Below are 55055 nucleotides of genomic sequence, written 5' to 3' on the forward strand. Positions count from 1 at the left end.
CGGCGACCTCCTCTTCCAGCATCTCCTGGCCCGGAACGGCGCCTGTGCCGCGCAGGGCGCCCGCCGTGGCGGCGCAGGCGGTCGCGACCTCGCGCAGCAGGGCCCCGCAGTGCGGGTCGTCGCCCGGTTCCGGAGCGGGCTTCTCGAACGTACGGGCCAATTGGTTCAGTACCCGCCGCGTGGCGGATCCGGCGTGCGCCAGCCCTCGGGAGGTCCGTCCCGCTCCGGTGGGACGGGAGGCGGGGGGCAGCTGGGAGAAGCGCAGTGCTCGTCCCTCGTCGGTCAGGCGCCGCGCCCGTTCGGGATCGTGGCCGTTTCCCTGCGCGGCGGCGACCGCCCCGGCGGCCGCGGCATCGAGCGCCGCGGCGATCCGCGCACGGTAGGGCGGCGAGGGCGACGCGGGCAGGAGCAGCAGCTCGCACACGACCAGCAGCGCGCCACCGGCGAGCAGGCCGTAGAGCCGCTCCGACAGGGTGTCCGGGGCGTAGGGCGGGAAGCACGCGAGCACGTAGAAGAGCAGCAGCCCCGGCACCACGCTCGCGGGCGCCGGACCGTAGGCCGCGGCGAAGGAGACGGTGAAGCCGATCACCAGCATCCCCGCCACGGCCGAGGCGGTGGTCACGGCGAGCGTGGTGCCGAGGACGGTCAGAGCCACGGCGAGCGGCAGGACGAGCAGGACCGCACGGGCTCGCTGCCGGCCGCCGCCGGGGACGGGGGAGAGGACGCCCAACGCGATCGGTGTGAAAAGGGCGTAGACCGCGACGACCGGCTGGTCCAGTGCGTAGAGCGCGGTGTAGAAGCCGGCGAGGGCGGCGACCGTGACCCGCGCGGCCTGCCGTGCGGCGCGTACGCGAGCGGGGGAGAAGGGCCCCTGCGGCATCGACGCTCCTTCCCGGCGCCTCCCCGGGGCAGTCCCCGCCGTAGGTCCATTGTCGGCCGGGAGGCGGGCGGCGGCAGCGCGGCACCGGCCGGTCGCCCACCACCCGGCGCGACCGCATGCCCGAGGTGTCCCTCAGCCGATCAGAGCCTCGGAGATCTGGCGGGTGGTCTGCGCGGCGACCCGCGGGTCGGTGTCGGCATAGGACGTGTACGCGTTCAGGGCGGTCGTCAGGGCCCAGCCGCGGCCCCGGGTCCACGTCGCGTCGTCCACCCCGAGCGCCGAGCGGAAGACGTCCCGGCTCGCGGCGGACATCGAGGTGAAGGCGACGGTCATGTCGCAGGCGGGGTCGCCGATGCCGAGTCCGCCGAAGTCGATGACCGCGCTGAGGCGGCCCTCGAGGGTCAGCAGGTTGCCGGTGTGGAAGTCGCCGTGGAACCAGACCGGTGGGCGTTGCCATCCCGGGGCGTTCAGTGCCGCGTCCCAGACTGCGGTCAGCGCCGTGCTGTCGAACGTGTCCGCGACCTCGGCGATGGCGGCGCGGGTCGCGTGGTCGCGGTCGGCCAGCCCTCCAGCGGTGAGGTCGGGGTGGGTACCCTCGGTCGGCATGTCGTCCGGTGTGCAGCGCTGCAGGGCGGTGAGGAATCCGGCCAGTTCGGCGGCGGCCGCGGACGAGTCGGCCAGCACCCCCACCGTCGCCACGTCACCGTCCAGCCAGCGGGACACCGCCCAGGCCCACGGGTAGCCGAACTCCGGCTCCCCGACCGCGACCGGTACGGGAATCGCGAGCGGGAGATGCGGGGCGAGCCGTGGCAGCCATGCGAACTCCTTCCTGGCCTGACCGAGGGCACCGGCATGGCGGGGCAGCCGGACGGCCATTTCTTCGCCGAGCCGGTGGATGACGTGGTCCGAGCCGGCCGGATCGACACGTTCCAGGGGCAGTTCGGCCCACTGCGGGAACTGCGTGTCGACCAGCCGCCGGACGAGGGCGGCATCGATCTCGGGACGGCTGTCCGGGGTCTCCGTCGCGGGCAAGGGCGCTCCAGTGGTCGGCCCGCGGCCTACGGCGGGCGGTCGGAGCCATCACAGTGGGTGGCGGTCCCGCCTGTCCATCGCATTTGACGGCGAACGGAGTTGAGGCGACCCGAGTCCGTGAGGCCCGCGGTCGTGCAACCCTGAGGTTGCGTCTGGGTCCCTTGTCGTGCAACCCTGGAGTTGCATCTGATCGTGGAGACGAAGGAGACCCTCATGAGCGAGGACCGGATCGAACGCGAGACCCTGATCGAGGCGTCCCTGGACCGGGTCTGGTCGCTGGTGGCCCAGCCCGGGTTCTGGGTGGCCGACAAGGCGAGCCTGCCGGGGACCGTGGCCAAGGAGGGCGATTCGCTGGTGCTGAAGAACTCCGAGCACGGCGACTTCCCGGTACGGGTGGAGAAGGTCGATCCCCCGACCTACCTCGCGTACCGCTGGACGAGTGCGTTCCCCGGAGAGGATCTGCGCGAGGACAACAGCACGCTCGTCGAGTTCACGCTGACCGAGGAGGGTGGCCGGACCCGGCTGCGGGTGGTCGAGAGCGGCTTCGCGGTGCTGGCCGGGTCCGAGGAACTCCGCGGCCAGAACCTGAAGGACCACACCCAGGGCTGGCCGCTGGAGCTCGACGCGCTCAAGAAGCGCGCCGAACAGCCCTCGACGTGAGCGAAGGACGTCCCGGTGGCGGCGCCGAGGGGGTGGACGGCGTCCTCGGTGCGCTGGCCGACCCGACGCGGCGCCAGCTCCTCGACCTGCTGGCCGAGAAGGGCACGGCCACTGCCACGACGCTCGCGGAACGACTCCCCGTGTCGCGGCAGGCGGTGGTCAAGCACCTCGTCGTGCTGGACGCCGCAGGACTGGTGTCCGGCAGCCGCGTGGGACGCGAGGTTCGCTACGCGCTGCGGCCCGCGGCGCTGGACGCGGCGGCCCGGTGGATGGCCGCTCTCGCGGCGGACTGGGACCGGCGGCTGGCGAACATCAAGCGCGTCGCGGAGGCGCCGGACGAGGCCCCGCCGTCCGCCCGGCACGACTGACCGGGACCGGGACGGGCTCCTGACCGCCCGCCCCGGCCTGATCGGCGGGTGGATCGGGGCCCGTTCACCGTCTGATGTCAGCTGGGTCACGATGACCGCCGCGGACGTGGCCGACCGCGGCGTGTCTCGTTGGACCCGTCATGACGATGTGGCACCAGGACAGACCCGTCACGGTCTCGGTCCGGCCTGCGGGCGCGGACTGGCTGAACGGTGCGGAGAGCGACTGCCGGTGGTGCTGTGAGCTGGGCGCCCCCCTTCCCGTCGGCGGGGTGGCCCAGGCCGCGCTTCCCTGCGCCGAGCCGGCCACCGGGTCGTGCGTCGTGCCGGTGACCGGCGAGCGGGACGGGCGGGCGGCGCCCGTACCGACGCGTGGGTCGTCACCCGCGCTGACGCACGTGTACGGATGGATCGAGCGCACGCGGGTCGTCATAGTGCCGGTGGCCATGATCACCGTGCTGGCCGCCCTGACCCTCGTGGCCATGGGCTGAAGCCCGTACCCCTGGCAGGTGCGGGCGTTCCTGCCTGCCCTTGAACGCGACGACGCAACGGCGCGGCCAGGCGCCCCCTCGAACCGCTCGACTACTTGGACTCGACACGTCCCACCGGGTCGGACGCGGCCGCCAGTGTGTCCAGTGCCGTCCGCCATGCGGAGTCCCCCGGGCTGAGTTCGCTGCGGAGATAGGCCGCGGTGAGACGCGCGACGGCGGTGACGCGCTCGGGGTTCTCGTCCGTCGTCTCGGCGACGTCGTAGCCGGAGACCCCGCCCAGACCGTGCTCCGCGTCGAACACCGTGAGCAGGGACTTGCGGCCGGGGGAGAGGAAGTACGGGTCCGTGTGCCACTCCGGGCCCCGGACCGTCAGGTGGGCCGAGGCGTCCTTGTCGCCGGCGACCACGAGCGCCGGGGTCCGCATGGTGGAGAAGTCCGTCGTCAGGAAGAACGAGTAGTTCTCGGCGGTGGACGCGGTGAGGGAGTCACCGCCGCGGCCGGGAGCGGCGAGCAGCACGCCGGCCTTGATGCGGGGCTCGGCGAGGTTCACCACGGTCCCGTCGTGCGGGTCGGTGAGGTGGGCGCCGAGCAGCAGGCTCGCCGTGTGTCCCCCCATGGAGTGTCCGGCGACGGCGACCTCGGTCCGGTCCGTCCGGCCGCGGAGCAGCGGTACGGCGTCCTCGATCGCGTCGAACTGGTCGAGGACGCGCGTCATGTCCTCCGCCCGCGACCGCCAGTGGAGCGGCGCCCCGGGCAGGTTCGGGTCGAGCCTCAAGGACCGGGAACTCAGGTGAGTGGGCTGGACGACCACGAAGCCGTGCGCCGCCCACTGGTCGGCAAGCGGTGCGTAGCCGTTCAGCGAGGAGAGATGGTTCGACGGGCCCTGGCCGTGCGACAGGAGGATGACGGGCAACCCGGTGCCGGTCAGGGGTGCGGAGACGCGTACGCGAAGGTCCACGGCGCGGCCGGGAGCGGGCAGCATCACCGGGCTGACCGAGAGGACGGGCGCGGGCGAGACACCGGTGCCGGCTGAGGTGCTGGGTTCAGTCATGATCCGTGTTTCCTTTCGTGGCCACTCCCGCCGGCCACGCGCCGATCGTGGCGGGCGGGGGCGACGGAGGGCGGCGTCCGGCCGCGGACCGACCGCAGCTCAAGCGGGACGCTGTTCCGTTTAATATACGGAACGATGTCCCGCTTGGTCAAAGGGGTCGGATCCGACGCCTCGGTGGGGGGTCGGGAAATCGGCCGTCCTCACACTTCCCACCCGTTGTCTGCTCTCTCCGTTGACACCCCCTGTTCGCCCTCTTAGGGTCGCGCCACCGTTTCGAACGCATGACGAGATCTCGAACGACGCAATAACTGGCCGTCCAGGTAGGGAAGTTGGACGCAGGTGTGGATCGAGAGCACCGGACGGCGAGGTCGCCCCGAAGGGTCCGGCCCCGCCGCCCGACTGGAAAGTCCCTTCCGCGCCCGGCATGTGACGGCCCATCACCTCTTTCTCAATGACGAGAAGAACAAGGAACGATGACCATGCGCAACCGAAGAACCGCCTCCGTCGCCATCGCCGGGGCCGCCTCGATCTCCCTCGCTCTGTCCGCCTGCGGCGAGTCCCGCGAGGTCAGCTCCGACAAGGGGGGCGTGGTCGGCGTCGCCATGCCGACCAAGGCGTCCGAGCGCTGGATCACCGACGGCAACAACGTCGTCAAGGACCTGCGGGACAAGGGGTACAAGACCACGTTGGTCTACGGAGACGACAGCCCGGACCAGCAGGTGTCCCAGATCAAGAACCTGATCACGCAACGCGTGGACGCGTTGATCATCGCGGCCATCGACAACAGGTCCCTGGGCACGGTCCTCAAGCAGGCCGCCGCCGCGGGCATACCGGTGATCTCCTACGACCGCCTCATCCTCGGGACCGCCGACGTCGACTACTACGCGTCCTTCGACAACGACCAGGTCGGCCGGCTCCAGGCCCGTTACATCATCGACAAGCTCGGCCTCGAGGACGGCAAGGGCCCCTTCACCGTCGAGTTGTTCGCCGGTTCGAAGGACGACAACAACACCAAGTACTTCTTCAACGGCTCGATGGAGCTCCTCGAGCCGTACCTGGACAGCAAGCAACTCGTCGTCCGCTCCGGCCAGACCGACCTGAACGAGGTCACCACCCTGCGCTGGGACGGCGCGACCGCACGGAAGCGCATGACCGGCATCCTCGCCAAGTCGTACGCGACCGGAACGGTCGACGCGGTCCTGTCGCCGTACGACGGCATCTCCATGGGCGTCCTGGCCGCGCTGAAGGCGGACGGCTACGGGTCCGACGCCAAGCCGCTGCCGATCATCACCGGCCAGGACGCGGAACTGGCCTCGGTGAAGTCGATCATCGCGGGCGAGCAGTCGCAGACCGTCTACAAGGACCTGAGCCAGCTCGCCCTGGTCGCCACCACCATGACCGACGAGGTGCTCAACGGCAGGCAGCCGAACGTCAACGACAAGGCGACCTACGACAACGGCGCCAAGGTCGTACCGGCCTACCTCCTCCAGCCGACGAACGTCGACAAGACCAACTACAGGAGGGTCCTCGTCACGAGCGGCTACTACACGAACGCCGAGCTCAAGTAGTCCCCGACAAGGGGTAGGCGCGCGCCGGCCGGTCTCGGCGGTTGTCCCGGGGCAGGTGCGCCGCTCGTCCCCTCCCGATGGACGGACAGCACGATGCTCCCGGGCGGTGGCGAGCGTCCGGGAGCATCCAGTCGTCGAAAGCGGCTAACGCCGAGCCCGCACCAGGAGATACAGGAAGTACGGCGTGCCGATGACCGCCGTGACCACGCCCGCGCCCAGTTGGGCCGGGGCGATGAGGGTGCGGCCCAGGAGGTCGGCCGTGCAGACCAGGATCGCGCCGAGGAGCAGGGCGACCGGGACCACGCGGGCGTGGCGGCGGCCGACCAGGGCGCGTGCCGCGTGCGGGGCGACCAGGCCGACGAAGCCGATCGTGCCCGCCGCGGCGACGGCGGTGGCGCTCAGCAGGACGCTGACGACCAGCAGGCCGAGCCGGGCCGGTGCCGTGCGCAGGCCGAGCAGCTTCGGCGTGTCGTCGTCGAGGGCGATCAGGTCGAGCTCTGTGTGTCGCAGTACGGCGACGACGGTTCCGAGGGCGAGCGCGGCGGCGACCGGCAGTGCGTCGGGCAGGGTGCGCCCGTAGGTCGACCCGGACAGCCAGGTCAGTGCCTTGGTGGCGTTGAACGGGTCGGTGAGGACGATGAACAGGCTGATGAGCGCCGTGGTCGCGGCGGACACGCCGACGCCCACCAGGACCAGTCTGTTCTGTCCGAAGCCGTCGCCGGCCGCGAGGCCGAACACGACCACCGCGGTGACCGCGGCTCCCGCGAAGGCGGCTCCGGCGATGCTCCACGAGCCCGCGAGGGGCACGGTCGTCAGGAGCAGGACGGCACCGAGCGCACCGCCGCCCGAGACGCCGAGCACACCCGGCTCCGCGAGCGGATTGCGTGTGACGGCCTGGACGAGGGTGCCCGACAGGGCCAGGGCGGCACCCGCGAGGAGGGCCGCGAGGACGCGCGGTATCCGGGTGTCGAGGACGAACGACACGGACTGACCGGCCCGGCCCTGCGCCCAGTTGACCACGTCGCCGAGCAGCAGTTTGGTGTCGCCGAGGAGCACCGCCGCGACGACGGTCCCGGCCAGGACGACGGTGAGCACGGCCGCCGTGGTCAGGAAGGCCGATCTGCTCGGGATGCGCAGCCGTTCCGGGCTGGTGGCGGTGGTGGTGTCCCGTACGCGCAACGCCATTCCGATGAGGAACACCGCACCGAGGATGCTGGTGACGACACCGGTGGGGACGGCGACCGCGGCCTCGGGGCTCACGCTCGCGCGGAGCAGGACGTCCGCACCCAGCACGAGCGCCGCTCCGGCCAGCCCCGCGACGGGAAGGCCCGCCCGGATCCGGGCCAGCGCCCTGACGTGCCGGGTCAACGGGCGTACCAGCGCGGGGGCGCAGAGGCCGACGAAGCCGATCGGACCGGCGAGCGTGACCGCCGCGGCGGCGAGCAGCGAGGCGCAGACCACGACGATGATCCGCGTGCCGCGGACCGGTACGCCGAGACCGCGGGCCGCCTCGTCGCCGAGCGCCAGCGCGTCCACCCGACGGGCCACCAGCAGGAGTCCGGTGAGGCCGGCGATCGCGACGGGCGTCATCTGCAGAACGCCGTCGAACCCGTTCTGGCTGATGCTGCCCTGGTTCCACTGGTAGAGGCCGCTCGTCCGCTCCGGGTACAGCAGGAGCAGTGCCTCGGTGAGGGAGGACAGGCCGAGCGACAGGGCGCTGCCGGCCAGGACGAGCCGTACGGTGCCCGCGCCCGGCCCGGTCAGCGACAGGACGATCGCCGCAGCCGCGAGCGCGCCGGCGAACGCCACGCCCGAGGAGGCGACGAGCGGCAGACCGGCGCCGGTGACGGTGAGCAGACCGAGAGCCAGATAGGAACCCGAGTTCACGGCAAGGGTGTCGGGCGCGGCGAGCACATTGCGGCTGACGGCCTGAAGTGCGGCACCGGCGACGCCGAGGGCGCCGCCGACGAGGAGGCCCGCGGCCGCCCGGGGCAGCCGCGAGGCGATGACCACCGAGGCGTCGCCGGGGTCGGCCGCGCCCGTGAGGGCCTTCCAGACCTCGGCCGCCCCGACGGCGGCGGTGCCCTGCGTGATGTCGACTACCGCGAGAGCGGCGACCAGGAACGCGAGCACGGCCGTCACCGCGAGCGCGCCCGTCCTGGAGGTGATGGCCCGTGAGCCGATGGCGGGGGCTGTTGCGGTGACGGCCATGGCGCTACTTCGTCAGGGCGCCGACGAGGGCGTCGACGTAGGCCTGCATGGACTTCGGGCCGCCGAACATCCAGATGCCGTCGGGCAGCCGGTGCACGTTGTCCTTCTTCACGAAGGGGAGCGACGTCCAGGCGGAGTTCTTGGCGAGGTCCTTGGCGAACGGGTCGGAGGGCTCACTGGCGTTGCCGATGTAGGCGAAGTCGAGGTCGCCGAGTCCGGACAGGCCCTCGACGTCGGTGCTGCCCAGGCCGTAGCTCTTGTCGCCCTTGACCTTCCAGGCGTTCTTCAGGCCTATCGCCTCGTTGACGGTGCCGATCAGCGATCCGCTGGTGTAGGGGCGGACGGAGACCTGGTTGGAGGCGACCCAGCCGTCGGCGAAGGCGACGGACCGTCCGGCGAGCCCGGCGGCGGCGAGCGTCTTCCTGCCCGCGGCGATCTTGGCGTCGAACTCCTTGTTCGCCTGCGTGGCCTCGGCGCCGGTGCCCGTGGCGCGGGCGATGAGGTCGAGGTTCTCCTTCATCCGCCCGATCTGGTCGGCGGAGTCGGCAGGGCTCAGCTCCAGTACCGGGGCGATCTTCCGGAGCTGCTTCACGGCGGCGGCCGGCAGGTCACTGGTGGCGACGATCAGGTCGGGGGAGAGGGAGGCCACGGTGTCCATGCTGGGCTCGCCGCGCGTACCGATGTCCTTCGGCGCGTTCTTCAGCGGGGCGGAGGTGTCCCAGGCCTTGTAGCCCTTGACGTCGGCGACCCCGACCGGGTCGACGCCGAGGGTCACCAGGCTCTCGACGACGTTCCATTCGGTCGCGACGACCTTCTTGGCGGGCCCGTCGAGCTTGATCTCGGCGCCGGTCGCGTCGGTCAGGGTGATGTGCTGTGTGCCCTTGGCGGCGGCGTTCGTCGAGGCGGGCTCGGTCGTACCGCAGCCGGCCAGGACGAGCGCCGCGGCGGAGGCGGCCGTGAGGGCGAGGAGGTGGCGTCTCATGAGGTGGTGCTGAGCCTTCCGGTTCGTGCGTGGTGGCGGCCGACGGCGCGGGTGCGCAGGCGGCCGGTCAGAGGGTCGGTGTCGACATCGATGCGGATGCCGTAGGTGTCGGTGAGGCGTTCGGCCGTGAGGACGTCCTCCGGCCTGCCGTCGGCGATGATCCGTCCGGCCCGCAGCAGCGCGATCCGATCGGCCACGGCGGCCGCCTGGTCCAGGTCGTGCAGGACGACGCCGACCGCGATGCCGTGGCCGCCCGCCAAGTCCCGTATCAGATCCAGCAGTTCGACCTGATAGCGGAGGTCGAGATAGGTGGTGGGCTCGTCCAGGAGAAGCACGCCGGTCTCCTGGGCGAGGCAGCCGGCCAGCCAGACCCTTTGGAGCTGTCCGCCCGAGAGGTGTTCGGCGCCCCGGTCGGCGAGGCCGTCCAGGTCGGTCATGGCGAGCGCGCGGCGGATCGCGTCCGGGCCGCCGGGGTCGGCTCGCGACCAGCGCGCCCGGTGCGGATAGCGCCCGAACTCCACGATGTCCCGCACGGTCAGACCGCTGGGCGTGGGCCGCCCCTGTGTCAGGAGCGCCACCCGGCGGGAGAACTCACGGGTGGTCAGCGCGAGGCCGTCGGCCGACGCGTCCCCGTCGTCGAGGGTCAGGGTGGCGGTGCGGGGGCGCTGCAGGCGCGCCAGGGTGCGCAGCAGCGTCGACTTGCCGCTGCCGTTGGGGCCCACCAGAGCGGTGACGTCGCCGGGCCGGAGCGTGATCGCCGCTTGGTGGACCACGTCCGTTCCGTCGTACGCCACGGTCACGTCCTGGGCGGACAGTTCATGACCGCGTGCACGGGGGATCTCGATTGCTTCATCACCGGAACTCACGAGAATAAGGTTAGCCTAACCTAAGCGACATCGATCATTCCGGATCCACCTCAGATGAGGAGCCCTTCGCGCCATGGCGAAGATCCACCGGCTCACGCCGCAGCAGCCCAGGATGTTCCGTGCCCACGTCCTGCGCGCCGAACGAGTCTCCCCGTCCATGCACCGCGTGACGGTCGCCGGACCGGAGCTCGGCGACTTCCCCTGGCAGGGCTACGACCACTGGTTCCGCCTCTTCCTCCAGCTTCCGCACCAAGCCGGGCTGCGGCTACCGGAGTTCACCGGGACGCGCTGGTACCAGCCGTACCTCGCCATTCCCGAGGAGGAGCGGCCGCACTGCGCCAACTACACGGTGGCCGACCTCCGTCCCGAAGCGGCGGAGATGGACATCGACTTCGTCGTGCACCGCGGACCCGACGGTGAGATCGAGGGCGGCGCGGCCATCTGGGCCTGCCGCGCCCGGCCCGGCGACGCGCTCGCCGTCCTCGACCAGGGGGTCCTCTTCGACTGCCCGCCGGACGCGTCCGAGGTCGTGATCGTCGCCGACGAGACCGGCCTGCCCGCCACCACCGGCATCGTGCGCTCGCTGCCTCGCGACACCGTCGGCCGCCTCATCCAGGAGGTGCCGACCGCCGCCGACCGCCGCACCCTGGACGCGCCGCCCGGCGTGACCGTCACCTGGGTCGTGCGCGACGGCGACGGATCCGTCGGCGGGACGGCCGCACTCCGCGAACTCCGCCGGGTCACCTCCGCCGACGCCGCCGGGTACGCCTTCGTCGTCGGCGAGTCGACCCTCGCGCAGGAGGGGCGCAGGCACCTCAACCGCCTGGGCCTGCCCAAGGACCGCATCACCTTCTCCGGCTTCTGGCGCCACGCGGCATCGGTCGCGGCCTGACGTACACGGCCGGCCGGGTCGCCGACCGGCGTGTCCCTGGCCGGAGTCGGAAGTGGATCTGCCGCGCCGCGGGGCTGGTGTCCGTGTGAGGCCGCAGGGACCATGGCTGCGGCGGGGGCGGCGGACGCCGCCCGCCCCCGCCTGTGTCGCGGGGCCCGGCGGACTGGAGTGAGGTCGGATGGTGCGGAGCTACGCGCGTGTGGTGATCGGCAAGCTGGCCTTCGTGACGGCCTGCTGCTTTCCGGTGCCCCTGGCCCTGTTCGTGGGGTTCTCGGCCTGGAGCGACGGACAGGCCTGGGCCTGGATCCCGCTCCTGGCCGGAGTCCTCGGCCTCGTCCTGATCGGCGTCATCGTCCGCGCGCTCGTGCGCGGGCAGTATCCGCGGATCACCCGCGCGGACCGGACCCAGGGTGCGGACGTTCCGGCCGCGGACGACGCCTTCGTGATGTGGGCCCCACGTTCCCCGCGAGGCCACCCACGGGCGCGGCTGGTACGGGCCGACGTCCTGGAGGCGTCCCTCGCGCTGTACAGCCCCGAAGGCGGCACCTTCACGACCTACGGCGACGACCGCGTCCCCGACGAGTTCACACCGCTCGTGAGGATGAGGCTGCGTGTCCACGACTCCGACGAAGAGGGCTCGGGAACAGCCGCGTTCGAGGTGACCGACGAGTGGCGGGTTCCGTCCCTCTGCCTGTCCGCGGTCACCGTCGGCCGCCTGGCCGTTCTCGTCGCTCCGGCCGATCCGGCCGCTCCGCGGACACGGGCGACGGTCACCCCGCTCTGGCCGGGCAGCACCCTGTTGGCCGGCACCAGGACCTGCCGAGTGGTCGACCTCGACGGCAGGTGTACGGACATGACGGCGCGCCCCGGCCTTCTGCTGCGGCAGATGCGGATCTCGCGGTCGGCCGGAGGCGTCGCGATGACCGGCGACACGATCGACCTTCGCGGCCTCGACGCGCACACCGCGGAGCGTTACGCCGAGGTGGCCGAGCAGGACCGTGCCCTCCCCGAGGGCCGCGCGCCGTCGACCGAGCCGGGTGAGGAATCCCGCCGGCTCATGGACAGCCTGCCGGGCGAACCCGCCGGGTTCGGATCGGTCGGCCGGCGGTGGGCCCGTCGCGGCGGTGTCCTGCTGCGCGCCCGGTTCCGGCTGATGCGCGGCACGCTCACCTTCCAGGTCGACGGGCCGGTCCTGGACACCGTGCTGCGTATCCAGCCCACTGACGGCTCCCCGCCGTTCGACGCGGCCCGGCGGCTGACCGTGCCGCTGAACTACCTCGCTGTCATCCACCGCACCAGGGAGGTCGTCCTCCAGGCCGACCCGAGCGGGCGGGCGTATGTCGTCGACTGGGCGCGCACGAACCTCCTGGCCGGCACCACCACCGCCAAGGTCGTCACTCCCGAAGGCCGCGAACTCCCGCTGGCCGAGAGGCCCGACGTCCTCTGGGCCGTGATGAACCTGCTCGCCGCGCGCGGCCTCTCGAACCCGCACCCGGTCCTGGACCTCCGTGACCGCCGGATGCGTGGGGTGGTGGCGGAGGTGCTGGACCTGACGAGGGAGCAGGCCGCCGCCGCGGTGGGGCCGCCGCCCGCCTGAGTCCTAGGCGGAGGGCGCCTCGCCGGCCCGCGGCGAGGCCCCCTCACCCAGGGTCTCCCTCGCGATCGCCACGAAGTCGCGGACGTGACGTTCGCGCCGGTCCTTGGCGACGACCACGCACACGTCGACCGGCTCGGCGTCCGTCACGGGGATGTGGGCGAGGTCGGGCCGTGAGTAGGAGCGCGCGACGCTGCGGGGAACCAGCGCGATGCCGTGCCCCGCGGCGACGAGCTCGAACTTCTCCTCCACCGACGACGTACGGCGCTCCCGCGCGTCGAGGACCGACTCACCCTCCAGGTCCGCCATCAGCAGCGCCGATCGGCGCGCCAGCGGATGGCTCACCGGCAGGCAGGCGTCCTTCCGCTCGGTGCCGACGGGGACGGTGTGCAGTCCCCTGTCGTCGAAGGGCCGGCGCAGGTATCCGACGTCGGCGCGGCCGTCGCGCAGCGGCGCGGTCTGCTCCCACCACTTCACCTGGAGCAGCTCGATCTCGACGTCGGGGTGCCCGGCCGAGAACGCCCGCACGGCGCCGGACACGTGCAGTCCGGGGGTGAAGGCGACGACGAGCCGCTCCACCCCGCGGCCGATCTCGTGGACGCGCCGGACCGCCGAGTCCACGCTCGCGAGCAGCCCAGGCGCCTCCTCGCGCAACTGCTCGCCCGCCGGGGTGAGCTGCACACTGCGGGTCGTCCGTACGAACAGGGCGCAGCCCAGCTCCTGTTCCAGCGCACGGATCTGCCGGCTGAGGACGGGCTGCGCGATGTAGAGCTCCTCGGCGGCCCGTCCGAAGTGCCGGTGCTCGGCGACCGCGACGAAATAGCGGAGTTTGCGCAGGTCGAGATCCATACCTCGACGGTATCAATGTCCACCGAGAGGTATTGGACGCCCGCCCGTCCCCGGCGCAGGCTGGAGTCATGATCGTCATCACGACGCCCACGGGCGACATCGGCAGCCAGGTCCTCGGCACCCTCCTCCGGGACGCGAACGGGGAGGACCTGCGGGTCGTCGTGCGCGACCCCGGCAAGCTCTCCGCATCCGTCCGTGAACGGGTCGACGTCGTCGTCGGCTCGCACGGCGACGCCGCGGTCGTCGACCGGGCCTTCACCGGAGCGGACGCCGCCTTCTGGATCGTCCCGCCGGACCCGCGGGCCAAGAGCCTCGAAGCCGCCTTCTCCGGATTCACCGAAGCCGCCGCGCAGGCCTTCACCGACCATCGGGTCGGCCACGTCGTCGGGGTGTCGGCGCTCGGCCGAGGTACTCCCGTCGCGGACCGGGCCGGGCTCGTCACCGCCTCGCTGGCCATGGACGACCTCGTCGCCAGTACCGGCGTGGCCTACCGGGCGCTCGCGAACCCCTCGTTCATGGACAACCTGCTGCGCCAGGTCGACGTGATCCGGGAGAAGGGGGTGTTCACCGACACCGTCGAACCCGACCGCAAAGCGCCGTCGGCCGCCACGCGGGACATCGCCGCCGTCGCCGCGGGTCTGCTGCTCGACCGCTCCTGGACCGGGGTCGGCAGCGTGCCGGTCCTGGGCCCCGAGGACCTGTCGGCGAACGACATGGCCCGGATCATGTCCGACGTGCTCGGGCGGCCGGTGGGCTACGAGCGCCTGCGGCTCGACGAACTCGGCGGCACCCTCTCCGGCTACGGCCTCGGCGCCGCGTTCGTCCAGGGGATGGTGGACATGATGCGCGCCAAGGACGAGGGGCTCGACGCCGGTGCGCTCCGCACTCCGGACACCGCGACCCCGACGACGTTCGCACAGTGGTGCGAGGAGGTTCTCAAACCGGCCGTCCTCGCCTGAACACGCACCACCGGTCAGGCTTTCACGCCCCCGCGTCGCCCCGGCGATCAGCGGGGGCGTTCACGTTCCGCGGAAGGCGGGGCGCCCGGTCGGGAGGTTCTCATGGTCGCAATCGACCCCCGACATAGGAACTTGTATTCACCCTTTACAGTGCCGGAATAACGTGTCTACCATGTGGAGATGCGTGAACTATCCGAGTCACACACCGGCTGGACGTTCCTGACCAATCACGCGCGCGTGCTGGCCGCGATCGCCGAGGACCGCGGCACGCGCATCCGTGACATCGCGGCGCGCTGCCGGCTCACGGAGCGGGCCGTGGGGAAGATCATCGCTGACCTGGAGGAGGGGGGTTATCTCACGCACACCCGGCACGGGCGTTCGAACGAGTACCGGATCGAGGAGGGGACCGCCCTCCGTCACCCGGCGGACTCCGGGCCGACGGTCGCCGACCTGCTCGCGCTGATGGCCCAGGACGACGACGGACACAGCGGGGCTCCCGCGGACGCGCAGGAAGCACACGCGCACCGCGAGAGAGGGCCGATGGCGACACCGGCACCCCCCGCCGGCAACTGAAAACGACGGCGCCGCGGCCGACTCCCGAAGTCGGCTGCACGGTGCCGGGATTTATGGACAAGAGAACCAAGTGAACTGGCGCCGGACTCCCCAGACTTCGGAGGCGACGTTGACGTCCGACACGGACACGACCGAGCAGACCCCGCTGCACGCCGAAACCTCGGCGGACGCGGTGACACGCTTGGAGGGCGAGAACCTCCAGCTCAAGCAGGCGGTGCGCTCCCACGCCGTCGTCGATCAGGCCATCGGCGTCATCCTCGCCGTCGGGCAACTGACCCCTGACGAGGGCTGGGACGCGGTGCGGGCGATCTCGCAGAACACCAACATCAAGCTGCGCCATGTCGCCGAACTGATCGTCGACTGGGCACGCACGGGCGAACTGCCGTCCGAGATCCGCGGTGAGCTCGAGCACCAGCTCGGCCTCGACGGCGAGGTGGGGGACGCAAGGTAAGACACAGGGTAAGAAAAGCAGTCCGTTCCCGGAACGGGCTTTGGGGAGCGCGCGCGGGGACACACGGACGTCGTGCTGAAGATACGTCTTGTCGTCCTGCTCGCCCTGCTGACAGCGGGCGGCCTCGCCGCCGCCGTCCTCGTCTCGCCCTGGTACTGGTGCCCGGCCGGCCCGCTGCTCCTGGCCTCGGTGGTGGCCGTCCACGACCTCGTGCAGCGGCGGCACTCGGTGCTGCGGAACTACCCGGTCCTCGGGCATCTCCGCTTCGCCCTGGAGGCGCTCCGCCCGGAGCTGCAGCAGTACTTCATCGAGCGGAACTTCGACGGCCGGCCCTTCGACCGCGACACCCGCAGCATCGTCTACGAGCGTGCCAAGGGGACTGCGGCCGAGGAGCCGTTCGGCACGGAACTGGACCTCTACCGGACCGGCAGTGAGTACCTCACCCCGTCCATGGCGCCCTGCCCGGTGCCCGAGGACGTGCCCCGCGTCCGGATCGGCGGACCCGACTGCACACAGCCGTACGACATGGCACTCCTCAACGTCTCGGCGATGAGCTTCGGCTCCCTGTCGGCCAACGCCGTCCTCGCCCTCAACACCGGCGCCCAGCTCGGCGGCTTCGCCCACGACACCGGGGAGGGCGGCCTGTCCGAGTACCACCTGCGGCCCGGCGGAGACCTCGTCTGGGAGATCGGCACCGGCTACTTCGGCTGCCGCACGGACGACGGAGGCTTCGACGAGCGGAAGTTCGCCGACAAGGCCGCGCACGAGCAGGTCAAGTGCGTGTCGTTGAAGATCAGCCAGGGGGCCAAGCCGGGCATCGGCGGCGTCCTGCCCGGGGCCAAGGTGAACGCGGAGATCGCCCAGGTCCGCGGAGTGCCGCAAGGCGAGACGGTGACCTCGCCGCCCTTCCACCGCGTGTACAGCACTCCGCGTGAACTGGTGCGCTTCCTCGGCCGTATGCGGGAACTCGCCGGTGGAAAGCCGGTCGGATTCAAGCTGTGTGTCGGCTCGCGCCGGCAGTTCCTCGCCGTCTGCAAGGCCATGCTGGAGGAGGGCGTCACACCCGACTTCATCATCGTCGACGGCGCCGAGGGCGGCACCGGCGCGGCGCCGCTGGAGTTCGCCGACAACGTCGGACTGCCCCTCGGCGAAGGCCTGATGACCGTGCACAACGCCCTCGTCGGCGCCGGTCTGCGCGACCGGATCAGGATCGGCGCCAGCGGCAAGGTCGCCACCGGCAGCGACCTCGTGAAACGCCTGGTCCAGGGCGCCGACTACACCAACGCCGCCCGCGCCATGATGTTCGCGGTCGGATGCATCCAGGCGCAGCGCTGCCACACCAACACGTGCCCCGTCGGCGTCGCCACCCAGGACGAACGCCGCGGACGGGCCGTCGACGTCGAGGACAAGTCCCGGCGCGTCCACCGCTACCAGAAGGCGACGGTGAAGAGCGCCCTGCAGATCATGGCGGCGATGGGCGTCGACGAACCGCACGGCCTGCGCCCCCACATGCTGGTCCAGCGGGTCGACCCGCACACCGTCCGCTCCTACGCCGAACTCCATCAATGGCTCACACCCGGACAACTCCTCGCATCAGTCCCCGACAGCTGGGCAACCGACTGGCGGGCGGCCCACCCGGACCGCTTCACCCACTGAACCGTCCCCGCGCCACCCGAGGGACCGCACCCGACCGAAGGGCATTCCAGTGACACGCACCGTCGCCCGCGTGATCGTCGACGCACTCAAGGAACTGGGCGTCAGCCACGTCTTCGGCGTCGTGGGGGACGCGCTGAACCCCCTGACCGACGCCATCCGCACCACGGACGAGGTGAACTGGGTCGGTTGTCGGCACGAAGAGGCCGCGGCCTTCGCCGCAGGGGCCCAGTCGCAGCTCTCGGGCACGCTCGGCGTCTGCATGGGAACCGTCGGACCGGGCTCGGTCCACCTCCTCAACGGGCTCTACGACGCGGCCAAGAGCCGGACCCCCGTCCTCGCGATCTGCGGTCAGGTACCGCTCGCCGAGATCGGCAGCGAGTACTTCCAGGAGGTCGACAACGACCTCCTCTTCCGCGACGTCGCCGTCTACCGCGCCACCGTCACCTCGCCCGACCAGATGCCCCGCATGCTCGAATCGGCCGTACGCGCCGCCTTCAGCCAGGGCGGAGTCGCCGTCCTCACCGTCCCCGGCGACCTCGGCGACCAGGAACTCGCCGAGGACCGGCCGACCCGCTTCGCCCTGGACCGCGCCGTCACCCGCCCCGACGACCCCGCGCTCGCCGAGGCCGCCGACCTCCTGAACAGCGCCTCCCGCGTCACCCTCCTCGTAGGCCGCGGCGCACGGGACGCCCGCGCCGAGGTGCTCGGCGCCGCGGAACTGCTCAGCGCACCCATGGTGCTCACCCTCAAGGCCAAGGAGGGCTTCGAGGAGGACAACGCCTACCAGGTCGGCCAGACGGGCCTCATCGGCAACCCCGCCGCCGCCCACGCCCTCGACCACGGCGACGCGCTCCTCATGCTGGGCACCGACTTCCCGTACCGAGACTGGTATCCGAAGGACTGCAAGGTCGTGCAGATCGACACCCGTGAGGAGCACCTGGGGCGGCGGGTCCCCGTGGACGTGGGCCTCGCCGGTGACGTCGGCGCGACGCTGCGCGGCCTGCTCCCCCTGCTGAAGGGCTCGTCCGACCGCGCGCACCTCGACGACGCCCGGAACCGGTTCACGCAGTGGCAGGAGGGTCAGCAGAAGCTGGCCGACCCCGACCACGAACGCCGCTGGACCGGGAAGCTGCGCGCGGCACTGGACAACCGTGACTACGAGATCCGCCCCGAGGCACTCGCCGCCGCGGTCGACAGGTTCGCCCACCAGGACGCCGTGTTCACCTCGGACACCGGAATGGCCACCGTCTGGCTCTCCCGCTTCGTCTCCATGACCGGCACCCGCCGCCTGATCGGCTCCTACAACCTCGGCTCCATGGCCAACGCCATGCCGCAGGCTCTCGGCGCCCAGCTCTGGGCACCGGACCGCCAGATCGTCGCCTTCTGCGGCGACGGTGGTCTCAGCATGCTGCTGGGTGACCTCATGACGATCAAGACCTACCAACTCCCCGTGAAACTCGTCGTGTTCGACAACCGGCGGCTCGGCATGGTCAAGCTGGAACAGGAGCAGGCGGGGCTGCCCGAGTTCGGCACCCAACTAGACAACCCCGACTTCGCCGCCGTCGCCACGGCCCTCGGTCTGACCGGCATCCGGGTCACCGACCCGGCCGACCTCCACGACAGCGTGCGCCGGGCGTTCGACACGCCCGGGCCGGTCGTGGTGGACGTGCTGACCAACCCGGAGGAGGTGGCGGTGCCCGGCAAGCCGACCGTGACGCAGGGGTGGGGCTTCGCCATCGCCAAGGTCAAGGAGGTCCTGTCGAGCCGCGAGGACTGACGGCCCCGGCCCCCGACATCAGCCGACGGCGCCGAGCGGGACACGCAGCGCGCTGCGCCGGTCCCGCCAGGCGGTCAACAGGTGCGCGGCGAGCCGGTCTTCGAGGAGGCCAGTGACCCGCACGCCGAAGGCGACGTCGGGTTCGAGTTCGGGTTCGTCCTCCAGGAGGCCGCCGACGACGTCGTGGCGTACGACCTGTTCGTGCACGGCGTCGGCCTCGACGTGCTCGTCGTAGAAACGCTGGGCGGCCTTGCCCGCCCCCATCCTGCGCAGGGCGGCGGCGAGACGTCTGGATCCGGGGGAGGAGGTCGTCTCCACTGCCGCGAAGTGACCGACCAGCGCGCCCCGCAGGGCCCGGTGCAGGCCCAGCAGGGACATGAGGTTGACGGTGGCGAGCGCCTCGGCCGGAGCGGCGTCGAGGTAGTGGCCGTACTCCGTACGCAGACCGAGGTCCGCCATGAGGTCCGCGAACAGCCGGGCGTGGATGTCCTCTTCACGGCCGGCGCCGAACTCGTCGTACTCCACCGCCACCATGGCGGCCTTCGCGCGGCCGTGCAGCCGGGGGATGACCCACGCGTGCGGGTCGGCCTCCTTGAGGTGGTACAGCGAGCGCAGGGCCGCGTACTCCCGGAACTGCCAGAGTTCGCCGTCGCGTTGGAGGTGATGGCTGACGCTCGTCCCGTCGTGGCCCACCGGTTCCTCCAGCAGCTCCTCGAGCGCGGTGTCGGCGCTGTGGTCCACGGGCACATCACCGCGCAGCGCCTGGAGGAACCGCAGCTCCAACGACCGCCGCAGGGCGAGCAGTCCGGGGTCCCACTCCCGTTCGTCGGGCACCTCGGCGAAGCCGCGGTAGTGGAGTTCGTACAGCGTGTAGAGGGTGAGCTGCAGGTCGTCGCCGTACGGTTCCGCCTCCTCCAGGCCGTCGGGCGCCGGGAGCGGGGTCCCGTAGCGCAGCGTCGACAGGAGCGGCCCCGACAGGTCGCCGCGCGCGGCCGGAAGCCAGGGCCCCTTCACGGTGCCTCCCGCTTCGTCCGGCGGCGGTGACTGGTGTCGCACCACGGATAGATGCGGCTGCGGCGGCAGGTGCAGATCGCCGTGCGGAAGCGGCACGACGTATGGACCGTGCCGTCCTCGTCGACCACATCGACCGGCCCCTCGACGAGGAGCGGTCCGTCGCGGTCCACGGTGACGCGGCGCGGTCGTTCAGGAGTGCTGGGCACGGATGACCACCAGCTCTTCCCGGTTGTCGTCGTCGGCGGTCAGCAGTCCCTGATGGCGCAGCCACCCCCGGCGTGTGGCCAGCACGGGCCCGAACGGGATGACGGCGCGGTCGGTGACGGATGCGTCGAACCCGGCGTCGGCGAGCCTCCGCAGGGTCGCGGCGGTACCGCAGAGGGCCGAGTGGACGAGCAGGAGCACGCCGCCGGTGCGCAGCGCGGTCGGTGCCTCGTCGCAGACGCGGTCCACGAAGGCGCGGCCGTCGGGCCCGGCGTCCCAGGCCCGCGCGGGGGAGTGGCGGGGCAGTCGGGCGCGGGGCGACGGCACGTAGGGCGGATTGCTGACCACCAGGTCGTACGTCCGTCCGCGCACCGCGGCGGTGAGATCGCCCCGGCGGACGGTGACCCGCCTGCGGGCGATGAGCGCGTTGAGGCGTGTCGTGAGCACGGCACGCCAGGCGATGTCGACGGCGGTCACCCGGGCGCCGAGCCCGGCGGCCCGCAGCGCCAGGGCGCCGCTGCCGGTGCCGAGGTCGAGCACGTGGGTGGAGGGGTCGACGCGTTCCCGCACGAGTGCGCGCAGCAGGAGTTCGGTGTCGTCCTGCGGGGCGTAGACACCGGGGGGTGTCAGGAGCGGGCTGTGTCCGGGTGTTCCCATGGGCCATCTCCGGATCGCATGATTGGTGCAAAAGTGTATAAATGCGACTCTTTGTGACGGGTGCCCCACCCGTGGAGGCCTACACGTGATCTCCGTGGCCGTCTTCGCCGGCCAGGGCGCGGCTCGCAGGGGCCGGGTCCTGTGGGGAAGTCCTGTGTGGCGCCGGTACCGCACGCCACACAGGAGTCGCCGACACCAGGGTGAAGTCGGCTTTGTCATTTTATCTGTGGTTCGTCGGTAAGGCTGAGTTTGTGCTGGTCTCAGACCTCGGTCGGTTTCCACTCCACCATCAGGATGGTCGCGTCGTCCCGCAGCTTGCTGTGCTCGGAGTCGAGCAGCCGGTGGATGAGGCGGCGCAGTGTCTCGGGCGCCAGCTCGCCTCCGGCCGTCGCCCGGATCACCGAGTCGGCGAAGCGGTCGAGACCGAAGAGCGAGCCGTCCTGCATACGGGCCTCGGTCACACCGTCCGTGTACAGCAGCACCCGGTCACCCGGTTCGAGGGAGATCTCGTGCACCCTGCGTGGAGCGTCGAGCAACGTCGCGGGTGCCCCCATGGGCGGGTCGGCCTCGGCGGCCAACGCGCCGTCCACCAGGCGCTGGTTCCGGATGAGCAGCGGAGGCGGATGACCGCAGTTGATCCATCGGAGGGCACCGGTCGCCAGGTCCATCTGCAGGAGCACGCCCGTACAGAACTGGTCCGGGAGCCAGTGGGCGAGGGCCTCGTCCACGCACGAGACGAGCTCGGGCAGATCGGCGCCCGTGCGGCGGGCGTTGCGGCACGCCGCCAACGTCACCACGCTCGTCAGACCCGAGGCCAGGTCGTGGCCCATCGAGTCGAGCATGGCCGCGTGCAGTGTCGTGGAGGTCAGGGCGTGGTCGAAGGCGTCGCCCCCCACCTCGTAGGCGGGTTCCAGGACGGCCGTCGAGACGACATCGGCGTTGCCGATGGTCCGGGGCGGCAGATAGGCCCGCAGCATCTCGGCGGGCAGCTGCATGGTCTCCGTACGCGTGCGCTGGACGAAGGTCTCCTTGTACGCGCGCTTCGACGTGACCATCATCGCCAGCAGGGCCGCGATCGAGCGGCTGCGGCGCAGGGTCACCGCGTCCACCGCGTCGGAGTGCACGCAGACCACGCCCAGCCGCTCCGTGCCGTCCACCAGCGGAAGCCAGATCATGACCTCGCCCGTCGGGGACTCCTCGACGCGCAGCGAGAGCGTGCGGTAGGCCCAGCCCGCGAGGCAGGCGTCGATGTCGAGGGGGGTCGAGATCTCCGTCAGCGGCATCAGATGACGTTGCTGGAGGTCCGCGAGGTACACCACGATCTGGTGCACTCCCAGGGCGGCGGCACACTGGTTCACCACGGCCGTGAAGTCCCGGGCCGCGACACCCGGCTCGGACAGGACGTCCTCCAGCAGCAGCATGTCGTCGTCCGGGGCCGGCACCGGATCTCCCCTCGACGCGCTCGTCATGGCATGAGCAGTCAAACACCAGGTGAGCCGGTGTGCCCGGCGGCCGGACGCCGGTCACCCACAGGTCCACCGGCAGCGGCGCGCCCGTCGACCGGCCGCCGGGCCCGGCCGGCGACCACCGACATCATCGTCCGCCACTGGGGTACTCGCGTCGGATGCCCAGCCGTGCCATGCCCTCCCGAGGAAGCGAGAACGTCGTGCACACCGTGGACGCGCACTCCGTGCCCGGGCGGGCGACGCTGGGAGAGGCGGCCCCTGCCTGGAGCCGTGCCGCGACGCCGCCGAACGGGTGACGGCAGGCCAGGCGTGCGGGCGTACTCGCACGCGACACGTCACCCACCCCGGCAGTGCCGTACCCGAGCTGAAAGGAGTGACCCCATGGTCACCGTGTCCCTCACCGGAGCGTCCAAGGAGGACGCAGCCACCGTTTTCGGCGTCCTGCGGACGGCGTTTCCCACCGACCGGCCCGCGGAGGACGTGCTCCAGGAGCGGCCCGGCGAGCAGCACGCCGTGTGGACCGCCGAGTTCGAGCCGACCGAAGAGCGCATTCCCACCGGACCCACCTCCCTGGAGGGTTCCGTGGCCGCCACGCTCCAGGGCGGGTACGTCGCCGTCGACCGGCTCTGCGAAGCACTGGGCGGCTCGTTCGCCGTGCAGGAGAAGGGTTCGGCCTCCGGGGACCAGGAGAAGGAGGTCGACCTGCAGCTCGGGACGAAGCAGTAGAGCGGCGGCGCACGGGCGCGGCCACGCGACGGCGACACCCGGACCGGGAGCGGGCGTCCGGCCCGCGAGAGGAACGCAGCGCGCCCTGAGCGGCGCCCCACCACGAGGAGGAGAGCGGCATGGTGCAGATCGGATACACGATGATGACGGAGCAGGCGGGGCCGCGTGAGCTCGTCGGCCATGTGGTCGGCGCCGAGCGCGCCGGCTTCGACTTCTCCGTCACCTCCGACCACTACTTCCCCTGGCTGGACTCCCAGGGACACGCCCCGTACGCCTGGAGCATCCTCGGTGCCGCGGCCCAGGCCACCGAGCGCATTCCGCTGATGACGTACGTGACATGTCCGACCACCCGCTACCACCCGGCGGTCGTCGCGCAGAAGGCCGCCACCGTGCAGCTCCTCTCCGAGGGGCGCTTCCGCCTCGGCCTCGGTTCCGGCGAGAACCTCAACGAGCACGTGGTGGGCGGAGGTTGGCCCGCCGCCCATGTCCGCCTGGAGATGCTGGAGGAGGCGGTCGAGATCATCCGCGCGCTCTTCGCCGGTGGGAACGTCAACCACCACGGCGCCCACTTCGACGTCGAGAACGCCAAACTGTGGGACCTGCCCGACGCACCCCCGCCGATCGGTGTCGCCGTCTCCGGAGACCGCTCGTGCGAACTCGCCGGTCATCTCGCCGACCTGGTGATCGCAACGGAACCGAGGCCCGAACTCATCTCCGCCTTCGACAGCCACGGCGGCGTGGGCAAGCCCAAGGTCGGCCAGCTGCCCATCTGTTACGACACCGACCGTGAAGCGGCCGTCGCCCGCGCCCACGACCAGTTCCGCTGGTTCGGCAGCGGCTGGCCGGTCAACTCCGAACTGCCCGGCCCCGCCGCGTTCGCGGGCGCCACCCAGTTCGTACGGCCCGAGGACGTGGCCGAGTCCATCCCGTGCGGCGACGACGTCGAAGCGGTCGTGGAGGCCGTACGGCCCTACGTCGACGCGGGGTTCACCGAGGTCGCCCTCGTCCAGATCGGCGGCGACCAGCAGGAACCGTACCTGGAATGGGCCGAGCGGAAGCTGCTCCCCGCCCTCCGTGAACTGTGAGCGACGCATCGGGAACGGAAGACCTGTGAGAGGGCGAGGACATCTTCGATGAGCACGAAACGCGCCGCGATCTTCGACGTCGACGGAACACTCGTCGACACCAACCACCTCCACGTGGTGACCTGGTGGGAGGCGTTCCGGCAGGGCGGCCACCGCGTGCCCATGCGGGAGATCCACCGGGCCGTCGGGCTCGGCAGCGGCGACCTGATCGAGCACCTGCTCGGCGAGGACCGTGACACCGGGCAGGACGAACAGTTCGTCGCGGCCCACCACGCCCTGTACGCGACGTACTTCGACCGGCTGCCCGCCCTCGACTCGGCGCGCGAACTCCTGCGCGCGCTGGCCGGCCGCGGCTGGGAGATCGTCCTCGCGACCTCGGCGAGCGGCGCGGAACTCGGGGCGCTGCGGCGGGCCATCGGGGCCGACGACGTCATCCTCGGGGCAGCCAGCGCGGACGACGTCGACGCCGGCAAGCCGGCGCCCGACCCCGTCGAGCAGGCAAGGGAACTGGCCGGAGTACCGAGCGACCGGGCCGTGTTCGTCGGCGACACCGTCTGGGACATGAAGGCCGCCGCCCGGGACGGCACGATCCCCGTCGCGGTCCTGTCCGGCGGAATCCCGCGGGCGGACCTGGAAGAAGCCGGCGCCCGGGCCGTCTACCGCGACCCCGCCGACCTCCTCGACCGCCTCGACACGAGCGTCTTCGCCGATCGGGAGTGACGGCGCGGCAGGGAATCGGGGCAGATCGTGAATGACGCGGGAGCGGGCTCCTGAAGTGCCCGGATCGGGGTACCCGCTCCCCGACCGAGTTCCGGGACACCTCGCAGGGTCCCGGTCATGGCCGAGGAAACAGGCAGGAGGCGATCGCCGTGTCGAGTGCGCGGCCGCAGGTCGAGGGAACCGACGAGCAGACACGGGAGTCCGGATCACACCAGGTGGGTGAGCTGGTGCAGCAGGCATCGCAACAGCTCACCGAACTGGTGCGGGGCGAACTGCGTCTGGCACAGGCGGAGATGCAGGAAAAGGGCAGGCGCTACGGCAAGAGTGGCGGACTGTTCGGCGGCGCGGGAGTGGTCGGCTTTCTGATGCTGGAGGCCCTGGTGGTCACCGCGATCGCCGCCCTCGCCGTTCCGCTGCCGGTGTGGGCCGCGGCGCTGATCGTCACGGCGGTACTGGGCGTCGTCGCCGCGGTACTGGCCCTGAACGGCAGGAAGCAGGTCCACCGGGCGGCACCGCCCAAGCCTGAACAGGCGATCGAGAACGTGAAGGCCGACGTGGCCGAGATCAAGAGGAGTGCCCACCGATGAGCAAGCCCTCCGACGGCGAGCAGACCGCCGCCACTCCCGAGGAACTGCGTGAGCAGGTCGAACAGACCCGCGCCGAACTCGGGGACACCGTCCAGGCGCTCGCCGACAAGGCCGACGTGAAGGCACGGGCCAAGGAGAAGGGCGCCCAGGCCAAGGAGAAGGGCGCGGAGGTCGCCGAGCAGGCCGTGGCCAAGGCGGCCGAGCTGAAGGAGAAGGCGGTCGTGGCCGCCCACTCGGTCCAGGACAAGGTGCAGGACAAGGTTCCGGACCCCGTCAAGGACAAGGCCGCCCAAGCCGCCGTCCAGGTCCGGGACACGGCCCGGGACACGGCCGCGAAGGCGGGCCGCGTCTGGGACGAGAAGGCCCCCGAGCCGGTCCGTCACCAGGCGGCCGAGGGCGCGCGCGTCGCCCGCGACAACCGCACCCTGCTGCTCGCCGCAGCCGGCGCCGCGACGGTCCTCTGGCTGGCGATCCGCCGCAAGAAGGCGTGACCGCCTCTTCGGACGCGCGGAAGTCCCCCTGCCCACACGGGCAGGGGGACTTCTCGTTGGGGCCGTACGGAGTCCGGTGCCCGGGGCGGCTCAACAGCCACCCCGGGCACCGGAGTCGGACCTACAGCAGATCCCTCGGCACGCGTTCGTTCCACGTCCGGGAGAAGACACGCTTGTCGCCCTCGTAGCCGTCCAGGGTCGCGTCGACGAAGAACATGCCCTCGTCCGAGGTGAGCCGGGTGCGGGTCTCCACGCGGACGTCCCACTCGTCCCGGCGGAACCTCATGGTCCACGCGGATTCGCCGCTCACCGAGGTGAAGTCCTCGGCGACGGACCGGTATCGCTCCTCGGCGCGCAGGCCGACGTCGAGGCCGATGTCCTCGATACGCACCAGACCCCGGTCCTTCACGATCTCCAACTCCGCGTTGTAACCGACGAGATCGCGCTTGACCTCCCAGCGTTCCTCCCGCGGCGACAACTGGGTCGACGAGATCGGCGGCGCCCCCTCGGGCTCGCCGAACGGACTGGCGGGCATCTCGTCGGGTTCGTCCGTCGGCCGCACCGGCAGACTCAGGGTGCTGGCGTGCGCGTACACGCTGAGCAGGGCCGGCTTCGGCGGCGGCCAGGCCATGGGCCAGTACGAGGTCGACAGCGACAGCCGGATCCGGTGACCGGGCGGAAAGGCCTGCCCGACGCCGTTGAGCTGGACCTTCGCCCGGTAGCGGCGCCCGGGCTCGACGGGCTCGGGAGTATCCGTACCGCCGAGCCGGGTGAGGTTCAGGATGCCGTAGGAGACGCGGGTGGCGCTTCCGTCGGGGCTCACGTCGGACAGTCGCGCCGCCACCATGCCGACCGGTTCGCTGACCGTGAGGTCGAGTTCGACGGTGGGTGAGCCGAGGATCTCCAGGCGCTCGGTCAGCGGGTCGCTGTCGAAGACGAGTGAGCCGCCGTCCTCCTCACGCTGGTCGTACGGCAGGTCCGGCGGGGCGTTGTAGGAGGCCCACTTGCCCGCGAACTGGCCCACCGACAGGGGAGACTGCACGGTCACGGGTGTGGGCTCGGCGCCCCCGGCCCGGTCCGCGCCGACGCGCTCACCGACCGCGCCCGACTCGCCCCTCCCGCCGCTCTCGACGGGGCGGCCGATGCGATGGGGCGCGAGCGGGTGCGTGACCTCGCGGATGTGCGGGGACGGCCAGGTGGGCTCGCCGACCCAGCGGCCGGGCCGTTCCTCGTAGGACGTGGACGGCGGCACGCTCTCCTGCATCCACGTCCGCAGCATCGGGCCGTCCATCACGCCGTTGTCCACGCCCTTGAGCCAGTGGTCCCACCAGCGGACGACCTCCTGGAGGTAGCCGATGGCCGGTCCCGGTTCGCCCAGGTGGGGGAACTTGTGGGACCAGGGGCCGATCAGTCCCTTGCGCGGCACATCCAGGTTGCCCAGCAGACGGGTCACCGCGTTCGAGTACCCGTCGGCCCATCCGCTGGAGGCGAGGACCGGGCACCGGACCGCCCCGTAGTCCTCGCAGACCGACGCGTGCCGCCAGTAGTCGTCGCGGCGCTGGTGGCGCAGCCATTCGAGCACCCACGGGCGGGTGTGCTCCATCCGCTCGTGCCACATCGCGCGCCAGCGGTCCCCGACGATCGCCGGATCGGGCGGGCAGGTGCCGTACGCGAACATCGTGCCGGCCTCGGCCAGATTGTCCGAGAGCAGGGCTCCGCCCATGTAGTGCATGTCGTCCGCGTGCCGGTCGTCGGTGAACGACGCGATGACGATGCCGCGCAGGCTCGGTGGCTGCCGTGCCGCGACCTGGAGTGCGGCGAAGGCGCCCCACGAGATGCCCATCATGCCCGTGCTGCCGTCGCACCAGGGCTGCTCGGCCAGCCAGGCGAGGACCTCCTCGGCGTCCTGCTGCTCCTGCTCCAGGTACTCGTCCCTGAGCACCCCCTCGGACTCGCCCGTGCCGCGGATGTCCACGCGGACGCAGGCGTAGCCGTGGCCCGCGATGTACGGGTGGTGGATCGAGTCGCGTACGGCGCTGAGATCGCGCTTGCGGTACGGGATGTACTCGAGCACCGCCGGCACCGGTTCGCTGTCCGAGGAGGTGGGGCGCCAGATCCGCGCCGACAGCTCCACGCCGTCGGACATGGGGATGGCGACGTGCTCCTCTTCCTTGGTCGCATACGGCAGTTGGGTCACGAAACGCATGTGCTGGTGTTGCTCCCTTCCTCGCCGTGCCCGGGGCTCGTCGGTCCGGTCGTGGTGACCGCGGCCGACGGTCAGCCGTTCTTCTCGTCACGGCCGCCCGGCGCCGTCTCGTCGAACGTCAGCCCCAGAGCGGCCACGCACCGGTCGTACTTCTCCCGGAGGTCCTCCTCGGTGTCACCACCGGTGAAGATGTGGGCCAGCTCGTAGCTGTAGCTGTCCTGACCGGGCAGGTCCGACAGGCGCGAGCCTTCCGAGGGCACGATGTCGATGCGCGTACCCGGAATCTCCCGCTCGATGCGACGCAGGTCGTCCGGGGTGGGGACGTTGTGCACGACGCCGTCCGCGAACCAGCGGTGGTACCACTTCGCGGCCATGGCGTAGCGGCCCGCCCGGTGCGGCATCCGGGGGTCGCGGCCGAGGGCCAGGCTGACCATGCAGTGGTGGTTGGGTACGCCGTCCACGTACTGGAAGAGTTCGGCGTGTGACTGCGAGTGACGCGGGTTGATCTCCAGGAGGCTGATCCGCCCGGTGTGCGGGTCGTAGAAGTACTCGACGCTGAAGGTCGCCGCCTCCATGCCGATCTGCTCCATCACGCGCCGGGTGACGTCGTGCAGCTCCTTGATCGCCGGATCGGGGAGCGTCGAGGGGTACTGATGGCGCAGGAAGCACGAGGAGTCGGGGTAGTTGATCGAGTCCAGCGCACCGTAGACCGTGACCTCGCCGTGGTCGACGTAGCCCTCGACCGCGACCTGGATGCCCGACATCTCCTCCTCGGCCAGACACACCTCGCCACCGACCCCGTCCATCTCCGGCGGCAGCGCGAGCCGGTCGAGTACGTACTCGAAGGGGCGGCCGACCCGGGAGATGCCGCCGCGGATGTCCGCCACCGCTTCATGGAACTCGGTCATGTCGTCGACGCCGAAGGCGAGTTCCGACGAGTAGGAGAGCGCGGGCTTCAGCCACATCGGGAAGCTCATGCCCTCCGGCGGAGACGGATTCTCGGCGCTCAGGTCGACCCGGCCGAAGCGCGGATGACGGTCGGTCACCTTCTCCTGTTCGAGCCTGCTCCAGTACTTGTGCTCACACTTGACCACCGACTCCAGGCTGGTGCTGCGCGTGCCGTATCGCTCGCTGAGCATGGGCACGAGGGTGCTGACGGGGAAGTCCCAGTAGCCGACGATCGCGTCGATCGTCCCGTCGAAGGCGTCCAGCGCCTTCTCCGCCTTCTCCAGGAGTTCGGCCACCGACACCTCGCCGCCCTGCAACTCCTCGATGGTCAGCAGGGGATGGAACGTCAGCTCCCTGGCGTTCGGCACCTCGTTCAGCGTGGGCAGGTTCGCCTCGTCCAGACCGATCACGAATATGTTCTTCTTCGGCACGTCGTTCCTCTCAGCAGGCAGTTCGTGAAGGCCTCGGGGTACCCAAGGAGATCCCGCCCATGCGGCGGATCCGTCTCCGCGCGCCTTCTGAGGCACTGCTCACGTCCGCTGAGCCGGACGGGCCCGGCGCGTGGCCCGTAGGGACGCACATCCCGGCGGCCTGGTGAACGGCGGCACGGTCGGGGTACTCGAAGGTCCATGCGCGCGGCACGTCAGGGGTGCGGCGCGCACGGGCGAGGCCACGAGGAGAGGGGAACGATGAGCGAGAAGCAGGACGACAGACCGGACGACGGGCGGGACGAATCGGCTCAGGAGCGGGCCGACCGCAAGTGGGGAGACCTGCTGCAGGAGATCCGCGTGGCGCAGACCGGCGTGCAGATCCTGTTCGGCTTCCTGCTGACCGTGGTGTTCCAGCCGACCTACCGGCAGCTCTCGGGGCAGGACCAGACGCTCTACATGGTCACGATCGTCCTCGGGGCCACCGCCACAGGGGCCTTGATCGGACCCGTGGCGTTCCACCGGATCGTGTCCGGCCGCTTCGTCAAGCCGGAAGCCGTCGTCTGGGCCTCCCGGATGACCCTGCTCGGTCTCTTCCTGCTGCTGCTCACGATGGTCTCCTCCCTCCTGCTGGTGCTGCGCACGGCCACGCACGACGACGGCTACGTCCCCTGGATCGTGGCGGGCGTCGCCGCGCTCTACATCCTGTGGTGGCTCGTCATTCCGCTGGCCCTCCGGATGAGCAAGTCGGGGAAAAAGGAAGCCGACGAGCAGGACTGACGGGGCGTCAGTGCAGGATGCTCACGGCCCGGGAGATCACGAGGAGCGAGGTGATGAGGGCGGAGACGCTCTCGACGCTCATCATGAGTTTCGCGCGGGTGGTGAGCGGCATCGTGTCGGTGGGACTGAACGCCGTCGAGTTGGTGACGGACACGTAGAGGTAGTCGACCAGCGTCGGGACCCAGTCGGAGGAGCCGCTGGCGCCGTCGGCGACCTCTTGGACGGCGTCGTCGTTCTCGTCCTGGGAGAAGCGGAAGTCCGCCAGGGGGAGTTCGGCGCGCGGGGCCTGGGTGCGGCTCACCGGACCGCCGCGGTCCAGCTCCCAGAAGGCGAGCCCGAAGACGATGATGTTCGTGAGCCACACCTGCAGCGCGGCCACCAGCAACTCGCGGCCGTCCTTCACCCCGGCGTACACCAACTCGTTGACGAGGATGCCGAGAGCCACGAGATTGCTCACGGCGATCACGGCCACGAGGGTCAGTGACAGGACGCGGAACATCCGGGTCTGCCGGGTGAGGCGCCTGGGGTTGACCGCGATGAGCGGAACGAGAAGCAGGACCTCGAGCGTCGGGAGTACGTAGCGGGGTGCGATGAGCAACTGCTGCGGCAGCGCGAGGTAGAGGGCGATCGCGGTGAGAGTGGCCAGCACCCCGGGCAGCCGGGCCTCGCCCCGCCGTTCGTGCCTCGGGTGCCGGGTGCGGGCGTTCGCGCGGCTCTGCGGCATGATCCGGTCTCCCCGTCGCCCCGTGATGATCTCGGGCGGAGTTTAGCCGGAGACCTCCGCGGGGGTGAATCGCGCGTTCCCCGGCGGTGGATCGGACCTCGATAGGTTAGGTTAGGCAATCCTAAGTAGCTCGCTCATCCCGGAGGCCCGGATGCTTCGTACCCCTACCCGTGCCAGCGCTCCGACAGCCGTCGAGCGCGTCCGCTCGATCCTGGCCGCCGCCCACTCCATGACGGTGGTGTGCGACGGGCGGCACACGGAGGTCCGGCGGCTCGACGGGTCCGGCGCCATGGGCCACTTCCACCTGCATGCCCCGTTCGAGGGCACCGGCGCTCCGACGGGCGGGCGGGTCCCGGTCCGGCTGGAACTCACCGACATCGCACCCACGCCCGTACGCGACCGACTGCGCGCCCGGGTCACCCTGACCGGCCTGCTCGCCGAGCCGTACGACCCCGACTCCACGCAGAGCACGTGCATGGAGTTCGGACAGGGAGTCCTGGAGGACGGCTCGGGGCGCTCGTACGTGACCCTCCATGAACTGGAGGCGACGGAACTCGATCCGCTCGCGACGAGTGAGGCCGGCATGCTGACGCACCTCGTCGACGAACACGCCGAACTCGTCCCGCTGCTCCTGCGCCTGGTCCGCCCGCTCCCGGACGGCGGTGTGGTGCGCGCGCTGCCGGCGGGCGTCGACCGCTACGGCCTCACCCTGCGTCTCGAATACCGGCGCACCCACCGCGACGTCCGCCTCCCCTTCAAGACGCCGGTCCAGCACATCGACCACGTCGGACCGCAGATCCACGCGCTGCTCTCCGAGGCCCGCCGCCTCTCCCACACGGGACGCCTGCTGACCTGAGGCGCGCCGTGCCGGGCCGTCGTCCGGCGATACGGCCACGACTCGTCCCCCGGGAACCGAAACCCGGGTGGGGCGGCCCTGAGGCTGCCCCACCCGGAAGTCACCCGGTGGCGGTGGCTGTGGCGATGGCGTCGAGAGCGGGATACGCCTCGGTGTCAGCGGTTGCGGATGGCGCTGGTGGTGAAGAATCCGGTCGCCGCGGCGGCGACGAGAGCGCAGACGGACAGGAACAGGGTTCGGCGCACGGGGCGTCCTCTCGGGGGTGATCGTGGACAGGTACGTTGAACAACGCGGCTCCTGCCTCCGGGGGCTCGCCACCGGCCCATACGCCACCCGCATGGACGCCATCGCGAGGCGACGCCGCACCCTTGAGGGACGCTTTCCGCGTAGGGGTTCTCAGCCCTTGCCCTGCCCCGCCGGGGCCGGTCGGCGGCGCCGCGTGACGGCGGGGGAGGTCTCTACGAGGCCCAGCGAGGGCGTGCGTTTGGCGGCGCGGCCGACGAGGGCCGTCTCGACGTGGGTGATCCCCAGGCCGACCAGGTCGCGGGAGAGGAAGGCGTAGAGGGCGGCCAGGTCGGGGAAGTACGCCGCCGCGTGCAGGTTCGAGAGCCCGGAGGTCGCGAACGCGCCGTGTACCGCGGGATGGTCGGCCAGCGCCTGTCCCGCGGCGGCCAGATGGTCGGGGGGCACGTGCAGCAGGAGCTTCGCCTCGATGGGTAGCCCGATATGGCGGGGATCGACCAGGACCTGCGTCACCAGCCGCCCCTGGAGGGCGAGTTGGGCGATCCGTCGGCGGACCGTCGTCTCCGGGCGACCGGTGCGCGCGGCCAGGGCCGCCGCGGACAGGCGTGCGTCGGGCGTCAGGGCGTCGAGGAGGGACTGCTCCAGGGGATCGGTGTCGACGCCGTACGGGCCCGGGGATCCGGCGGGTGTCGGCCCGGGGTCGGGCTCGGCCGGGATCAGAGCCGCGCGCTCGGCCGATGTCAGGACGGCGTGACGCCACTCCGAGGTGAGCCGGAAGACGTGCAGGATGGTGGCGCTCTCCAGGGACGTGACCGCCTGCGTGGAGGGAAGCTGGCGAAAGACCAGCGGGTCGCGCGAACCCGGTTCCGTACGGGCCACCGCGAAGATCTCGTCGCCCGTGGTGGTGACGTCGATGAACGGGATGTCCTCGCGTGCAGCGAGCGCCGCCACGATCGTGTCGAGTTTTCCCCGCAGCACCCTGATCCGCAGGAACAGCGCCCCGGCCGAACCCCCGTTGCGCGGTCGCGCGACCGGTGAGACCACGACGCGCACGGTGCCGTCCGCGGTGAGGGCGTGCAGACGCCGGCGCACCGTGGCGGGGCTGAGATCCAGTACCTGCGCCGCCCGCTCCGCCGTGAGGCGGCCGTCCCATTGCAGGGCGGCCACCAGCCGCTGGTCGGTGGGGCTCAGTACGGAATCCGCCGATACGGGTGCCATGGAGGCAAGTTTCGCTCATTCCGGCGCCTTGCGCGGCCCGTCCCGGGGCCCTCGCCCCAAGCATGGATGTCAGGCACCTGGCTCGAACCGAAGGGCCCGCGATCGGCTCACCCACTTACCCACTTACCCACTCACCCACGGAGGCCCCGGTGCCCATGTCCGGTCAACGCGAAAAAGTACGCTTCACCAGCGGCGACACCTCGTGCGCCGCCTGGCACTACCCGGGGACCAACGGTGGTTGCGTGATCATGGCGGGAGGGACCGCCGTGACGAAGGAACCCGCGTCGGACCTCTTCGCCCGGCGGTTCAACGACGCCGGCTTCGCCGTCCTGGCCTTCGACCACCGTCACTTCGGGGAGAGCGGCGGCACCCCGCGTCAGGTCGTCCGCTTCGGTGAGCAACGCGCCGACTGGCAGGCCGCGATCGACTTCGCGGCCGGTCTGCCCGACGTCGGCCCCGGCGGGATCTCGCTCTGGGGCTTCTCCCTTGCGGGCGGCCACGTCCTCCGCGTCGCGGCCGACAACCCCGGGCTCGCCTCGGTGATCGCACAGTCGCCGGTCGTCGACGGCCGCGCGCTCGCCCCCAACGCGCTGCGCGCCATGACCCCCCTCGCGCTGCTGCGCCTCACCGGCCGCGCCGTCGCGGACGCGCTCGGCAGTCTCCTCGGCCGGCCTCCGCTGCTGATCCCCACCGCCGGGGTGCGCGGCGCCGTCGCCTCGCTCACCACGCCGGATGCCATGGACGGTGACCGCGCTCTCGACCCCGACCACCGCTACACGGACTGGGAGCAGACGGTCGCCGCACGGATCGCGCTCCAGATGGGCGGATACCGGCCCGGCCTCCACGCCTCCCGGATCCGGTGCCCGCTGCTCATGGTCGTCTGCGACCAGGACCGGAGCACTCTCCCCGGCCCCTCCGTCGCAGCGGCCCGCAGAGCCCCGGCGTCCGAGGTGCTGCACCTCGAAGGCCGTCACTACGCCCCCTTCCTGGAGGCGCACGAGGAGGCCGTCGAGGCGGAGATCGCGTTCCTGCGGAAACACCTCGTCCGCGCGGACGTCGTACGGGAAGGAAGGGGCCGCAGGTGAGATGAGGATGAAGCCGCTCGGGAGCGGGCGCCGCCCGGGTCCGCCGACCGTGCTGAGATGATCGGGCGGGCACCTCAGGCGGTGCCACGGACGGCCGCCGGACGGGGAGGACGACACATGGCGACCGAGACGGCTCCGGGGAACGCGGACGCGCTCCACGCACGCATCCCCGTCACCGCCGCCGGGGGCACGGTCATCCTGCTCAACGGCACGTCCAGCTCCGGCAAGACCAGCATCGCCCGGGCGCTGCTCGACCGGCTGGAGGGAACGTGGTTCCACATGCCGGTGGACACCTTCCACGCCCTGCGCGGCGGTCAGGAGATCCCCGACGACGGCCTCCAGGCCGAGATCGACCGCACGTCCAAGGGCTTTCACCGTGCCGTGGCCGGGATGGCGGCGGGCGGCAACAACCTCGTCGTCGACTACCCCCTGAGCCGCCGCTGGCGCCTGCTCGATCTCCTGGACCTGCTCGTGCCGGAGGACACCGTCCTCGTCGCGGTCCGCTGCCCCCTGCCCGAACTGAACCGCCGAGAGGCCGGACGCGGTGACCGCTCGCAGGGTCTGGCCGCCCTGCAGTACGCCCAGGTGCACGCGCACGAACTGCACGACATCGACGTCGACACCAGCGTGCGCACACCCCCGGAGTGCGCCCGCCACATCCATGACTTCCTGGCGCACCGAACCCGACCCACGGCCTTCGAGACGCTGAGACGGACCTTGCCCCGGCAGGGCTGAAAGAGGCCGCCGCCCATGCGCGGGCGAGGGGCGGAGGTTTCCGTCGACGGCCGTCCGCGGGTCAGTTCTCGATCGGCGTCGGACGGGCCGTGCTCACAGCCACCGCTGTGCAGCCTCCACGCTGTCGCCGCCGCTCGTGTTGAACGCGATTGCCGCCCGGGGCACGTGGCGGCGGATCAGGTTCACGGTCAGCTCGAAGAGGGGGAGGAGGGGTTCTGCCTTGCGGATCCCGCCGCCGACGACCACGACATCCCACGGCTTGCTCGTCAGGGAGGCGACCAGCGTGGCTTCGGCCGACTCGTCGAACACCACCAGCGTCATGGCCGCGTCGATGCCGCGCTCACCGAACCGGGCCAACTCGGCTTCCAGTGACTGGCGAAGAGAATCAGCGTCGACGCCGGGGATCGCGTGCGGGTCGTAGCCGACAACGAGTACAGAAGGCATACGGGCAACCTACCGGGCCGTTCGCGAGGGCGATGCGCCGCACCGGCCCCGAGTGCTCGGCGCCCTCGCTGTACTGTCCCGTCATGTCCAAGAAGGAGATAGACGCGCTGACCGCCGAGTTCTTCGGCGCCTTCGACAACCGGGGCGGCACGGCCGCCGACGTCGCCCGGATCCGTCGGCTGGTCATCCCGGGAGGGGTGATCGTCAAGACCGGGCCGGAGTTCACGGCGTACACCGTGGGCGAGTTCGTCGAACCGCGCGAACGGCTGCTGGCCGACGGCCGATTGACCGAGTTCCACGAGTGGGAGACCTCCGAACGGACCGACATCGCGGGGGACGTCGCGGCGCGGTTCGGGGAGTACCGGAAGGCAGGGATCCTGGACGGCGAGCCCTTCGAGGGCGGCGGCACCAAGACGATCCAGTTCGTCCGCACCCCGGAGGGCTGGCGGATCGCCGCGTTCGCCTGGTACGACGCGCCCTGATCAGAACGGAACGTGAGGAGCCGCCCCCGCCTGCGCGGTGGGCGGCTGAACGTCCCCTCGGCGCCTCAGCGAACGCGGGCGACCGCCGCGTAGATACCGCTTCCCTCGGGCGTCACGGCCTCGTTCGCCGCGTTCCACTCGGTGGCCGTCACCAGGCCCGGCGACACGAGGTCGAGGCCGTCGAAGAAGCGCTCCACCTCTCCCCGGGTGCGGAAGCCGAGCTTGATGCCGCCCTTGGCGTACTCGGCGGTGACCTGCGCGGAGAGTTCGGGATACAGGTCGGACGACGCGTGTGACAGCACCAGGTAGCTTCCCGAGGGGAGCGTGGTGATCAGGTTGCGGACGATGCCGTGGGCGTCCTGCTCGTCGGGGATGAAGTGCATCAGCGCGATCAAGGACATGGCGACCGGACGGGTGAAGTCCAGTATGTGCCGGGCGTGCTGGACGATGTCCTGCGGCCGGCGGACGTCGGCCTGGATGTAGTCGGTGGCGCCCTCGGGCTTGCTGACGAGCAGGGCCTCGGCGTGCCGCAGCACGATCGGGTCGTTGTCGGTGTAGACGACGCTCGCCTTCGGCACGATGCCCTGGACGATCTGGTGGAGGTTCGGCTCGGTGGGGATGCCCGTGCCGATGTCCAGGAACTGGTCGATGCCCTGCTGGGCGAGCCAGGCGGACGCGCGGTGCATGAACTGGCGGTTCTGCCGGGCGGCGTCCTTCGCCTCGGGCGGCAGCTTCTCTCCGACGGCCTCGTCGACCGGGTAGTTGTCCTTGCCGCCCAGCAGCCAGTCGTAGACCCGCGCGGGGTGTGCCTTGCTGGTGTCGATCGGAGGGAACGGCTGTGGATCGATCGTCATGGTTGCTCCCATCGCACCAGTGAGCAGGGCAGGTCGAGTGTTCGATCATCCTACTCGGATAAGTCATGTGTTCGGTGCCCAGGGGGAGTTGGGCCGGGGCCGGTGAACTCGAATGCGCACCGCCGCGGTTGCCGGTAGTCCCGCGCCACGTGTCCGCCCGCCGGTTCGCGATGGCCGCGGCAACTCCCACATGCCTGTGGCCGTGGCCGAACGGGTCTGAGTTCCCTCAAGTTCGCAGGAAAAACTACCTATTTGTCGAGCATTACGGGGCACTCGAAGGCTTGGAGGTTGATAACTATGGTTCCCCTGCTTCTTGTTCTTCTTCTCGCCCTGATCCTCTTCGGCGCGGGCTTCGCGCTGAAGGCCCTGTGGATCGTCGCGGTGGTCGTTCTGGCCGTCTGGCTGCTCGGCTTCGTGATGCGCTCCGCCGGTCCGAGCGGCGGACGCGGCCGCTGGTACCGCTGGTAGGTCACCGGCAGCTCCACCTGAATGAGCCGAGGGCCCGGACGTGATACGTCCGGGCCCTCGGTTTCGGTGTGCCCCGCAGGTGAAGGGGTGCGCCCCCTTGTGTGAAAGAGCGAACGCCGAGCCGTCCCCGCCCGCGCGTTGGGATAGGAGTGGTGTGTGGCCGGAGGCCCGCCGCCCGCGCGCCGGGAACCGCGCGACCTCCAAGGGGTCGTGGGCCCCGGTCACGCCCGCCCCGGACCCTTCACGGCATCCGCTGCCGCCCGACGCGCTCCTCGTGTGTCCCGAGTCCGATGCCGTCGGCCGGGGCGCCCGCGAACTCGGTGGCCACGACCACCACTTGATCCTCGGAGCCCCACTCGCGCCGTTCTCCCTTGTGCGGGTTGAGGCGGACGCCGTGGGCGGGGGAGAGCGCCCACTGGTCGCGGCGCCGGTAGCCGATGGCGCACTCGCCGCGGTCGCGTGCGGCGGCGACCACGGTCGCGAAGGTCGCCGTGGTGCCCACGCGGACGTAGTTCCCGGCCGGCCGCAGGCAGATGGTGTTGCCCTCCGCGGCGAACAACTCCTCGAAGACGGCGGCCAGATGGGGATTCTGTGCGATCTGCGCCATCAGCAGGCCCGTCAGTTCACCGCTGACGATGACGTCGGAGCCGGGGTTGAGCGGTGCCAGCGGCCGGTTGCGGTCGTCGGTCAGCTCCGTGACCACCCGTACGTCCCGTCCGGTGCGCTGTTCCACCAACCGGAGGCCGAGCAGGGTGACCAGCGTCCAGTCGTCGGGCCGGTCGGGTCCGCTGCCCACGTCGGGCCCGAGGACCATCACCGCGTCGTACGGGGCGAGGTCGAGACCGAGGAGGGTTTCGGGCCGGGACAGCGCGGCCGACCGGAACCGCACCTCCAGCCGGGCGGTGTCCGGAGCGTCGGGCCCGCCCTCCCGGCCCGGGCCCGGCACGTTCCTCCCGGCTCCGGGCACGGCCCCTTCGGTGACCACGTCCAGCACCGAACCGGAACGCGCGGTGTCCCGCAACTGTGCGATGACCAGCGGCGCGCGGCGGTTCCAGCCGAGCAGGAGCAACCGGGCCGCGTCCGTGGCGGGCGCCGCGGCGACGGCGCGGGCCGAGGGGTCCACGAGTCGTCTGCAGTCCTCGGTCCGGGTGGAGTTCTCGTCCCGTGCGACGACGATCAGGCTGCTCCCCGGCTCGATGACGGTCTCGGGAGCGGGATTGAGCACCGTACGCCCGTCCACGGTGAACAGCCCGACCACGCACGCGTTCGCGTGGCCGAGGAGGGCCGCGCCGAAGGGCCTCCCGGCGAAGGAGCCGGCGCCCGTGAGGTGGAACTCGTCCCCGGCGAAGTCGAGGAGATCCCTCAGGACGAGGGAGAGGCCGGGACGGCCGACGCACTGAGCGATCAGCCGGGCGGTGACGGTGTCGGCCTCCAGTACCGTTCCGTGCCGTCCCGCGGCCAGCCGGGCCGGTGCCCGGAACCGGTCGTCGCTCACCGCGGCCAGGATCGGCGGCCCCTGAGCCTCCTCGCCGAGGACGGTGCGCAGCGCCAGCAGCATCCGCAGCACCTCGGCGTCGCCGGTGGCCTCGCCGGAGGGCAGCACCAGCACCGTACGGGCCGTCTGCGGGCTGACCAGCGCGAGGACGGCGGGATCGCTGGCCGGCCCGCTGCGGCAGATGACCCTGCCGCGGGCCGCCGCGCCGACGTGAGTCGCCAGAGCGCGTTCCATCTCCGTCTTGTCCCGGTCCGCGAGCAGGACGACCGGCTGCGGCCGCTGCCCGGACCGCGCGCTCTGCGCGGCCAGCAGCTCGGCGACCACCGTGAACACCTGGTCCGACCAGCCGAGGACGACGGCATGGCCCTGCTCCAGCACCGTCGACCGGCCACGGCTCAGCTCCGCCAGCCGCTTCTCGAGGCCCGTGGTGATCACACCGACCAGCGTCGACACGCACAACAACGCCACCAGGCCGAGCACCGCCGACAGCGCCATCCGCAGCGGAGTGCCACTCACCTCACCCAGTCGCAGGGTCTGCGCACTCGTCCGCCACACCGCTTCCAGCCGCTCCACGAACGACCGCGGCGCGGCGGGGTCCGTCCACACGAGCAGTGCGCTCACCGGGAAGACGACGGCCAGGCAGCAGACCACCAGCCACCCCATCAACGTGGCCGTACTGCGCGCCAGCGTCCGGTCGAACCGATACCGCAACCGGCCAGGTAACGGCACCGGCCGCCGCCCTTCCCGCTCCACTCCCACCCCCACATCGCGCCGGAACGCGGCCCGTCCCGACCGCTCCCCGGCCCGCGGGCAAAGGATGCCGGCGGGCCGCATCTGCACAGTGCGGTCTTCGCGGGCGGGACACGCTGGAATCCGGAACCGATTCATTCTTTCGGGCAGCCGCGCGGCAACCGCGGGCCCATGTTCCGGACCCCGGACAGCGCGTCGTTCGACCTGGGCGGCCCCGCCCGCCGGGCGCGGATGAAGGCCGTTGCGTCCCTGTCATGGTTATCCCGACGGCACAGGTGCCGTCGCCTGGGCCCTGGTCCGGCCCGCCTGGTCTCGGCGTCGCACGTCAGGGCGTGCCGCGCATTGCCAACGACCTCGTGAGCGAGTGACTGTCCGGCTCCCGGCCGAACCCCGACCACCGCAGTTCACCCCTCCTGCCGAGGGCGCCCGCACGAGGACGCGTACCACTCCCTGTCGATGCGGCCGGAGGTGTCCGGCCCGACCGCGCGTGGCCGGTTTTGAATCACGCTTTACATGCGGACTGCAACCGTGGGCAGGCGAACAGGGTCCAAGAGAGCAGTGAGGCAAGCACGACCACGAGCCGGGGTAGAAGTGAAGCGACGCAGCGGAATAACGATGGCACTCGTCACGGTGGCGGTGCTTGCGGGCACCAGCGCCTGTGGCGGTGGGTCCCCGAAGGCGAGTTCCGACGACGGCAAGGGTGCGACCGGGAAACCATCGGTGAGCGCGAAGCCGTCGCCGTCGAAGCCCGCGGGCCCACCGATGCTGCTGGACACGATCACGCCGCAGTCCGGCACCACCGTCGGCGTCGCCATGCCGATCTCGGTGATCTTCACGAACCCGGTGGCCCAGAAGGCCCGGGCCGGCATCGAGAAGCACATGAAGGTGACCGCGTCCCAGCCGACGGAGGGCGCCTGGCACTGGTTCGGGGACCGGCGCGCCGACTGGCGGCCCAAGACGTACTGGGCCTCCGGGACGAAGATCAAGATCGATGCCGAACTGAAGAACGTGCCCAACGGGAACGGCCGCTACGGCACCCGGTCCTACGTGCACGACTTCACGGTCGGCGACGACGTCCGCGCGGACGTCTCCGCCACCGGTCACACCATGAAGGTCACCAAGAACGGGCAGGCCGTGCGGACCCTGTCGATCAACGCGGGAAGCCCCCAGTACCCCACGTGGAACGGCACGATGGCGGTGATCGACAAGCAGGAGAAGGTCCACATGACCTCGTGCAGTGTCGGCATCAGCTGCACGAAGGGCAGTCCCGACTACTACGACCTGACCCTCCCCTGGGACGTCCACCTCACCCAGTCCGGCACGTACGTCCACTACTCCACCGGCGACCCGAACCCGGGCAGCGGCAGCGCCCGCGGCTCGCACGGCTGCGTCCACCTCTCGATCTCGGACGCCAAGTGGTTCTACGGCCAGGTCAAGCAGGGCGACCCGATCACCGTCACGGGCTCCCCGCGGGCGAAGGCCCCGGCGGACAACGGCTACGCCTCCTTCAACCTCAGCTGGGACCAGTGGCTGGCGGGCAGCGCGACCGGAGCCGTCACCGCCGGATGACGCCAGCCTGACCGGCTCCGTGCCGCTGAGCCGGTCAGAACAGCATGGCCAGATCGCCGGGCAGTACCCGGGCGGTGACGGGGAGGACGGCTTCGACCTCCCCGTCGGCGCCGTAGGGCACCGGCCGGTCGGCCTCGATACGGATCTCCCGGCCCCGCAGGATCACCACTTCGGGCCGGTCGACGTGGGCGCCGGTCTTCAGCTCGTTCATCAAGGTGAAGAACAGGCGCCGCGGCGCCTCCCGGATCATGACGACGTCCAGCAGGCCGTCGTCGACCCGCGCGGCCGGGGCGATGACGCGACCAGAGCCGTAGTACGCGGAGTTCGCCGCGACGACGGTGTAGCCACGGTGCGGGTGCTCCACCCCGTCGACGGTGACCCGGTACGACGCGGGGCGCCACGCCGTCACCGCGCGCAGGCCGCCGGCGTAGTACGAGGCCGCGCCGCGCAGCAACCGGGCCTGATTGGCGTGCCGGTTGGCGAGCGCGTCGACGCCCGCGTACACGCTGCCCAGGACCACCGTGCGGGCATGCACCGCAGACTCCACCTCGATGGTGTCCACGCGTCGCGGCTCGTTGTCGAGCAGCACACGGGCCAGCTCGGCCGCGCCGGTGGGCAGTTGGAGCGCCCGCGCGAAATCGTTGCCGCGCCCCGCAGGCACCAGTCCGAGGACGGTGTCCGTCCCGCTGAGCGCGCCTCCTATGCCCCCGGCGATCCCGTCGCCGCCGACGGCGAGCACGATCCGGCCCCGCTCACCGGCGGCGCGCGCGAGATCCTGGGCGTGGGACAGGCTGCGGCTGTACTCGGTGTCGAGCCCGGCGCCGGCCTCCCGGAGGAGGCGGGCCAGCTGGAGCAGTGCCGCCGCCCCCGTGGAGCCGCCCGCAGTGGGATTGACGACGGCGGTGAACTGTCGCATCGGTGTGCCTCCGGGCGGTGATGGGTGGGACGGAGCAGGGGAGTCGGGGAGGGACGGAGCGCTCGTTGTCAGTCCGCCGGCAGCAGGATCCCGGGGTTGCAGACGCCGTCCGGGTCCAGCCGCCGCTTGACGGCCCGCAGCGCCTCGATGCCCAGGGGCCCGGCCTCCCGGACGTACGCGTCGCGGTGGTCGGTGCCGACCCCGTGGTGGTGGCTGATCGTGCCGCCCGCGTTCAGCACCGCCTCGCTGGCGGCCTCCTTGGCCGGCGCCCAGTGCGCCACGGCGTCGTCGCCCTGGGCGGAGACCACGGTGAAGTAGAGGGAGGCGCCGTTCTCGTAGACGTGCGAGATGTGGCACATGACCAGGGGCGGGGTGCCGGCCGCCGTCAGGGTGTCGGTCAGCGCGGTGCGGACGGCCGCGTACAGCGCGGGGACGCGTGACCAGAAGGTCGCGGTCTCCAAGGTCTCGGCGAAGGCGCCGGCGTCGAGCAGGGAGTCCCGCAGGTAGGGCGCCGAGTAGCGGCCGTGGGCCCAGCGTTCGCCGGGTCCGGCGCCGAGGTAGGTGCCCCCGGCCGCGCGCAGGACCACGGCCGCCTGCTCGCGGCGGTACGCCGTGTCGGCCTCGGTCCCCTCGTACCCGGCGATCGCCGTGCACCCGGCGTCCGCCGGTGCCTCGGCCGACCCGATGGCGTCCGGCTGCGCGAGACCGACGAAGGTCTCGGTCTCGTCGGACAGCCGCAGCACCGTGGGGCGCGGTCCGTCCTGCGCGAGGCGGCGCAGGGCGGTGGCGCCCTCCTCGAAGGAGGCGAAGCGCCATCCCTCGTAGATCCCGGTCTGCGGCAGCGGCTTCACCCGCACGGTCACGGCGGTGATGACGCCGAAGGCGCCTTCCGAGCCGAGGATCAGCTGGCGCAGGTCGGGTCCGGCCGCCGAGCGGGGTGCGCGGCCCGCCTCCAGGGTGCCTTCGGGGGTGGCCACGGTCAGGCCGAGGACCATCTCGTCGAAGCGGCCGTATCCGGCTGACGCCTGACCGCTGGAGCGTGCCGCGGCGAATCCGCCGATGGTGGCCCACTCGTAGGACTGCGGGAAGTGCCCGAGGGTGAAGCCGTGTTCGGCCAGCAGCGCCTCCGCGTCGGGAGCGCGCAGGCCGGGCTGGAGCGTCGCTGTCCGGGAGACCGGGTCGATGTCGACCAGAGCGTTCATACGGCGCAGGTCGACGGCGACGAAGGCGCTCCGCTCGGGGGCGAGGCCGCCGACGACGGAGGTGCCGCCGCCGAACGGGACGGCGGCCAGGCCGTGTTCGGCGCACACGCGCAGCACGGCGAGGACCTCGTCGTGGCTGCCCGGCAGGACGACGGCCCCGGGCGCGTCCTCGGTGTCGCCCTCGCGGATCTTCAGCAGGTCCGGCGTGGACTTTCCACGGGTGTGCCGGATCCGGCTCTCCGCGTCGGTGCGCACGTGTTCCTCGCCGCCGACGGCGTCCGCCAGGGCGCGCAGCGCGCGGGCCGGCGGGGGCTCGGCGACGGAGATCTCCGCGAGTGCGAGCGTGCCGGTCTCACGCGGCTTGACGCCCAGCAGGTCCCGCAGCAGGCCGGTCACCGAGTCGGGCAGCGGCGCCGCCTTGGCGGGGTCGCCCCAGCCACTCCACAGCATGTCCATGAACGTCGTCCTCATCGGTCGTCATCGGTCGGTTCGCTACGCGCCGTCTCCCGCCCGGCCGCACCAGGCGTTACACTGTTACACATGGCGCCTATTCGTCACAACCACTCGGACCGGTCGGACAGCGACCCTGTCCTCGACGCCGTGCGCGACTGCGTGCTGGCCGTCGGGGTGCGGCGCACGACGCTGACGGACGTAGCCCGCCGCGCGGGCGTCTCACGCATGACGCTCTACCGCCGCTGGCCCGACGTGCGCTCACTGGTCGGCGATCTGATGACCCGTGAGTGGATCGACGTGGCGACCGGCGCCATGCCCGAGCCGCGGTCGGACGGGCGGACGCGCACGCTCATCGTCGACGGACTGGTGGCCGGCATCGAGGCCTTCCGTGCCCACCCGCTCTTCCGGAAGATCATCGACGTCGACCCCGAACTCCTCCTGCCCTACGTACTGGACCGGCGCGGAGCCAGTCAGGAAGCCCTGCTCGGCCTCCTCTCCGACGCCCTGAAGGAAGGGCACGCCGACGGATCGGTCCGGCGCGCCCCGGTGGAGCGACAGGCCCGCGCGGTGCTGCTCGTGGTCCAGTCCTTCACCCTGTCCCTGCGGACCATGACGGACGAGGACGACCCCGAGCTGACCAGCGCCGCCTTCCTCGACGAACTGCGCACACTTCTGGAGAGGACCCTCACGCCATGAGCCCCGCAAGCAGCCCGTCCGGCCCGGCCGTACCCGCTCCCGGATCGTCCCTCTCCGCCGCCCGCCGCCGCCGTGAGCTGTCGGAAACGGTCAACGGCGACGTGGTCGACGTCCTGGTCGTCGGACTCGGAGCCACCGGCGCCGGGGTCGCCCTCGACGCGGCGGCCCGCGGTCTCAGCGTCGTCGCCGTCGACGCCCACGACCTCGCGTTCGGCACCTCGCGCTGGAGCTCCAAGCTCATCCACGGTGGCCTGCGCTACCTGGCCTCCGCACAGTTCGACGTCGCCCACGAGAGCGCGGTCGAACGCGGCGTCCTGATGGAACGCACCGCGCCCCACCTGGTGCGCGCCCAGCCCTTCGTCCTGCCCCTCACCCCGCTGGTGTCACGTGGTCAGGCATCCCTGGCCTGGGCCGGGTTCCGGGCCGGCGACACCCTGCGGCTCGCCGCCCGCACCGCCCGGGCCACGCTGCCCGCACCGCGCCGGCTCTCCGCCGTCGAGGCCCGCCATCTGGCGCCGTCCGTCCGCCCCGCGGGCCTGCGCGGCGGACTCCTGTCCTGGGACGGCCGGGTCACCGACGACGCCCGTCTCGTCACCGCCCTCGCCCGCGGTGCGGCTGCCCACGGGGCACGCGTCCTCACCCGGGTGCGGGCCCTGGAGATCGGCGGGACAGGGGCCCGCGTGCGCGACGAACTCACCGGAGAACAGGGCGAGATCAGGGCCCGGGCCGTGATCAACGCGTCCGGCGTCTGGGCCGGCGAACTGGTCGACGGCATCCGCATCCGCCCCTCGCGCGGAACCCATCTCGTCCTGCGCGCCGACCTGTTCGGGCCGCTCCCCGCCGGTCTGCACATCCCGATCCCCGGAGAGACCAACCGCTTCGTCCTCGTCCTGCCCCAGGACGACGGCCGGGTGTACGTCGGCCTGACCGACGAACCCGTCGACGGAGACATACCGGATGTACCGCAGGTCCCCGAGTCGGACATCGGCTTCCTGCTGGACGTCCTCGGCTCCGCCCTGGACACCCCGGTCAGGCGTGACGACGTCGTCGGCGCCTTCGCGGGACTGCGCCCCCTCCTCGACACCGCTCCGACGCGGTCGGGCGAGACCGCGCGCACGTCCGACATCTCGCGCCGCCACGCCGTGCTCACCTCGGACGACGGGGTCGTCACCGTGGTCGGCGGGAAACTCACGACCTACCGGCGCATGGCGCAGGACGCCGTCGACGCCGCCGTCGAGGCCCGCGGCCTCCGCGCCGGCCCCTCGACGACCGCCTCACTGCCTCTCGTCGGCGCAGCGGCACCGCACCGCCTCGGCTCCCTGGCGGCCCCCGGCCACCTCATCCGCCGCTACGGCACCGAGGCCCCCGCCGTCCACGCGCTGGGCGCCCACGACCCCCGCCTGAACGAGCAGGTGGTACCCGGCAACCCCGTCACCCGCGCCGCGCTGCTCTGGGCCGTCCGGCACGAGGGCGCCCTGGACGAGGCGGACCTGCTGGACCGCCGTACCCGCATCGGACTGGTGCCCCAGGACCGCGAAGCCGCAAGGGCCGCGGCCCGAGAGGCACTTGAAGAGGCGACGCAGCCCGTCTGACACACGGACGAGGGCGGACCCTTCCCACGGCGTGCCGTCCACGGCCGCGCGGAAGGTCAGTCCGCCGTCACTCCCCAATAGCCGATGTGTGTCGGCTCCCCGTCCGTGTACAGCACCGTGCATCGTCCCTGCGCCCGGTCCGGGAACAGCCCTTCGTCGTCCAGAGCGGCCTCCCAGCCCTCGACGGTCGGGCGGCCGTCCGGGGCGAACGCCCGTATCTCCTCGTCGGTCAAAGGGCGCATTTACGGGCCGTCGTTGGAGCGGTCGGCCGCGTCGATCATGCTCGGCTGGTCCAGCACCGTGCCCGTACCGCCCGTGAAGATGTACTCGTGCCACTCCGGGTCGCGCCACAGTTCCTCCACCGTCAGGCCGGGGAAGCCGTGGTCGTCCTGCGCCAGTTGTTCCTCCTGGGCCCGGCGGAACGCCGCCGCGAGGTCCGGTTGGTATGGGCCTGTCCGAGTCCAGCAGTCGCCACCCATGTCGCCGTCTCTCCTCACGGTTCTCCTGCTCCGTCGACCAGGGGAAGATCAGACTAGGAGGGGGCACCGACAATGCCCCGGGCACGCGGTTCCGGCGGACGTCGCGGGGTGCCCGCCCGAGTCGGACCGGGCGGTTTCGAGGCTAGGGCCTGTCGTTTGGATCAGGTGGCGCCGCGGTGCGGTGCCTTGTCGATCGGGTCGAGTGGGGCAGGGTGCGTGCAGCTGCAAGGCGGAGGAGGGCGACGACGCGGAGCGTCGGCAACCGACGACAACGCCGCAGGTGTGCGTGCCCTGCCCCACGTCTCGCCGCATGATCCAAACGACAGGCCCTAGGTCGGGCCCGCGGCAACCGGGCTTCGGAGCGGAACGGGCGACCACCATTGGCGGCACGCCCGTCGCGTGTCGGAACCGACACCGGCCGACGGAGGGTCCGATGTGCCGAGACTGACCGCATGCGTGAAGAATCCGGACCACCGCTCTCGGCCGATCGTCGCGAACGGCAGCAGACCGTCGTGATGACCACCCTCACCGTCCTCGCGGGCGCGGTCGACGCGGTCAGCTTTCTGACCATGGGACACGTCTTCACCGCACTGGCCACGGGCAACGTGCTGTTCCTCGCCTTCGCCGTCGCGGGCGAGGGACAGGTGACGGTCGGCCGCACGGCCTCCGCGCTGGCCGCCTTCGTGCTGGGCGCGGCGGCCGGGGCCCTGGTCACCACCGGTCTCGTCGCACGGCGCAGGCACTGGTTCGCCGCCGCCCTCGCCATCGAAGGGGTGCTCCTGGCTCTCGCCGGCCTGACAGCTCTCTGGAGGCACGGTTCCGGCTCCCTCACCGACGATCCGGACTACCTGGTCATCGCCATCGTCGCCTTCGCCATGGGACTGCGCGCCGACACCGCGCTGCGCGCCGCCGTCCCCGGAATGCCGACCCAGCTGGCCCAGATGTCCCTTGTCCGCCTCATCCACGGTCTCGCCGGTGCCGTTCCCGCGACCCCGCACCGGGACACGATCCGTGTCCGGCTCCTCGCCACCGTCGTCGGCATCTTCGCGGGCGGCGTACTCGGTGCCCTGATGACGCCCTGGGGGACGGGCCACGCCCTGCTCGCCGTGGCGGCGGCCGTACTGGTCGTCGCCGTGCTCAACGTGGCGCTCGCACGACAGGGCCTGCTCGCCCCGGAACTGGTCGGCTGACCATGCGCGCGTGTGTGCCGCGGGGCTCCGCCCCACGGTCGTGCACGACCGTGGGGCGGAGCCGGTGAGGCCGCGGAACGCGGGTCAGCCGTGCCAGGGGCCCGTCACCGCGAAGGTCGTCCCGGGCGTGTAGCAGTTCACGAACATCGTCCGGCCGTCCGGGGAGAACGTGACGCCCGCGAACTCCCCCCACTCCGGCGACTCGGGAGTGCCGATGTTCTGGGCGCCGCGTGCCATGGCGTACACCTCCCCGCGCCGGGTCACCCCGAAGACGTGCTGCGCGCCGTTTCCGTCCTCGCAGACCATGAGGCCCCCGCTGGGCGCCAGGCAGATGTTGTCGGGTGACTCCCCGGGGAGCTGTACATCGGTGCCGGGACCGAAGACGATCACGAGAGTGAGGCGCCGCGCCGCCGGATCGTAGCGCCAGATCTGCCCGTAGTGGTCGGCCGCCGACCCGTCCGCGCTGTGGGCGAAGGACGAAACGAAGTACACACAGGTTCCGCCCCAGTAGCAGCCCTCCAGCTTCTGCGCGTGCGTGATGCCTCCCGGGCCGAAGTCCTGGAGCCTGACGGGCGTTTGGACGGCGAGTGGATCCGGTACGTCCACCCACTCGATGTCGCGGAAGGTGGCACCGGTCTCCTGGATCGTGGACAGGTCCGCCACGCCGGGGACACGCATCGCCTGCAGGCGGCCTCCCGCGCGCAGCGAACCGGTGCCGCCTTGGGGCCTGTTGGGCAGAAAGCGGTAGAAGAGGCCGAACGGCTTCAGGAAGGCGTCCTCGGTCTCGTACACGACGCCGCGCCTCGGGTCGACCGCGATGGCCTCGTGCTGGAAGCGGCCCATGGCGGTGAGCGGTACGGCTCCCGTGCGGTGCGGGTCGGTCGGATCGACCTCGAAGATGAATCCGTGGTCCTTGGTGTAGCCGTTCGTGCCGGCCTGGTCCTCGGTCTCCTCACAGGTCAGCCAGGTGCCCCAGGGGGTGGGCCCACCCGCGCAGTTGACGGCCGTGCCGGCGATGGCGACACGTTCCGAGAGGACCTGCCCCCGTTCGTCCAGCGCCAGGGCCGTGCAACCCCCTTTGCCCATCGGGTCGTACGTGAGGCCCTCGACGGTGGGGACCGGGATCTTCGCCGTGACACGGTTCTCGTGGTTGCGGACCAGATGGACGCGGTCCCGGCCGGCCCGGGAGCGTGCGGCGAAGGCGGCCATGCCGTCGTGGTTGCTGGGCACCAGGCCCTCTCCGGAGCGGAGTCGGTCGCCCTCGCGGGAGAGAACGCGGTAGCGGAATCCCGCCGGGAGGTCGAGGAGTCCGTCGGGGTCGGGGATCAGCGGGCCGTAGCTCTTGTGGCCGAGGGGCTGCGCGGCGGCGGTGCCCGCGAACAGTTCGGTGAGGTTCCCGGCGAAGGCGAGGGCGCCGCCCAACGCCGCTGTGCGGGCCATCACCTGACGTCGTGTCGTGGAACGGCTGTTTTCCGGCATGGTGCGACCTTCCTGTTGGCGGACAGGACTGTGACCCCGCTGTGTGTAGCACGAGGCGCAGGCCGCCGGAACCACTCCGGCCCTCCGTGTCACTCGCTTCCCAGGGACGTACGGCGAGGACAGGCGCGGCAGCGCGCGGCGGGCGGACGGGCCGAGGCCGTTTCGCGAGGGACGCGGAGCGGCCCGGCCGGACAGGGGAGATCCGGCCGGGCCGTGGTGCGCCGACGGTGGTCAGCCGAGTGCGAACTTCTGGGCGGCGGCTCCGGTGCAGTCCCAGATCTGCAGGCGGGTCCCGTTCGCCGTGGTGCCGTTGGGTGAGTCCAGGCAGCGGCCCGACTGCGGGTTGCGCAGTGATCCGTCCGTCTGTTGCTGCCAGACCTGACCGCCCGCCGCGTTGCAGTCCCACAACTCGACCTGCGTGCCGTTGGCGGTGCCGTTCCCGACTATGTCGAGGCAGCGGCCCAGCGTGTGCAGCCGGCCGTCCGAGCTGTGGAACCAGTGCTGGTCGACCGCGTACGACTGGCAGCCCCACAGCTGTACGGCCGTGCCGTTGGACCCGTTGTCGTCGCCGGCCACATCGGCGCAGGTGCCGCCCGGACCCACGGCGGGCGCGCCCGCGTTGACGGTGAACTTCTGGGCGGCGGAGCCGTTGCAGTCCCAGATCCGCAGCCGGGTGCCGTTGGCCGTCGAGCCGTCGGGCGAGTCCAGGCAGCGGCCGGACTGGGGGTTGAACAGGGAGCCGTCGGCGCGCTGCACCCACTTTTGGCCGCCCACCCCGTTACAGTCCCAGAGTTCGACCTGGGCGCCGTTGGCGGTGCCGTTCCCGACGATGTCGAGGCAGCGGCCGATGGTCACGAGGGATCCGTTGGCGAAGTGCGTCCAGTGCTGGTCCTCGGCGTACGACTGGCAGTTCCACAGGGTGACGGCGGCGCCGTTCACACCGGTGTCGTCCGCGGCGACGTCGACGCACTGGTTGCCCGGGCCGGTGATGGTTCCCTGCGGGCCGTTCGGCACGTTGGTCTGGCCGGCGTAGCCGACGGAGACGATGTTCGCCTGTACGGCGTTCTCGGCGGCGTCGGTCGGATAGCCGGAGACCATCACGCCCTCGAAGAACGTGCCCATGTTCCAGTTGCTGTTGTCGCCACCCGTGCCCAGGATGATGCCGCCCTCCTGGTGCATCGGCCGGTAGCCGCTCCGTGAGGGCAGCGCGCCGTCCCACCACGTGGTCAGACCGCCCGACTGGGAGTTGCCGCCCTTCAGGGCGTACGTCGTCTGCCCGTTGTTCTTGAGGACGGCCGTCACGTACGCGCTGCTGTTGCCCTTGTTCGCGGTGTTGGAACCGTTGTCGCCCTGGAACATGCCGTTCTCCAGGTCGGCCTCGATCCACGGTCCTGAACCGCTGCACGGGGCGAAGTAGCAGGTGGTCGCGATGGACACGGCGTCCATGTGGCCGTTGCCGGTGTCGGCCGGAGTCTCCTCCGCGTTGCCGTAGTCGAAGCAGCAGGCGGACCCCACGTGTGTGCCGCTCGCCACCATGTAGGCGCCTTCGGCCTGGCCGTTCACGGCGGTGCCGGACGCGGCGCCGTGCGAGCGGTAGCCGACGCCGGGGGAGATCCAGATGCCGTACACCTTGTGGCCGCCGGCCGTGACGGACAGCTCGCTCGCGTCGGCGCCCCGGTCTGCGCCCATACCGGCGGTGCCCGCGGGGCCGGGGAACAGGTCGTTGTGGCGGGACGTCTGGTCGTACACCTTCGAGATGCTGCACGTGGTGGAGGCACAGAAGGTGTCCTGCTGACCGGCGTTGGCGTAGCCGCCCGCCGTCAGCAGCCCGATGTCGGCGGTGGCACCGTCGGAGGCGCGGGTGACCTGGTACAGCGGGCCGTTGTACGCGGAGAACAGGGCCCGGGTCGTGCTGTGCGCCGCGACGCAGGGAGTGCCCGCCCCGGCGTAGATGTCGCAGGGCTGGGATCCCGCGGCCTGGGCGACGCCGGGGAGACCGACGATCACGGTGACCAGAAGACCGATGGCGGCGGCGACGGACATCAGGGCCCGGCGCAGTCGAGACGTCGACGGGGACGCCGACCAGGGGAAGAGACGCGAGAGGGCAGATCTTTTTCTGCGCATATGTGCTCCCAGGTGGAGGATGGAGCTACAACTCGCCCTCGGGGCAGTCGAGTTCGGCTGCCTGACGACTGGGTCGGAAGTTACGCGCGCTGGTCGATTGCGTCAATATTTGTTGCTTTTCTTTTTGGTCGACCTTTTCTCGGTGTCTGAACCTGTGGCTTTACGGGGGCGGTCGGCCCGTCGACCGGTGCCCGGGCGGGCCGGAAGAGGGGAAGCGGAGAGCCCGGCGGAGGTCGTCGAGGGGAGGAGGCGGGGAGTGGTCACCCGGGGGGAGCGGGGGAGTGCTCACCCCTTTCCACTCTCAACGTATAGCGCACGGGGGGCCTTGCGGCAAGGCCCCCCACCTGCGGCACAATCCTCAACCGACGCCAGAAGGTGCTGTTTTGAGCAGTTCGCGGGACAGGTGACTCATTGTCGAGATCAGAGGTGTGCCGAATCTTGATGACGGACGTGATCGTGGTCGGTGCCGGGCCGACGGGCCTCATGCTGGCCGCGGAGCTGCGACTGCACGGCGTACGAGTGGTCGTGCTCGAGAAGCTGACCGCGCCGACCAAGGAGTCCCGCGGCCGCGGCCTGCACGCCCGCAGCGTCGAGGTGATGGACCAGCGCGGGCTGCTGGACCGGTTCCTCGCGGTCAGTGAGAAGTTCCAGGCCGGTGGGCTCTTCGGCGGCATCGCGAAGCCGTGGCCGGAACGGCTGGACACGGCCCACCCCTATGGTCTGTCCACCCTCCAACCGGTCACCGAGCGGCTGCTCCACGAACGTGCCCTCGAACTCGGTACCGAGATCCGGCGCGGCAGTGAAGTGGTCGGACTGAGCCAGGACGCGGACCGCGTGACCGTCGTTCTCGCGGACGGCACGCGGCTGCGCTCGCGCTACCTGGTCGGGTGCGACGGCGGCCGGAGCGTCGTGCGCAAGCTTGTCGGCGTCGGCTTCCCCGGTGAACCCGCGACGGTCGAGACGCTCCTGGGTGACATGGAGATGGCCGAGGACCCGACGACGGTCGCAGCCGTCGTCGCCGAAGTCCGCAGGACCCAGCTGCGGTTCGGCACCATCCCCAACGGCGACGGCACGTTCCGCGTCGTCGTGCCCGCCGCGGGCGTGTCCGACCGCGCGACCGCGCCGACCCTCGAGGAGTTCAAGGAGCGGCTGCGAGCCGTCGCGGGCACCGACTTCGGAGTCCACTCGCCGCTCTGGCTGTCCCGGTTCGGCGACGCGACGCGCCAGGCGGAGCGCTACCGGGTCGGCCGGGTGATGCTGGCCGGCGACGCCGCGCACATCCACCCGCCGACCGGTGGACAGGGGCTCAACCTCGGCGTCCAGGACGCGTTCAACCTCGGCTGGAAGCTGGCCGCCGCCGTCGACGGCTGGGCGCCCGAAGGGCTGCTCGACAGCTACCACGACGAACGGCACCCGGTGGGAGCCCGCGTGCTGGACAACACCCGCGCGCAGATCACCCTGCTCGGGACCGGTGCCGGAGCGACGGCGCTGCGGGGGCTGTTCGACAAGCTGATGGACTTCGAGGAGGTCAACCGGTACGTGACCGGGATGATCACCGCGGTCGACGTCCGGTACGACTTCGGAGAAGGGCACGCGCTGCTCGGCCGCCGGATGAAGGACCTGGAACTCAAGCGCGGGCGCCTGTACTCCCTGACACACGACGGGCGCGGCCTGTTGCTCGACCGGACCGGCCGTCTCTCCGTGGAGGGTTGGGCGGACCGCGTCGACCACGTCGTCGACATCAGTGAGGAACTGGACGTGCCAGCCGTGCTGTTGCGGCCGGACGGCCATGTGGCGTGGGCCGGGGAGGACCAGCGGGACCTGGTGGACCACCTGCCCAAGTGGTTCGGCGCCGCTGCCGGTTGACCCGGCGTTCCGCCACGGTCAGTGCCGGACGCGGACGACGAGCTTGCCGGTCGCGCGGTCGTGTTCCATGTCGTCGTGGGCCTGGGCCACCTGCTCCAGTCCGTCGTAGACGCGGTCCACCGGGAAGGCCAGCCGGCCGGCCGCGACCGCGTCGAGGATCTCCTGGAACGCCTCCCGCGGCAGGTCCGCGGCGTCGCCGAAGTAGCCCGACAGACGTACGCCCTTGGGCAGGTACTCGTTGGGGGAGAAGTCCCGCACCGTCCACTGGTTCGAGAGGCTGCCGCCGAAGCAGGCCGTCCCGTGCACGCGCACCGCGCGCAACGTGTCGGGCAGAGTCGGTGTGCCGACGAGATCGAGGGCCGCGTCGACACCGTCGGGGTACAGCCCGCGCACCGCCGGCGCGACCTCGCCGGTGTCGAGGAGGGGGTGGTCGACGCCGTGCTCCTTCAGCAGGGCGAGGCGGTCGGCGCGCCGGGTCGTGGACAGCACGATGGCGCCCCGCCAGCCGGCCAGCGCGGCGGCGGCCAGGCCGACGGAGGAGGTGCCGCCACGGATCAGCACGGACTGGCCGGGCCGCAGGTCCAGTCCGACGGTCAGCGAACCGTAGGCGGTCTGCACCATCTCCGGCAGGGCGCCCAGCACCTCCCACGGCAGATCGGTGTCGACAGGGATGACCTGGGACAGCGGAACCGACGTGTACTCGGCGTAGCCGCCGTCGTAGGTGCGCCCCATGTCGCCCATCATCGCGACGACCTTCTGTCCGGGCACCAGCCCGCAGCCGTCCGGAGCGGAGTCGACGGTGCCCACGGCCTCGATACCCGGTACGCGGGGAAAGCTGACGCCCACGCTCAGCCCCAGCCGAAGCTTCAGCTCCGAGCGGTTGAGCCCGAACGCCTCGACCCTGATCCGCGCCCAGCCGTCCCGCTCGGGCGGGAGCGGCAGGGTGGTGAGGCACAGGTTGTCCACGGGTCCGGGGCCGGTGAGTCGAACGGCGCGCATCGTGGTCGGCGAGTACGTCATGGGCCTGGCCTTCTTTCCGGCGGCAGGAGAGTCGGACGGCGGTGGTCAACACCCGGCGACGGCGGCTTCATTCCCGACCCGCCCCGCGACGAGGCATGTCGAGGCGTGGCCGCCGCGGCCCCGCCGGGCAAGGGGAGCCGACGGGTCGACAGGAGGGCTCCCCCGAGGCGGCGGTCAGTCCCTCCCGGGCACCCGCAGCACGAGCAGGGCGGTGTCGTCGCTCGCCCAGTTGCCGCTGTGCTCGGAGAGCAGCGAGCCGAGACGGGTGATGATGCCCTGCGCGTCGAGGTCGTGACAGTCGGCCAGCGCCGCGGCCAGCGCGTCCTCCCCGAACATCGGGCGCTCGCGCGGTGCGGCGGTGCGGCGGGCGCGGGCGTCGGTGGCACCGTCGGTGTAGAGCAACAGGGCGTCGCCGGGACCCAGACGGAACCGTACGTCGGCCAGGGCGACATGGGGCAGGACACCGAGCAGGCTGCCGTGCCGGCCGACCTCCTGCACGCGTCCGTTCGCCCGGCGGATCAGGGCCGGGGGATGGCCCGCTGTGCAGAGCCGGCCGGAGAGGCCCCCCGGCGTGAGGCGGAAGGTGGCGTACACGGCGGTCAGGAACCGTTCGCCCTTGCGCTGCTCGATGAGCGCCGAGTTCAGATGCTCGAAGACGGTGGCCGGCGACAGGTGCTGGCTCGCCTCGGCGCGCAGGGTGTAGCGGGCGAGGGCGGTGACCTTCGCGGCCTCGACGCCCTTGCCGCACACGTCACCCATCACCGTGCACCACCAGGGCCCCTTCGCGTGGAAGAGGTCGAAGAAGTCGCCGATCACGGTCGTGCCACCGGCGGCGGGCAGGTAGGAAGCGGCCGCTTCGAGCCCGGGCACCTGCTGGAGAGTCGGGGGCAGCAGGCTGTCCTGAAGACTGCGGGCGAGCGTGTTGGACTGCTCCAGCGCTTCCTGA

At 71.5% G+C, this 55055-nt stretch carries 53 protein-coding genes (2 of these 53 only partly in view); 27 read left to right on the forward strand and 26 right to left on the reverse strand.

Going from position 1 to position 55055, the window contains the following annotated elements; genetic code table 11:
* Positions 1-880 carry the beginning of an FUSC family protein gene (locus ACIRQH_RS10585; RefSeq protein WP_404225205.1) on the reverse strand. It extends 1304 nt beyond the left edge of the window, so the window shows 880 of its 2184 coding nt (coding positions 1-880); the start codon lies at positions 878-880; the stop codon falls past the left edge of the window.
* 132 nt (positions 881-1012) lie between these two features.
* Complete coding sequence (locus ACIRQH_RS10590) at positions 1013-1912, reverse strand: aminoglycoside phosphotransferase family protein (protein ID WP_404225208.1); 900 nt, start codon at positions 1910-1912, stop codon at positions 1013-1015.
* Positions 1913-2125: 213 nt separating this feature from the next.
* Here ACIRQH_RS10590 and ACIRQH_RS10595 point away from each other — a divergent pair, with 213 nt between their 5' ends.
* The 3 genes from ACIRQH_RS10595 to ACIRQH_RS10605 all read left to right on the forward strand — a co-directional run bounded on the left by ACIRQH_RS10595 (position 2126) and on the right by ACIRQH_RS10605 (position 3428).
* Positions 2126-2572 carry an SRPBCC domain-containing protein gene (locus tag ACIRQH_RS10595; protein ID WP_388871841.1) on the forward strand — a complete coding sequence of 149 codons (447 nt, stop codon included), beginning with the start codon at positions 2126-2128 and terminating at the stop codon, positions 2570-2572.
* Positions 2569-2940, forward strand: a complete 372-nt coding sequence (locus tag ACIRQH_RS10600) for an ArsR/SmtB family transcription factor (protein WP_388871838.1) — start codon at positions 2569-2571, stop codon at positions 2938-2940. The genes ACIRQH_RS10595 and ACIRQH_RS10600 overlap by 4 nt, the downstream gene beginning before the upstream one ends.
* A gap of 140 nt (positions 2941-3080) precedes the next feature.
* Positions 3081-3428: a hypothetical protein gene (locus ACIRQH_RS10605; RefSeq protein WP_388933201.1), complete on the forward strand. Its 348-nt coding sequence runs from the start codon at positions 3081-3083 to the stop codon at positions 3426-3428.
* A gap of 91 nt (positions 3429-3519) precedes the next feature.
* Here the strand turns inward: ACIRQH_RS10605 and ACIRQH_RS10610 are convergent, their stop codons facing one another.
* The gene (locus ACIRQH_RS10610; RefSeq protein WP_404225212.1) at positions 3520-4479 is read right to left on the reverse strand and encodes an alpha/beta hydrolase family protein; all 960 of its coding nucleotides are present in this window, start codon (positions 4477-4479) and stop codon (positions 3520-3522) included.
* Positions 4480-4958: 479 nt separating this feature from the next.
* On the opposite strand from ACIRQH_RS10610, the gene chvE reads away from it, so the two are divergent.
* Positions 4959-6047 carry a multiple monosaccharide ABC transporter substrate-binding protein gene (gene chvE, locus ACIRQH_RS10615; RefSeq protein WP_388871832.1) on the forward strand — a complete coding sequence of 363 codons (1089 nt, stop codon included), beginning with the start codon at positions 4959-4961 and terminating at the stop codon, positions 6045-6047.
* 144 nt (positions 6048-6191) lie between these two features.
* Here chvE and ACIRQH_RS10620 read toward each other — a convergent pair whose 3' ends face one another.
* From ACIRQH_RS10620 to ACIRQH_RS10630, 3 genes are read right to left on the reverse strand one after another with little or no spacing between them, the layout of a single operon-like run.
* Complete coding sequence (locus ACIRQH_RS10620; RefSeq protein ID WP_404225215.1) at positions 6192-8258, reverse strand: iron ABC transporter permease; 2067 nt, start codon at positions 8256-8258, stop codon at positions 6192-6194.
* Positions 8259-8262: 4 nt separating this feature from the next.
* Entirely contained in the window at positions 8263-9240 is a 978-nt protein-coding gene (locus ACIRQH_RS10625; RefSeq protein ID WP_388933206.1) for an ABC transporter substrate-binding protein, read from the reverse strand.
* Positions 9237-10106 carry an ABC transporter ATP-binding protein gene (locus ACIRQH_RS10630; protein ID WP_388871823.1) on the reverse strand — a complete coding sequence of 290 codons (870 nt, stop codon included), beginning with the start codon at positions 10104-10106 and terminating at the stop codon, positions 9237-9239. Before ACIRQH_RS10630 ends, ACIRQH_RS10625 begins: the two co-directional genes overlap by 4 nt.
* A 73-nt stretch (positions 10107-10179) precedes the next feature.
* Between ACIRQH_RS10630 and ACIRQH_RS10635 the strand changes: the two genes are divergently transcribed.
* Both ACIRQH_RS10635 and ACIRQH_RS10640 read left to right on the forward strand, forming a co-directional pair.
* Positions 10180-10998 (forward strand): siderophore-interacting protein, encoded by an 819-nt coding sequence (locus ACIRQH_RS10635; RefSeq protein ID WP_388871820.1) that lies wholly within the window; start codon positions 10180-10182, stop codon positions 10996-10998.
* Positions 10999-11176: 178 nt separating this feature from the next.
* Positions 11177-12595, forward strand: a complete 1419-nt coding sequence (locus ACIRQH_RS10640; RefSeq protein WP_388871817.1) for a hypothetical protein — start codon at positions 11177-11179, stop codon at positions 12593-12595.
* A gap of 3 nt (positions 12596-12598) precedes the next feature.
* Here the strand turns inward: ACIRQH_RS10640 and ACIRQH_RS10645 are convergent, their stop codons facing one another.
* Positions 12599-13441, reverse strand: coding sequence for a LysR family transcriptional regulator (locus ACIRQH_RS10645; RefSeq protein WP_404225219.1), 843 nt, complete (start codon positions 13439-13441; stop codon positions 12599-12601).
* Between the two features lie 68 nt (positions 13442-13509).
* Here ACIRQH_RS10645 and ACIRQH_RS10650 point away from each other — a divergent pair, with 68 nt between their 5' ends.
* From ACIRQH_RS10650 to ACIRQH_RS10670, 5 genes are all read left to right on the forward strand, one after another.
* A complete protein-coding gene (locus ACIRQH_RS10650) occupies positions 13510-14400 on the forward strand; it encodes an NAD(P)H-binding protein (protein ID WP_404225222.1) in 891 nt (296 codons plus the stop codon).
* A 180-nt stretch (positions 14401-14580) separates the two neighbouring features.
* The gene (locus ACIRQH_RS10655) at positions 14581-14973 is read left to right on the forward strand and encodes a helix-turn-helix transcriptional regulator (protein ID WP_388871808.1); all 393 of its coding nucleotides are present in this window, start codon (positions 14581-14583) and stop codon (positions 14971-14973) included.
* 109 nt (positions 14974-15082) lie between these two features.
* Positions 15083-15424 (forward strand): ANTAR domain-containing protein, encoded by a 342-nt coding sequence (locus tag ACIRQH_RS10660; RefSeq protein ID WP_388871805.1) that lies wholly within the window; start codon positions 15083-15085, stop codon positions 15422-15424.
* A gap of 72 nt (positions 15425-15496) precedes the next feature.
* Positions 15497-17080 carry an FMN-binding glutamate synthase family protein gene (locus ACIRQH_RS10665; protein WP_404225225.1) on the forward strand — a complete coding sequence of 528 codons (1584 nt, stop codon included), beginning with the start codon at positions 15497-15499 and terminating at the stop codon, positions 17078-17080.
* Positions 17081-17129: 49 nt separating this feature from the next.
* A complete protein-coding gene (locus ACIRQH_RS10670; RefSeq protein WP_404225228.1) occupies positions 17130-18857 on the forward strand; it encodes a thiamine pyrophosphate-dependent enzyme in 1728 nt (575 codons plus the stop codon).
* A gap of 18 nt (positions 18858-18875) precedes the next feature.
* Here ACIRQH_RS10670 and ACIRQH_RS10675 read toward each other — a convergent pair whose 3' ends face one another.
* The 4 genes from ACIRQH_RS10675 to ACIRQH_RS10690 form a co-directional block, all read right to left on the reverse strand.
* Positions 18876-19871, reverse strand: a complete 996-nt coding sequence (locus tag ACIRQH_RS10675; protein WP_388871796.1) for an iron-containing redox enzyme family protein — start codon at positions 19869-19871, stop codon at positions 18876-18878.
* Complete coding sequence (locus ACIRQH_RS10680; protein WP_404225230.1) at positions 19868-20077, reverse strand: CDGSH iron-sulfur domain-containing protein; 210 nt, start codon at positions 20075-20077, stop codon at positions 19868-19870. The genes ACIRQH_RS10675 and ACIRQH_RS10680 overlap by 4 nt, the downstream gene beginning before the upstream one ends.
* Positions 20061-20732 carry a HemK2/MTQ2 family protein methyltransferase gene (locus ACIRQH_RS10685; protein ID WP_388871789.1) on the reverse strand — a complete coding sequence of 224 codons (672 nt, stop codon included), beginning with the start codon at positions 20730-20732 and terminating at the stop codon, positions 20061-20063. Before ACIRQH_RS10685 ends, ACIRQH_RS10680 begins: the two co-directional genes overlap by 17 nt.
* Positions 20733-20992: 260 nt before the next feature.
* Positions 20993-22201: a PP2C family protein-serine/threonine phosphatase gene (locus ACIRQH_RS10690; protein ID WP_388933227.1), complete on the reverse strand. Its 1209-nt coding sequence runs from the start codon at positions 22199-22201 to the stop codon at positions 20993-20995.
* Positions 22202-22579: 378 nt separating this feature from the next.
* Between ACIRQH_RS10690 and ACIRQH_RS10695 the strand changes: the two genes are divergently transcribed.
* The 5 genes from ACIRQH_RS10695 (at position 22580) to ACIRQH_RS10715 (ending at position 25807) form a co-directional block, all read left to right on the forward strand.
* Complete coding sequence (locus tag ACIRQH_RS10695) at positions 22580-22924, forward strand: hypothetical protein (protein WP_388871783.1); 345 nt, start codon at positions 22580-22582, stop codon at positions 22922-22924.
* A 119-nt stretch (positions 22925-23043) separates the two neighbouring features.
* Positions 23044-24009, forward strand: coding sequence for an LLM class F420-dependent oxidoreductase (locus ACIRQH_RS10700; RefSeq protein ID WP_404225233.1), 966 nt, complete (start codon positions 23044-23046; stop codon positions 24007-24009).
* 48 nt (positions 24010-24057) lie between these two features.
* Positions 24058-24729, forward strand: a complete 672-nt coding sequence (locus tag ACIRQH_RS10705; protein ID WP_404225235.1) for an HAD family hydrolase — start codon at positions 24058-24060, stop codon at positions 24727-24729.
* Positions 24730-24944: 215 nt separating this feature from the next.
* Positions 24945-25316: a phage holin family protein gene (locus ACIRQH_RS10710; RefSeq protein ID WP_164375587.1), complete on the forward strand. Its 372-nt coding sequence runs from the start codon at positions 24945-24947 to the stop codon at positions 25314-25316.
* Positions 25313-25807 carry a DUF3618 domain-containing protein gene (locus ACIRQH_RS10715; RefSeq protein WP_358820054.1) on the forward strand — a complete coding sequence of 165 codons (495 nt, stop codon included), beginning with the start codon at positions 25313-25315 and terminating at the stop codon, positions 25805-25807. Before ACIRQH_RS10710 ends, ACIRQH_RS10715 begins: the two co-directional genes overlap by 4 nt.
* 121 nt (positions 25808-25928) lie before the next feature.
* On the opposite strand, the gene ACIRQH_RS10720 is transcribed toward ACIRQH_RS10715, so the two are convergent.
* Entirely contained in the window at positions 25929-28013 is a 2085-nt protein-coding gene (locus tag ACIRQH_RS10720) for a CocE/NonD family hydrolase (protein WP_404225237.1), read from the reverse strand.
* Positions 28014-28084: 71 nt separating this feature from the next.
* Entirely contained in the window at positions 28085-29392 is a 1308-nt protein-coding gene (locus ACIRQH_RS10725; protein WP_388933236.1) for an acetyl-CoA carboxylase biotin carboxylase subunit family protein, read from the reverse strand.
* Positions 29393-29650: 258 nt separating this feature from the next.
* On the opposite strand from ACIRQH_RS10725, the gene ACIRQH_RS10730 reads away from it, so the two are divergent.
* The gene (locus ACIRQH_RS10730; RefSeq protein WP_388871766.1) at positions 29651-30169 is read left to right on the forward strand and encodes a DUF6328 family protein; all 519 of its coding nucleotides are present in this window, start codon (positions 29651-29653) and stop codon (positions 30167-30169) included.
* 7 nt (positions 30170-30176) lie between these two features.
* On the opposite strand, the gene ACIRQH_RS10735 is transcribed toward ACIRQH_RS10730, so the two are convergent.
* A complete protein-coding gene (locus ACIRQH_RS10735; protein WP_388871763.1) occupies positions 30177-30893 on the reverse strand; it encodes a hypothetical protein in 717 nt (238 codons plus the stop codon).
* Positions 30894-31044: 151 nt separating this feature from the next.
* Between ACIRQH_RS10735 and ACIRQH_RS10740 the strand changes: the two genes are divergently transcribed.
* Positions 31045-31749, forward strand: coding sequence for a DUF2470 domain-containing protein (locus ACIRQH_RS10740; protein WP_388933243.1), 705 nt, complete (start codon positions 31045-31047; stop codon positions 31747-31749).
* Between the two features lie 396 nt (positions 31750-32145).
* Here the strand turns inward: ACIRQH_RS10740 and ACIRQH_RS10745 are convergent, their stop codons facing one another.
* A complete protein-coding gene (locus ACIRQH_RS10745) occupies positions 32146-33210 on the reverse strand; it encodes an Lrp/AsnC family transcriptional regulator (protein WP_388933245.1) in 1065 nt (354 codons plus the stop codon).
* A 155-nt stretch (positions 33211-33365) separates the two neighbouring features.
* On the opposite strand from ACIRQH_RS10745, the gene ACIRQH_RS10750 reads away from it, so the two are divergent.
* Both ACIRQH_RS10750 and ACIRQH_RS10755 read left to right on the forward strand, forming a co-directional pair.
* A complete protein-coding gene (locus ACIRQH_RS10750) occupies positions 33366-34295 on the forward strand; it encodes an alpha/beta hydrolase (RefSeq protein WP_404225241.1) in 930 nt (309 codons plus the stop codon).
* A 117-nt stretch (positions 34296-34412) separates the two neighbouring features.
* On the forward strand, positions 34413-35030 hold the full coding sequence (locus ACIRQH_RS10755) for an AAA family ATPase (protein WP_388933252.1): 618 nt from the start codon (positions 34413-34415) through the stop codon (positions 35028-35030).
* Positions 35031-35123: 93 nt separating this feature from the next.
* On the opposite strand, the gene ACIRQH_RS10760 is transcribed toward ACIRQH_RS10755, so the two are convergent.
* Positions 35124-35474: a hypothetical protein gene (locus ACIRQH_RS10760; protein ID WP_388871748.1), complete on the reverse strand. Its 351-nt coding sequence runs from the start codon at positions 35472-35474 to the stop codon at positions 35124-35126.
* Positions 35475-35557: 83 nt separating this feature from the next.
* Here ACIRQH_RS10760 and ACIRQH_RS10765 point away from each other — a divergent pair, with 83 nt between their 5' ends.
* Positions 35558-35956, forward strand: coding sequence for a DUF4440 domain-containing protein (locus ACIRQH_RS10765; RefSeq protein ID WP_358820065.1), 399 nt, complete (start codon positions 35558-35560; stop codon positions 35954-35956).
* A 65-nt stretch (positions 35957-36021) separates the two neighbouring features.
* Here the strand turns inward: ACIRQH_RS10765 and ACIRQH_RS10770 are convergent, their stop codons facing one another.
* The gene (locus ACIRQH_RS10770) at positions 36022-36810 is read right to left on the reverse strand and encodes an SAM-dependent methyltransferase (protein ID WP_388871745.1); all 789 of its coding nucleotides are present in this window, start codon (positions 36808-36810) and stop codon (positions 36022-36024) included.
* Between the two features lie 297 nt (positions 36811-37107).
* On the opposite strand from ACIRQH_RS10770, the gene ACIRQH_RS10775 reads away from it, so the two are divergent.
* On the forward strand, positions 37108-37278 hold the full coding sequence (locus tag ACIRQH_RS10775; RefSeq protein WP_329183787.1) for a DUF5670 family protein: 171 nt from the start codon (positions 37108-37110) through the stop codon (positions 37276-37278).
* Between the two features lie 241 nt (positions 37279-37519).
* On the opposite strand, the gene ACIRQH_RS10780 is transcribed toward ACIRQH_RS10775, so the two are convergent.
* Positions 37520-39436, reverse strand: a complete 1917-nt coding sequence (locus ACIRQH_RS10780) for an NAD-binding lipoprotein (protein ID WP_404225244.1) — start codon at positions 39434-39436, stop codon at positions 37520-37522.
* Between the two features lie 702 nt (positions 39437-40138).
* Here ACIRQH_RS10780 and ACIRQH_RS10785 point away from each other — a divergent pair.
* Positions 40139-41092 carry an Ig-like domain-containing protein gene (locus ACIRQH_RS10785; RefSeq protein ID WP_388871742.1) on the forward strand — a complete coding sequence of 318 codons (954 nt, stop codon included), beginning with the start codon at positions 40139-40141 and terminating at the stop codon, positions 41090-41092.
* 34 nt (positions 41093-41126) lie between these two features.
* On the opposite strand, the gene ACIRQH_RS10790 is transcribed toward ACIRQH_RS10785, so the two are convergent.
* Both ACIRQH_RS10790 and ACIRQH_RS10795 read right to left on the reverse strand, forming a co-directional pair.
* Complete coding sequence (locus tag ACIRQH_RS10790) at positions 41127-42008, reverse strand: diacylglycerol kinase family protein (protein WP_388871739.1); 882 nt, start codon at positions 42006-42008, stop codon at positions 41127-41129.
* Between the two features lie 68 nt (positions 42009-42076).
* Positions 42077-43666: an FAD-binding oxidoreductase gene (locus ACIRQH_RS10795; RefSeq protein ID WP_404225247.1), complete on the reverse strand. Its 1590-nt coding sequence runs from the start codon at positions 43664-43666 to the stop codon at positions 42077-42079.
* 84 nt (positions 43667-43750) lie between these two features.
* Here ACIRQH_RS10795 and ACIRQH_RS10800 point away from each other — a divergent pair, with 84 nt between their 5' ends.
* On the forward strand, positions 43751-44359 hold the full coding sequence (locus ACIRQH_RS10800) for a TetR/AcrR family transcriptional regulator (RefSeq protein ID WP_355875424.1): 609 nt from the start codon (positions 43751-43753) through the stop codon (positions 44357-44359).
* Positions 44356-45951, forward strand: a complete 1596-nt coding sequence (locus tag ACIRQH_RS10805) for a glycerol-3-phosphate dehydrogenase/oxidase (RefSeq protein ID WP_404225249.1) — start codon at positions 44356-44358, stop codon at positions 45949-45951. The genes ACIRQH_RS10800 and ACIRQH_RS10805 overlap by 4 nt, the downstream gene beginning before the upstream one ends.
* A gap of 56 nt (positions 45952-46007) precedes the next feature.
* Here ACIRQH_RS10805 and ACIRQH_RS10810 read toward each other — a convergent pair whose 3' ends face one another.
* Positions 46008-46193, reverse strand: a complete 186-nt coding sequence (locus ACIRQH_RS10810) for a hypothetical protein (protein WP_388933265.1) — start codon at positions 46191-46193, stop codon at positions 46008-46010.
* On the reverse strand, positions 46194-46430 hold the full coding sequence (locus ACIRQH_RS10815; protein WP_388933268.1) for a hypothetical protein: 237 nt from the start codon (positions 46428-46430) through the stop codon (positions 46194-46196). It lies immediately after the preceding gene.
* A gap of 452 nt (positions 46431-46882) precedes the next feature.
* Between ACIRQH_RS10815 and ACIRQH_RS10820 the strand changes: the two genes are divergently transcribed.
* Positions 46883-47620 (forward strand): YoaK family protein, encoded by a 738-nt coding sequence (locus ACIRQH_RS10820; RefSeq protein ID WP_388871725.1) that lies wholly within the window; start codon positions 46883-46885, stop codon positions 47618-47620.
* An 84-nt stretch (positions 47621-47704) separates the two neighbouring features.
* On the opposite strand, the gene ACIRQH_RS10825 is transcribed toward ACIRQH_RS10820, so the two are convergent.
* A complete protein-coding gene (locus ACIRQH_RS10825; RefSeq protein WP_388871722.1) occupies positions 47705-49099 on the reverse strand; it encodes a PhoX family protein in 1395 nt (464 codons plus the stop codon).
* Positions 49100-49330: 231 nt separating this feature from the next.
* Positions 49331-51223, reverse strand: a complete 1893-nt coding sequence (locus ACIRQH_RS10830) for an arabinofuranosidase catalytic domain-containing protein (RefSeq protein WP_388933270.1) — start codon at positions 51221-51223, stop codon at positions 49331-49333.
* A 441-nt stretch (positions 51224-51664) separates the two neighbouring features.
* On the opposite strand from ACIRQH_RS10830, the gene rox reads away from it, so the two are divergent.
* Complete coding sequence (gene rox, locus ACIRQH_RS10835; protein WP_404225252.1) at positions 51665-53089, forward strand: rifampin monooxygenase; 1425 nt, start codon at positions 51665-51667, stop codon at positions 53087-53089.
* A gap of 18 nt (positions 53090-53107) precedes the next feature.
* Here rox and ACIRQH_RS10840 read toward each other — a convergent pair whose 3' ends face one another.
* Both ACIRQH_RS10840 and ACIRQH_RS10845 read right to left on the reverse strand, forming a co-directional pair.
* A complete protein-coding gene (locus ACIRQH_RS10840) occupies positions 53108-54109 on the reverse strand; it encodes a zinc-binding dehydrogenase (RefSeq protein ID WP_388871713.1) in 1002 nt (333 codons plus the stop codon).
* 174 nt (positions 54110-54283) lie between these two features.
* Positions 54284-55055: the 3' portion of a PP2C family protein-serine/threonine phosphatase gene (locus ACIRQH_RS10845; RefSeq protein WP_388871709.1), read on the reverse strand. It continues 569 nt past the right edge of the window; the window shows 772 of its 1341 coding nt (coding positions 570-1341); its start codon lies beyond the right edge, outside the window — the gene reads right to left on this strand; its stop codon occupies positions 54284-54286.

It is taken from the genome of Streptomyces sp. NPDC102279 (assembly GCF_044766365.1).
In the GTDB taxonomy this organism is placed as follows: domain Bacteria; phylum Actinomycetota; class Actinomycetes; order Streptomycetales; family Streptomycetaceae; genus Streptomyces.

What these genes read in the sequence shown, in the direction of transcription:
- ACIRQH_RS10640 (WP_388871817.1), top strand. Translation starts at nt 11,177, where the DNA reads ATGGTGCGGAGCTACGCGCGTGTGGTGATCGGCAAGCTGGCCTTCGTG.
- ACIRQH_RS10650 (WP_404225222.1), top strand. Translation starts at nt 13,510, where the DNA reads ATGATCGTCATCACGACGCCCACGGGCGACATCGGCAGCCAGGTCCTC.
- ACIRQH_RS10715 (WP_358820054.1), top strand. Translation starts at nt 25,313, where the DNA reads ATGAGCAAGCCCTCCGACGGCGAGCAGACCGCCGCCACTCCCGAGGAA.
- ACIRQH_RS10595 (WP_388871841.1), top strand. Translation starts at nt 2,126, where the DNA reads ATGAGCGAGGACCGGATCGAACGCGAGACCCTGATCGAGGCGTCCCTG.
- ACIRQH_RS10775 (WP_329183787.1), top strand. Translation starts at nt 37,108, where the DNA reads ATGGTTCCCCTGCTTCTTGTTCTTCTTCTCGCCCTGATCCTCTTCGGC.
- ACIRQH_RS10800 (WP_355875424.1), top strand. Translation starts at nt 43,751, where the DNA reads ATGGCGCCTATTCGTCACAACCACTCGGACCGGTCGGACAGCGACCCT.
- ACIRQH_RS10755 (WP_388933252.1), top strand. Translation starts at nt 34,413, where the DNA reads ATGGCGACCGAGACGGCTCCGGGGAACGCGGACGCGCTCCACGCACGC.
- ACIRQH_RS10780 (WP_404225244.1), bottom strand. Translation starts at nt 39,436, where the DNA reads ATGGGGTGGCTGGTGGTCTGCTGCCTGGCCGTCGTCTTCCCGGTGAGC.
- ACIRQH_RS10705 (WP_404225235.1), top strand. Translation starts at nt 24,058, where the DNA reads ATGAGCACGAAACGCGCCGCGATCTTCGACGTCGACGGAACACTCGTC.
- ACIRQH_RS10825 (WP_388871722.1), bottom strand. Translation starts at nt 49,099, where the DNA reads ATGCCGGAAAACAGCCGTTCCACGACACGACGTCAGGTGATGGCCCGC.
- ACIRQH_RS10820 (WP_388871725.1), top strand. Translation starts at nt 46,883, where the DNA reads ATGCGTGAAGAATCCGGACCACCGCTCTCGGCCGATCGTCGCGAACGG.
- ACIRQH_RS10760 (WP_388871748.1), bottom strand. Translation starts at nt 35,474, where the DNA reads ATGCCTTCTGTACTCGTTGTCGGCTACGACCCGCACGCGATCCCCGGC.
- ACIRQH_RS10645 (WP_404225219.1), bottom strand. Translation starts at nt 13,441, where the DNA reads ATGGATCTCGACCTGCGCAAACTCCGCTATTTCGTCGCGGTCGCCGAG.
- ACIRQH_RS10635 (WP_388871820.1), top strand. Translation starts at nt 10,180, where the DNA reads ATGGCGAAGATCCACCGGCTCACGCCGCAGCAGCCCAGGATGTTCCGT.
- ACIRQH_RS10815 (WP_388933268.1), bottom strand. Translation starts at nt 46,430, where the DNA reads ATGGGTGGCGACTGCTGGACTCGGACAGGCCCATACCAACCGGACCTC.
- ACIRQH_RS10730 (WP_388871766.1), top strand. Translation starts at nt 29,651, where the DNA reads ATGAGCGAGAAGCAGGACGACAGACCGGACGACGGGCGGGACGAATCG.
- ACIRQH_RS10840 (WP_388871713.1), bottom strand. Translation starts at nt 54,109, where the DNA reads ATGACGTACTCGCCGACCACGATGCGCGCCGTTCGACTCACCGGCCCC.
- ACIRQH_RS10605 (WP_388933201.1), top strand. Translation starts at nt 3,081, where the DNA reads ATGACGATGTGGCACCAGGACAGACCCGTCACGGTCTCGGTCCGGCCT.
- ACIRQH_RS10625 (WP_388933206.1), bottom strand. Translation starts at nt 9,240, where the DNA reads ATGAGACGCCACCTCCTCGCCCTCACGGCCGCCTCCGCCGCGGCGCTC.
- ACIRQH_RS10830 (WP_388933270.1), bottom strand. Translation starts at nt 51,223, where the DNA reads ATGCGCAGAAAAAGATCTGCCCTCTCGCGTCTCTTCCCCTGGTCGGCG.
- ACIRQH_RS10685 (WP_388871789.1), bottom strand. Translation starts at nt 20,732, where the DNA reads ATGGGAACACCCGGACACAGCCCGCTCCTGACACCCCCCGGTGTCTAC.
- ACIRQH_RS10745 (WP_388933245.1), bottom strand. Translation starts at nt 33,210, where the DNA reads ATGGCACCCGTATCGGCGGATTCCGTACTGAGCCCCACCGACCAGCGG.
- ACIRQH_RS10805 (WP_404225249.1), top strand. Translation starts at nt 44,356, where the DNA reads ATGAGCCCCGCAAGCAGCCCGTCCGGCCCGGCCGTACCCGCTCCCGGA.
- ACIRQH_RS10790 (WP_388871739.1), bottom strand. Translation starts at nt 42,008, where the DNA reads ATGCGACAGTTCACCGCCGTCGTCAATCCCACTGCGGGCGGCTCCACG.
- ACIRQH_RS10795 (WP_404225247.1), bottom strand. Translation starts at nt 43,666, where the DNA reads ATGGACATGCTGTGGAGTGGCTGGGGCGACCCCGCCAAGGCGGCGCCG.
- ACIRQH_RS10770 (WP_388871745.1), bottom strand. Translation starts at nt 36,810, where the DNA reads ATGACGATCGATCCACAGCCGTTCCCTCCGATCGACACCAGCAAGGCA.
- chvE (WP_388871832.1), top strand. Translation starts at nt 4,959, where the DNA reads ATGCGCAACCGAAGAACCGCCTCCGTCGCCATCGCCGGGGCCGCCTCG.
- ACIRQH_RS10700 (WP_404225233.1), top strand. Translation starts at nt 23,044, where the DNA reads ATGGTGCAGATCGGATACACGATGATGACGGAGCAGGCGGGGCCGCGT.
- ACIRQH_RS10620 (WP_404225215.1), bottom strand. Translation starts at nt 8,258, where the DNA reads ATGGCCGTCACCGCAACAGCCCCCGCCATCGGCTCACGGGCCATCACC.
- ACIRQH_RS10655 (WP_388871808.1), top strand. Translation starts at nt 14,581, where the DNA reads ATGCGTGAACTATCCGAGTCACACACCGGCTGGACGTTCCTGACCAAT.
- ACIRQH_RS10810 (WP_388933265.1), bottom strand. Translation starts at nt 46,193, where the DNA reads ATGCGCCCTTTGACCGACGAGGAGATACGGGCGTTCGCCCCGGACGGC.
- ACIRQH_RS10785 (WP_388871742.1), top strand. Translation starts at nt 40,139, where the DNA reads ATGGCACTCGTCACGGTGGCGGTGCTTGCGGGCACCAGCGCCTGTGGC.
- ACIRQH_RS10735 (WP_388871763.1), bottom strand. Translation starts at nt 30,893, where the DNA reads ATGCCGCAGAGCCGCGCGAACGCCCGCACCCGGCACCCGAGGCACGAA.
- ACIRQH_RS10750 (WP_404225241.1), top strand. Translation starts at nt 33,366, where the DNA reads ATGTCCGGTCAACGCGAAAAAGTACGCTTCACCAGCGGCGACACCTCG.
- ACIRQH_RS10610 (WP_404225212.1), bottom strand. Translation starts at nt 4,479, where the DNA reads ATGACTGAACCCAGCACCTCAGCCGGCACCGGTGTCTCGCCCGCGCCC.
- ACIRQH_RS10740 (WP_388933243.1), top strand. Translation starts at nt 31,045, where the DNA reads ATGCTTCGTACCCCTACCCGTGCCAGCGCTCCGACAGCCGTCGAGCGC.
- ACIRQH_RS10765 (WP_358820065.1), top strand. Translation starts at nt 35,558, where the DNA reads ATGTCCAAGAAGGAGATAGACGCGCTGACCGCCGAGTTCTTCGGCGCC.
- ACIRQH_RS10695 (WP_388871783.1), top strand. Translation starts at nt 22,580, where the DNA reads ATGGTCACCGTGTCCCTCACCGGAGCGTCCAAGGAGGACGCAGCCACC.
- ACIRQH_RS10720 (WP_404225237.1), bottom strand. Translation starts at nt 28,013, where the DNA reads ATGCGTTTCGTGACCCAACTGCCGTATGCGACCAAGGAAGAGGAGCAC.
- rox (WP_404225252.1), top strand. Translation starts at nt 51,665, where the DNA reads ATGACGGACGTGATCGTGGTCGGTGCCGGGCCGACGGGCCTCATGCTG.
- ACIRQH_RS10690 (WP_388933227.1), bottom strand. Translation starts at nt 22,201, where the DNA reads ATGACGAGCGCGTCGAGGGGAGATCCGGTGCCGGCCCCGGACGACGAC.